Origin of the sequence: Mycoplasmopsis agalactiae 14628 (assembly GCF_000266865.1) — a bacterium.
GTDB lineage: Bacteria > Bacillota_I > Bacilli_A > Mycoplasmatales > Metamycoplasmataceae > Mycoplasmopsis > Mycoplasmopsis agalactiae_A.
The window spans coordinates 57,672-115,342 of the sequence record NZ_AJPR01000006.1 but is presented as its reverse complement, the minus strand read 5'-3'; the positions used below and the strand labels follow the sequence as shown (position 1 = coordinate 115,342).

The 57,671-nt window shown below is 31.1% G+C and carries 61 protein-coding genes and 1 pseudogene (2 of these 62 cut by a window edge); 38 read left to right on the top strand and 24 right to left on the bottom strand.

The features are described from left to right. The 5 genes in view from MAGB_RS01690 to MAGB_RS01675 are tightly spaced (at most 60 nt apart) and all read left to right on the top strand, a layout consistent with a single transcriptional unit that may run on beyond the window. Positions 1-1,038: the 3' portion of an ABC transporter ATP-binding protein gene (locus tag MAGB_RS01690; protein WP_004024088.1), read on the top strand. 186 nt of this gene lie to the left of the window's left edge; the window shows 1,038 of its 1,224 coding nt (coding positions 187-1,224); the start codon falls outside the window, past its left edge; its stop codon occupies positions 1,036-1,038. After that, complete coding sequence (locus MAGB_RS01685) at positions 1,010-2,005, top strand: sugar ABC transporter permease (RefSeq protein WP_004024087.1); 996 nt, start codon at positions 1,010-1,012, stop codon at positions 2,003-2,005. Before MAGB_RS01690 ends, MAGB_RS01685 begins: the two co-directional genes overlap by 29 nt. After that, complete coding sequence (locus MAGB_RS01680) at positions 1,995-2,807, top strand: ABC transporter permease subunit (RefSeq protein WP_004024086.1); 813 nt, start codon at positions 1,995-1,997, stop codon at positions 2,805-2,807. The genes MAGB_RS01685 and MAGB_RS01680 overlap by 11 nt, the downstream gene beginning before the upstream one ends. 60 nt (positions 2,808-2,867) lie before the next feature. Then, a complete protein-coding gene (locus MAGB_RS04455) occupies positions 2,868-3,275 on the top strand; it encodes a hypothetical protein (protein ID WP_235750727.1) in 408 nt (135 codons plus the stop codon). Next, positions 3,269-4,738, top strand: a complete 1,470-nt coding sequence (locus tag MAGB_RS01675; RefSeq protein ID WP_420329213.1) for a P68 family surface lipoprotein — start codon at positions 3,269-3,271, stop codon at positions 4,736-4,738. Before MAGB_RS04455 ends, MAGB_RS01675 begins: the two co-directional genes overlap by 7 nt. Before the next feature lie 56 nt (positions 4,739-4,794). Here MAGB_RS01675 and MAGB_RS01670 read toward each other — a convergent pair whose 3' ends face one another. The 3 genes from MAGB_RS01670 to MAGB_RS04330 form a co-directional block, all read right to left on the bottom strand. Further along, a complete protein-coding gene (locus tag MAGB_RS01670; RefSeq protein WP_004024085.1) occupies positions 4,795-5,292 on the bottom strand; it encodes a hypothetical protein in 498 nt (165 codons plus the stop codon). Positions 5,293-5,703: 411 nt separating this feature from the next. Beyond that, positions 5,704-6,345 (bottom strand): tyrosine-type recombinase/integrase, encoded by a 642-nt coding sequence (locus MAGB_RS01665; protein ID WP_157767241.1) that lies wholly within the window; start codon positions 6,343-6,345, stop codon positions 5,704-5,706. A 122-nt stretch (positions 6,346-6,467) separates the two neighbouring features. Further along, complete coding sequence (locus tag MAGB_RS04330) at positions 6,468-6,629, bottom strand: hypothetical protein (RefSeq protein ID WP_004024083.1); 162 nt, start codon at positions 6,627-6,629, stop codon at positions 6,468-6,470. 955 nt (positions 6,630-7,584) lie between these two features. On the opposite strand from MAGB_RS04330, the gene MAGB_RS01660 reads away from it, so the two are divergent. The 14 genes and pseudogenes from MAGB_RS01660 (at position 7,585) to MAGB_RS04450 (ending at position 20,785) form a co-directional block, all read left to right on the top strand. After that, positions 7,585-8,184 carry a hypothetical protein gene (locus MAGB_RS01660; protein WP_004024082.1) on the top strand — a complete coding sequence of 200 codons (600 nt, stop codon included), beginning with the start codon at positions 7,585-7,587 and terminating at the stop codon, positions 8,182-8,184. After that, a complete protein-coding gene (locus tag MAGB_RS01655) occupies positions 8,184-9,989 on the top strand; it encodes a terminase TerL endonuclease subunit (protein WP_004024081.1) in 1,806 nt (601 codons plus the stop codon). The genes MAGB_RS01660 and MAGB_RS01655 overlap by 1 nt, the downstream gene beginning before the upstream one ends. Positions 9,990-10,101: 112 nt before the next feature. Beyond that, entirely contained in the window at positions 10,102-11,316 is a 1,215-nt protein-coding gene (locus MAGB_RS01650; RefSeq protein ID WP_004024080.1) for a phage portal protein, read from the top strand. Beyond that, positions 11,309-13,135 (top strand): HK97 family phage prohead protease, encoded by a 1,827-nt coding sequence (locus MAGB_RS01645; RefSeq protein WP_235750725.1) that lies wholly within the window; start codon positions 11,309-11,311, stop codon positions 13,133-13,135. Before MAGB_RS01650 ends, MAGB_RS01645 begins: the two co-directional genes overlap by 8 nt. 52 nt (positions 13,136-13,187) lie before the next feature. Beyond that, positions 13,188-13,526, top strand: coding sequence for a hypothetical protein (locus MAGB_RS01640; RefSeq protein ID WP_004024078.1), 339 nt, complete (start codon positions 13,188-13,190; stop codon positions 13,524-13,526). Beyond that, positions 13,513-16,161 (top strand): hypothetical protein, encoded by a 2,649-nt coding sequence (locus MAGB_RS01635; protein ID WP_004024077.1) that lies wholly within the window; start codon positions 13,513-13,515, stop codon positions 16,159-16,161. The genes MAGB_RS01640 and MAGB_RS01635 overlap by 14 nt, the downstream gene beginning before the upstream one ends. Then, complete coding sequence (locus tag MAGB_RS01630) at positions 16,154-16,708, top strand: hypothetical protein (protein WP_004024076.1); 555 nt, start codon at positions 16,154-16,156, stop codon at positions 16,706-16,708. The genes MAGB_RS01635 and MAGB_RS01630 overlap by 8 nt, the downstream gene beginning before the upstream one ends. Further along, positions 16,709-17,149 (top strand): hypothetical protein, encoded by a 441-nt coding sequence (locus tag MAGB_RS01625; RefSeq protein WP_004024075.1) that lies wholly within the window; start codon positions 16,709-16,711, stop codon positions 17,147-17,149. It begins immediately after the preceding gene. Continuing rightward, positions 17,139-17,603 carry a phage tail tube protein gene (locus tag MAGB_RS01620; RefSeq protein ID WP_004024074.1) on the top strand — a complete coding sequence of 155 codons (465 nt, stop codon included), beginning with the start codon at positions 17,139-17,141 and terminating at the stop codon, positions 17,601-17,603. The genes MAGB_RS01625 and MAGB_RS01620 overlap by 11 nt, the downstream gene beginning before the upstream one ends. A 2-nt stretch (positions 17,604-17,605) precedes the next feature. Beyond that, positions 17,606-18,004: a hypothetical protein gene (locus MAGB_RS01615; protein ID WP_004024073.1), complete on the top strand. Its 399-nt coding sequence runs from the start codon at positions 17,606-17,608 to the stop codon at positions 18,002-18,004. After that, a pseudogene (locus MAGB_RS04650) lies at positions 17,967-18,119 on the top strand (Gp15 family bacteriophage protein); the annotation flags it as partial. The gene MAGB_RS01615 and the pseudogene MAGB_RS04650, both read left to right, overlap by 38 nt. Before the next feature lie 12 nt (positions 18,120-18,131). After that, a complete protein-coding gene (locus tag MAGB_RS04545) occupies positions 18,132-18,266 on the top strand; it encodes a hypothetical protein (RefSeq protein ID WP_268869543.1) in 135 nt (44 codons plus the stop codon). Next, positions 18,267-19,190: a hypothetical protein gene (locus MAGB_RS01610; protein ID WP_004024072.1), complete on the top strand. Its 924-nt coding sequence runs from the start codon at positions 18,267-18,269 to the stop codon at positions 19,188-19,190. It begins immediately after the preceding gene. Continuing rightward, a complete protein-coding gene (locus MAGB_RS04450; protein ID WP_004024071.1) occupies positions 19,190-20,785 on the top strand; it encodes a hypothetical protein in 1,596 nt (531 codons plus the stop codon). Before MAGB_RS01610 ends, MAGB_RS04450 begins: the two co-directional genes overlap by 1 nt. A gap of 7 nt (positions 20,786-20,792) precedes the next feature. Here the strand turns inward: MAGB_RS04450 and MAGB_RS01600 are convergent, their stop codons facing one another. Beyond that, entirely contained in the window at positions 20,793-21,287 is a 495-nt protein-coding gene (locus MAGB_RS01600) for a hypothetical protein (protein ID WP_100214095.1), read from the bottom strand. A gap of 45 nt (positions 21,288-21,332) precedes the next feature. Here MAGB_RS01600 and MAGB_RS01595 point away from each other — a divergent pair, with 45 nt between their 5' ends. The 5 genes from MAGB_RS01595 to MAGB_RS01575 are packed head-to-tail and all read left to right on the top strand — an operon-like array spanning position 21,333 to position 26,122. Next, positions 21,333-24,359 carry a hypothetical protein gene (locus MAGB_RS01595; protein WP_004024069.1) on the top strand — a complete coding sequence of 1,009 codons (3,027 nt, stop codon included), beginning with the start codon at positions 21,333-21,335 and terminating at the stop codon, positions 24,357-24,359. A gap of 12 nt (positions 24,360-24,371) precedes the next feature. Continuing rightward, a complete protein-coding gene (locus tag MAGB_RS01590) occupies positions 24,372-24,749 on the top strand; it encodes a hypothetical protein (RefSeq protein WP_004024068.1) in 378 nt (125 codons plus the stop codon). Positions 24,750-24,757: 8 nt separating this feature from the next. Beyond that, positions 24,758-24,958: a hypothetical protein gene (locus tag MAGB_RS01585; RefSeq protein ID WP_004024067.1), complete on the top strand. Its 201-nt coding sequence runs from the start codon at positions 24,758-24,760 to the stop codon at positions 24,956-24,958. Beyond that, on the top strand, positions 24,958-25,533 hold the full coding sequence (locus tag MAGB_RS01580) for a hypothetical protein (protein WP_004024066.1): 576 nt from the start codon (positions 24,958-24,960) through the stop codon (positions 25,531-25,533). The genes MAGB_RS01585 and MAGB_RS01580 overlap by 1 nt, the downstream gene beginning before the upstream one ends. Further along, complete coding sequence (locus MAGB_RS01575; protein ID WP_004024065.1) at positions 25,517-26,122, top strand: hypothetical protein; 606 nt, start codon at positions 25,517-25,519, stop codon at positions 26,120-26,122. The genes MAGB_RS01580 and MAGB_RS01575 overlap by 17 nt, the downstream gene beginning before the upstream one ends. Positions 26,123-26,274: 152 nt before the next feature. Here the strand turns inward: MAGB_RS01575 and MAGB_RS01570 are convergent, their stop codons facing one another. Genes MAGB_RS01570 through MAGB_RS01510 form a run of 13 tightly spaced genes read right to left on the bottom strand, consistent with a single transcriptional unit; the run spans position 26,275 to position 37,672 of the window. Continuing rightward, positions 26,275-28,305, bottom strand: coding sequence for a phage/plasmid primase, P4 family (locus MAGB_RS01570; RefSeq protein ID WP_004024064.1), 2,031 nt, complete (start codon positions 28,303-28,305; stop codon positions 26,275-26,277). After that, a complete protein-coding gene (locus tag MAGB_RS01565; RefSeq protein ID WP_004024063.1) occupies positions 28,298-30,307 on the bottom strand; it encodes a hypothetical protein in 2,010 nt (669 codons plus the stop codon). Before MAGB_RS01565 ends, MAGB_RS01570 begins: the two co-directional genes overlap by 8 nt. Before the next feature lie 59 nt (positions 30,308-30,366). Further along, positions 30,367-30,894: a hypothetical protein gene (locus MAGB_RS01560; protein WP_004024062.1), complete on the bottom strand. Its 528-nt coding sequence runs from the start codon at positions 30,892-30,894 to the stop codon at positions 30,367-30,369. Beyond that, a complete protein-coding gene (locus MAGB_RS01555) occupies positions 30,884-31,147 on the bottom strand; it encodes a hypothetical protein (protein ID WP_004024061.1) in 264 nt (87 codons plus the stop codon). Before MAGB_RS01555 ends, MAGB_RS01560 begins: the two co-directional genes overlap by 11 nt. Before the next feature lies 1 nt (position 31,148). Beyond that, complete coding sequence (locus MAGB_RS01550; RefSeq protein ID WP_004024060.1) at positions 31,149-31,424, bottom strand: hypothetical protein; 276 nt, start codon at positions 31,422-31,424, stop codon at positions 31,149-31,151. Between the two features lie 11 nt (positions 31,425-31,435). Beyond that, positions 31,436-31,693, bottom strand: a complete 258-nt coding sequence (locus tag MAGB_RS01545; RefSeq protein ID WP_004024059.1) for a hypothetical protein — start codon at positions 31,691-31,693, stop codon at positions 31,436-31,438. A gap of 47 nt (positions 31,694-31,740) precedes the next feature. Beyond that, positions 31,741-32,511, bottom strand: coding sequence for a hypothetical protein (locus MAGB_RS01540; protein WP_004024058.1), 771 nt, complete (start codon positions 32,509-32,511; stop codon positions 31,741-31,743). Between the two features lie 48 nt (positions 32,512-32,559). After that, entirely contained in the window at positions 32,560-33,180 is a 621-nt protein-coding gene (locus tag MAGB_RS01535) for an Mbov_0392 family ICE element protein (RefSeq protein ID WP_004024057.1), read from the bottom strand. Between the two features lie 45 nt (positions 33,181-33,225). Then, entirely contained in the window at positions 33,226-34,110 is an 885-nt protein-coding gene (locus MAGB_RS01530; RefSeq protein WP_004024056.1) for an adenine-specific methyltransferase EcoRI family protein, read from the bottom strand. A gap of 14 nt (positions 34,111-34,124) precedes the next feature. Continuing rightward, a complete protein-coding gene (locus MAGB_RS01525; protein ID WP_004024055.1) occupies positions 34,125-35,468 on the bottom strand; it encodes a DEAD/DEAH box helicase in 1,344 nt (447 codons plus the stop codon). Next, complete coding sequence (locus MAGB_RS04445) at positions 35,452-35,817, bottom strand: hypothetical protein (RefSeq protein ID WP_004024054.1); 366 nt, start codon at positions 35,815-35,817, stop codon at positions 35,452-35,454. The genes MAGB_RS01525 and MAGB_RS04445 overlap by 17 nt, the downstream gene beginning before the upstream one ends. Then, positions 35,796-36,632, bottom strand: coding sequence for an MBL fold metallo-hydrolase (locus MAGB_RS01515; RefSeq protein ID WP_004024053.1), 837 nt, complete (start codon positions 36,630-36,632; stop codon positions 35,796-35,798). The genes MAGB_RS04445 and MAGB_RS01515 overlap by 22 nt, the downstream gene beginning before the upstream one ends. Beyond that, on the bottom strand, positions 36,632-37,672 hold the full coding sequence (locus tag MAGB_RS01510; protein WP_004024052.1) for a hypothetical protein: 1,041 nt from the start codon (positions 37,670-37,672) through the stop codon (positions 36,632-36,634). Before MAGB_RS01510 ends, MAGB_RS01515 begins: the two co-directional genes overlap by 1 nt. Positions 37,673-37,701: 29 nt before the next feature. Here MAGB_RS01510 and MAGB_RS04175 point away from each other — a divergent pair, with 29 nt between their 5' ends. Further along, positions 37,702-38,226, top strand: coding sequence for an HNH endonuclease (locus MAGB_RS04175; protein WP_004024051.1), 525 nt, complete (start codon positions 37,702-37,704; stop codon positions 38,224-38,226). On the opposite strand, the gene MAGB_RS01500 is transcribed toward MAGB_RS04175, so the two are convergent. The 3 genes from MAGB_RS01500 to MAGB_RS01490 form a co-directional block, all read right to left on the bottom strand. Beyond that, positions 38,207-38,767 (bottom strand): hypothetical protein, encoded by a 561-nt coding sequence (locus tag MAGB_RS01500; RefSeq protein ID WP_036433184.1) that lies wholly within the window; start codon positions 38,765-38,767, stop codon positions 38,207-38,209. The genes MAGB_RS04175 and MAGB_RS01500 overlap by 20 nt on opposite strands. 570 nt (positions 38,768-39,337) lie before the next feature. Beyond that, positions 39,338-40,654 (bottom strand): BspA family leucine-rich repeat surface protein, encoded by a 1,317-nt coding sequence (locus MAGB_RS01495; RefSeq protein ID WP_004024049.1) that lies wholly within the window; start codon positions 40,652-40,654, stop codon positions 39,338-39,340. Between the two features lie 38 nt (positions 40,655-40,692). Beyond that, on the bottom strand, positions 40,693-41,595 hold the full coding sequence (locus MAGB_RS01490; RefSeq protein ID WP_004024048.1) for a Fic family protein: 903 nt from the start codon (positions 41,593-41,595) through the stop codon (positions 40,693-40,695). A gap of 415 nt (positions 41,596-42,010) precedes the next feature. On the opposite strand from MAGB_RS01490, the gene MAGB_RS01485 reads away from it, so the two are divergent. After that, entirely contained in the window at positions 42,011-43,186 is a 1,176-nt protein-coding gene (locus tag MAGB_RS01485; protein ID WP_004024047.1) for a BspA family leucine-rich repeat surface protein, read from the top strand. Positions 43,187-43,553: 367 nt separating this feature from the next. On the opposite strand, the gene MAGB_RS01480 is transcribed toward MAGB_RS01485, so the two are convergent. Beyond that, positions 43,554-43,943, bottom strand: a complete 390-nt coding sequence (locus MAGB_RS01480; RefSeq protein WP_004024046.1) for an MAG6450 family protein — start codon at positions 43,941-43,943, stop codon at positions 43,554-43,556. A gap of 2 nt (positions 43,944-43,945) precedes the next feature. After that, positions 43,946-44,398, bottom strand: a complete 453-nt coding sequence (locus tag MAGB_RS01475) for a Panacea domain-containing protein (protein ID WP_004024045.1) — start codon at positions 44,396-44,398, stop codon at positions 43,946-43,948. Positions 44,399-44,744: 346 nt separating this feature from the next. Here MAGB_RS01475 and MAGB_RS04325 point away from each other — a divergent pair, with 346 nt between their 5' ends. From MAGB_RS04325 to MAGB_RS01460, 3 genes are all read left to right on the top strand, one after another. Then, entirely contained in the window at positions 44,745-45,041 is a 297-nt protein-coding gene (locus tag MAGB_RS04325; protein WP_036433180.1) for a variable surface lipoprotein, read from the top strand. A 97-nt stretch (positions 45,042-45,138) separates the two neighbouring features. After that, positions 45,139-45,564 carry an Mbov_0729 family lipopotein gene (locus MAGB_RS01465; RefSeq protein WP_081483584.1) on the top strand — a complete coding sequence of 142 codons (426 nt, stop codon included), beginning with the start codon at positions 45,139-45,141 and terminating at the stop codon, positions 45,562-45,564. Between the two features lie 61 nt (positions 45,565-45,625). Then, positions 45,626-47,893 carry an MAG6410 family transglutaminase-related lipoprotein gene (locus tag MAGB_RS01460; RefSeq protein WP_004024044.1) on the top strand — a complete coding sequence of 756 codons (2,268 nt, stop codon included), beginning with the start codon at positions 45,626-45,628 and terminating at the stop codon, positions 47,891-47,893. Between the two features lie 170 nt (positions 47,894-48,063). On the opposite strand, the gene dcm is transcribed toward MAGB_RS01460, so the two are convergent. After that, entirely contained in the window at positions 48,064-49,845 is a 1,782-nt protein-coding gene (dcm, locus tag MAGB_RS04165; protein WP_004024043.1) for a DNA (cytosine-5-)-methyltransferase, read from the bottom strand. A gap of 80 nt (positions 49,846-49,925) precedes the next feature. Here dcm and MAGB_RS01445 point away from each other — a divergent pair, with 80 nt between their 5' ends. From MAGB_RS01445 to MAGB_RS04565, 3 genes are all read left to right on the top strand, one after another. Then, positions 49,926-50,330, top strand: coding sequence for a hypothetical protein (locus MAGB_RS01445; protein ID WP_036433177.1), 405 nt, complete (start codon positions 49,926-49,928; stop codon positions 50,328-50,330). Positions 50,331-50,338: 8 nt separating this feature from the next. Further along, on the top strand, positions 50,339-50,716 hold the full coding sequence (locus tag MAGB_RS01440; protein WP_036433174.1) for a hypothetical protein: 378 nt from the start codon (positions 50,339-50,341) through the stop codon (positions 50,714-50,716). 68 nt (positions 50,717-50,784) lie between these two features. Further along, a complete protein-coding gene (locus MAGB_RS04565; RefSeq protein WP_318023928.1) occupies positions 50,785-51,114 on the top strand; it encodes an HNH endonuclease in 330 nt (109 codons plus the stop codon). 173 nt (positions 51,115-51,287) lie between these two features. On the opposite strand, the gene MAGB_RS01430 is transcribed toward MAGB_RS04565, so the two are convergent. Next, entirely contained in the window at positions 51,288-52,145 is an 858-nt protein-coding gene (locus MAGB_RS01430) for a Cof-type HAD-IIB family hydrolase (RefSeq protein WP_004024042.1), read from the bottom strand. Between the two features lie 347 nt (positions 52,146-52,492). On the opposite strand from MAGB_RS01430, the gene MAGB_RS01425 reads away from it, so the two are divergent. The 6 genes from MAGB_RS01425 to MAGB_RS01400 all read left to right on the top strand — a co-directional run. Continuing rightward, entirely contained in the window at positions 52,493-53,554 is a 1,062-nt protein-coding gene (locus MAGB_RS01425; protein ID WP_004024041.1) for a phospho-furanose lactonase, read from the top strand. 53 nt (positions 53,555-53,607) lie between these two features. Continuing rightward, positions 53,608-55,416: a PTS ascorbate transporter subunit IIC gene (locus tag MAGB_RS01420; protein ID WP_004024040.1), complete on the top strand. Its 1,809-nt coding sequence runs from the start codon at positions 53,608-53,610 to the stop codon at positions 55,414-55,416. A 103-nt stretch (positions 55,417-55,519) separates the two neighbouring features. Next, positions 55,520-55,804 (top strand): PTS sugar transporter subunit IIB, encoded by a 285-nt coding sequence (locus MAGB_RS01415; protein WP_004024039.1) that lies wholly within the window; start codon positions 55,520-55,522, stop codon positions 55,802-55,804. Further along, a complete protein-coding gene (locus tag MAGB_RS01410; RefSeq protein WP_004024038.1) occupies positions 55,804-56,289 on the top strand; it encodes a PTS sugar transporter subunit IIA in 486 nt (161 codons plus the stop codon). Before MAGB_RS01415 ends, MAGB_RS01410 begins: the two co-directional genes overlap by 1 nt. A 17-nt stretch (positions 56,290-56,306) precedes the next feature. Continuing rightward, complete coding sequence (locus MAGB_RS01405; protein WP_004024037.1) at positions 56,307-56,960, top strand: 3-keto-L-gulonate-6-phosphate decarboxylase UlaD; 654 nt, start codon at positions 56,307-56,309, stop codon at positions 56,958-56,960. Then, positions 56,935-57,671, top strand: partial view of an L-ribulose-5-phosphate 3-epimerase gene (locus MAGB_RS01400; protein ID WP_004024036.1) — the 5' portion only. The gene runs 148 nt beyond the window's last position; the window shows 737 of its 885 coding nt (coding positions 1-737); it begins with the start codon at positions 56,935-56,937; the stop codon falls past the right edge of the window. Before MAGB_RS01405 ends, MAGB_RS01400 begins: the two co-directional genes overlap by 26 nt.

Genomic DNA, 57,671 nt, shown 5'->3' with positions numbered 1-57,671 from the left:
TTAAAACCAAATGAAGGATCTATTGAAATTAAGCATAAGCCCTTAATTTACGAAATAGCTTACATAATGCAAGAAAACTCAACTTATGAAGACACAACTGTTTTTAACAATGTGTACTTAAGTGCCAAAAACTACAGTAAGTGAGTAGATTCAGCAAGATTAAAATATTTTGAAAGTCTTTTTAGTATGCTTGATGCTAATGCTGAAAGTAACAAAAAACTATTTTCAAAATTTGAAGCCTATAAACAGAGTCTTATTAGCAATAAACATTCAATATTAAAGAAGAAAATTGCTTACTTAGCCTTAGTATTTAGTTGCTTAAGCAACAAAAATATTAAGAATAAGTTTAAGATTCTAAATCAGCTTCATTTAAGAAATTTGTTCAAAAATGAGATTACTGATGTTGCAAAGAAACTAGAAATAGATCATTTATTAAACCAAAGAGTTGATAAGTTGTCTGGTGGACAAAAGCAAAGAGTGGCTTTTGCCAAAGGTATTATAAAAAAGACTAATTTGGTGCTAATGGATGAACCTTTTTCAGCGCTTGATGCCAAAATTAAGGAATCAACAATTGAGTGATTAATTAAGATTAAAAAGGAATTTAATTTAAGCATTATTGTTGTTACCCATGATCAGCAAGATGCACTTAAATTAAGTGATCAAATCATTTTATTAAAAGATGGTAAGGTTCAACAATATAGTAGTGGTGACAAAATGTATGATAGCCCAAATAATTTATTTGTTGCTAAGTTTATTGGGACTCCAGAAATTAATTTTATTAATTCAAAAGACAATAAGCACCACTATATTCGGGAAAATAAACTTAAAGTTAGTGTCAATAAGGACGGAAAATACTCAATTTTAAATAAGAAAAATTTTGGAGACAAAACTTATTATCAAATTGAGTATGATAAAGACAACATTTGAACAATTGTTTTAAAAGATAATGCTTTAGAAGTTAACGAAAAAGTTGATGTTACTTTTAGTAATAAAGATGTTTTAGTTTTTGATGAAAAAGGCAACAGAATCTATGCATAATTCTGAATCAAAAAAGCAAAAAGCTTGGACTGTTTCTAAAATAACATTAATGCTTTTGCCTTTGCTAATATTTATATTAATTTTTACTTTGGTGCCTATTTTACACACCTTTGTGAAATCACTAAAGGCGCCTATTAGCATACATGATAGGACTAGATATAACTATAATTTCAATAACTATAACAACATTTTATCTGATCCAAATTTTAAAAATGCTGTTTTAAATTCAACATTAGTCTTGTTTTTTGGATCGGGAATCTCATTAGTGCTTTCATTAATTTTTGCGCTAGTTGTGAATTCCTTAATATTTAAATTCACACAGAGAGCATTTTTGACAATTTTGTTTTCGCAGTTCTTTATTTCAGGCTTTGCAATAGGAATTGCTTTTACAATGTTTTTTGGCAATAAAAATTTGTTTTTCTACATTTTAGGAAAGAGCGAGTATACCTTTACTGCTTCGTCAAATAAAAAGTTGCCAATTTGGATGTATTATTCTATATTTCAGATATGAAGGTCATTACCATTTAACTTAATCTTGTTTGCTTCAGCTATTAGCAGAGCTGATTTAAAGTATAAAAAGTTAATGTTAAATGATAAATTGACTATTTTACAAAAATTTAGATATGTATATATGCCAGAAATTTCAAAAGTGTTGTTTTCAATTTTATTTACCAACTTTATTTTCTCAACACTTCTTTTACCTCAAGCATTGCTGGAACCAACTTTTGATATAGATATTAATTATGCACACACATTAACTAGTTACACAATTAAATTCCTTGGATTTGGCACAAACAACCCATCATTAAGATATGAAAAAGGATATGCTTCAGCTTTCTTTAGCTTCTCATATTTAGTCTTATTATTGTGCATCTTGCAACTGTTGCGTATTAGCACAATTAAGGCTATTTATAGGAAAATAAGTAAATTAATTGCAAAGACAAGGAGCAAGAAATATGCCAGGTAGAATGCTATTAGTTATATTTAAAGAAATTATTAAATATTTCTTAATTGGCTTTTTATGCTTGCTTATGCTTTTTCCTTTGTACTACTTATTGCTTCAGTCGCTTATGTCAACAAATTCATTAATAAATAACAGAACATTTATTGTGATTGAAGAGTGAAACTGAGTTAATTTTGCAACTGCTTTTAAGAGTAATTTTCTAAGAGCTTTTGGTTGGACATTATTATTTGCAACGATCTTGATATTAATTAGACTAATAATTTACTCACTAGCAATAGCAGGGCTACTTAAAATGAGTGCAAAGTATCAAAAAATATTTTTGTACTTTTTCCTAGTTATTAGTTTGATACCTGAGTTTTCAATATTTTTAAGCTTAAAAACAGTTTTGCTAACTTTCAATTTAGACGAAACTCCTATTGCTTTTGTGACTAATGCAATATTTTCATTTTTTAACTTTACATACATTTTTAACTTAGCTAAATCTATTAGTGATAAAAAAAATAAGACAATGTTGAATGACAATTTAAAACCAATGGATAAATTAATTTATGTATATTTGCCAAAGATGAAACTGGGCTACATGCTTTTAATTGTTTTTTCATTTATTTCAGTGTGAAATGATTACTTATGACCACAGTTTTTATTCTCAACAAACTATACTAATATATCTATTTGGTACCTAACATTAGGTCAAGATAGACAAGCTGCTTTACTTAATGTACAAGCAGCAGGGGCATTTATTTCAATTGTTATTCCATTGATAATTTACTTTATTTTTTCTAAAAAAATTAGTCGTTTCAACTAATTTTAAATATTTTTTCAATTTATTTAGAATACCATAAAACAGGCTAATAGGGAGATTATTTTGAAAAAAATTTTGATTAAAGCTGGTGCAATTTTATTACCAGCAGCAGCAGGACTTTCAGTAGTTGCTTGTGGGAACACAGAAGAAGAAAAAGTTGTTTTTAGATTAGGTCAAGGTAAAGGATGACCTTTATCGCTATCATTGCAAAAAATTATTGGTTACTATAATGAAGCATTTAAAAATGACTCAGACTTTTTAACTATTAGATTTGAATTTGCTGATGAATTTAAATACAAGGACAGCAAAGGTAAAGAAGTTAAAGTTCCTGGCCACAACACATATAGTGAATACCAATTAATTAAAAATGTTGCTCATGCTATTGAATCTAAAGATAATAAAAAGGTGCCAAATATTGTTTTAGGTGACCAATCTGGTGCATATATTCTTAACCAAATAAGCAATTATTAGATATATCTGACACTGGCATTACTAAAAAATCATTCAGTAAAAATATAGCTGATTTACACTCAATTTTAGCAGGCCAAGGCCAAACAGAAACAATTTACAACATTCCTTTTGATAATGCTGATACTGACTCACTTCAATTAAACCTTAAAGTTCTACACAAGATGTTTGAAATTATTGAATCTGGTGGCGGTAAGATTGAAGAAAATGATAAGAAGGTTGATGGAATAATCAAGAAAGTTTATGATTCAAAAGATAAAGGAAATAAATTACCAGAACAATCAGTTTGATATGCTTTAAAAGCTAAAAATGAAACAAATGGAAAAAAGGCATTTCAAGATTTAACTGTAAGCAATAAAACATTTGAATCTATCAAAGACATTAGAGACTTAGCTGCTAAATTTACTGAAGGTGTTGAAATTGAAAAAAACAAAATCAATGACAACACAATTTCAGGTGAAGTTCTTTCAATTGACTACCAACAAAGTACATTCTTTAAAGAATTGCATGCAAAAATTGAAGACAAAAACAAAGCAATCTTCGAACTTGATAAAGATAAGAATGTTAAATATAACTTAATTGACGATGCTGATGTTAAGAATAAATTCAAAGAACTATGAGAAGATTACAACAAGTCAATTAAGAGAGTTGAACAAACACCATCTGGCAAGGATGACAAAGATAAAAAAGTATTTCAATCAATGAAATATATGTTTACTCAAACAAAAGAATGAGGTTCATGACAAATCTTTAGATTCCAAAGTGCTATAAGTTTTGCAGCTTCTGTTGGTGCATATCAAAACAAGATTACTCAATTTACTAAGACTCACCCATACTTTGAACAAAGCATTAAAGATGACCCTAAATTCTTAACAAATAATGCAAGCGAACATGATGTATTAATGCTTCCTCAAGTTACAGGAACTAAGGACGGAAAACATTCAATTTTCCATGAAGGTGGTTCAAGCATAATTGCTATTGATTCAAAGAATGAAAAAGTAAATAAGGCAATTAAGAAGTTCCTTAAATGAATATACACAGGTAAGAACAAGGTTTCTGGTGAAGAAGAAGATAATTGATACACAATTGCAAGAACTTCTGGCTATATAATGCCATTGTCTTCAGTTGTTACAAGTGCAACAAATGATAAAATCAAGGGCATAATTAAAGAATTAGAAGGCAAATTGAAGGACAAAAAATCTGAAGAATTAATGACTACATTTGAACCTGACTACTTCAAATTAAATATGCTAAGATCAGCTCAACTTTCGCTAGAATCATTACTAAATGTTGAAAGCGGCAAAGTTGTTGCTAAGCCTGTGGTTACTGATGATAAATCATCTCAAATGTCAAATACTGTAATGCAAGCAATGATAGAACAAACAGAATTAGATAGAAATAAAGAGTTTAAGGCAAAAACTGCTGAAGAACTAATACAAGCATTTGAACAAACTAAAAAACAATAATTAGTTTACTAAAACAATAAAAAACAGACCTGCTTGACAAGTCTGTTTTTTTTAATCTAGTAGCCGCCTCTAATTGTTATGTCACGTTTGGTGCCCATTTTAATCGCAAATATTTTTCATCCAATCCATGCTAGAAATGCTACGAAAATAAATATGTAAAAAGGTATAGCAACGCATCAGGCAGCAACGTTAATTTTCATATTATGCATATACTTTGCTGTTAAAGTGAGTGCCATTAATACTACTGTTGCGACAGCAAGAGCCATAATAGCAATGCAACCAATTACTAGCCCTGCTTTTTGTCCGGTACTAAATTGTGAATTTCCATTATTAAAATATTTAATTGCTGTGTATATTGAATAAGGAGCCATAAAGCAGGCAAAGACTGCACCAATAATCAGAGTGTATCTAAGTATTAGTATAAATTTTTTCTGGCTGTGGTCCACATAAGCATGTTCATGTCTAATAACAGTGACATTGTTATTGTTTGGATTAGTTTGTGCAACAGGTTGTTGAATGTTGCTTTGATTATTGTTAATTTGTTCTGTTTCCATAGCCATATGATATATATATATATATGAACAATTCCGAAACCTTTAAACCTTGTAATTGTAGTATACCACAACATAAAGCAAAAGAAAGCAAAAAAAAGCAAAAAATACTAAAAGTAAGGCAACAAAGGTAAATAATATTATTGGGTAATTAATTTTGCCCAACATCTAACATTAAATTATATTATTATATTTGTATTTATTAATTGACAAATAGGGCGAGAAAGCACACCAGCATAAGCTCCAACCAACATCTATATCCGCTATTATAGTAAAAACGCTAAACTAGAAAAATTGATAAGCGATTCATTTGTGAGGGCAATATTGCCCTTTTTATTTTGTCCTTTGCTGACATATTTATTAACTTAATGCAGTGTGTGGCAAAAAGCAAGCAAAATTAAAAAACCAACAACATTATGCGTTGCTGGCTAACATAAATCTATTATATTGTTGTGTGCTCTCCTGCTCATCAATTTGCAGATAGTGGAATGTTGTTTCAATGTTTGCATGCCCCATTTGTAACTGCACCATTTTAGGCATTGCGCCTGCTTTAAGCATATGCGTTGCAAAGCTACGTCTTAACGAATGAGCTGCATAATCCTGCCCAAATATCTGCTTTATATATTTTATTAAACTTGCTCTTTTGCTCTTAGTCAGGTCAAAATTAAAGTGCTGGATTATTTTAATAGTCTCAGGGTTATAAAGTATTTGCCTAATTTTGTTTCCTTTTCCTTTAACAAATAAATGAGTGCCATTGAATTGTAGTGATTCAAGCTCGCCAAAACGGACACCTGATTCAAACATAAATCTAATGACCAACTTATAAAATATTGAGCTCCTGCGTTCATCATATTCGAATGCAGTTAAGTTGTAAATGTTTTCTTTTTTAATAACAGGCTTGAATGCAATCTTGCGCTGTTTTAATTTGAGTAATTTTGTGTGTTTATATTTATCCATTTGATTCGTATAACGTAAAAATAAACAATAAACCCTGCGGTATAAATCTTGACTTGAAGCTTCTAAGCTCGTGGATCTAATTTTTCTTATTATTTCCATATGGCTCTTATTCTCTACATCAAAAACATTTTTTAGTATTGATGTATAACTTTGGATTGTTGAAGTTGCTAAGTTTTTAAGTTTACAAAATCTAATGAATTTATTTAACACTTAACATCAACCTAAAGATTGTGCTTCTTAGCAACTTGTGGATAGTTTTTTCATATGTATTCAATTAATGCATTTTTAGTTAACTGTCCAGTAATAAGACCCATTTCTCTTAGTTCATCTAACGCAGAGATTAAATTCTGTGAATTGTATAAATATATTGCTTTATTTTTCATAACTTCTCCATTCATTCAGCACTCTATTGCCTGTCTTTATTGTATTATAAAACAATGCAAACACAAAGAAAAATTAGAAAATAACGCAATAAAAAAATATGGAGCCAGGAGTGAATTATCTCTTTAGTAGCTGGCCGGCTTGTTGCCAACTCGTGCATTGCCTTGTTGCATTTGTGCTTAAAAATTTAAGGACTTAAGCATATAGTGAACACATACATTATTTGTGTAGGTAATACTAAATTTGGTTGTAATAAGGGGGGGGTCTAAAAAAATAAGTAGTTGACCATTAACCCCGACCGCTACTCTTTTGTGCATTTTTTGCAAATTTATAGCAACAGGAAAATCCCCGGACCTGCTACTTACGAGTATTTTTTATGGAAAATTTTCACAAATGTAAAAAAAGTTTTGTTTTAAAAAACTCATAACAGGCTTAAAAAGTTAAGACAAAACACCCCCTAAGTTAAGACAAAATGGGGGGTCAGTTAAGACAAAACACCCCCTAAGTTAAGACAAAACACCCCCTAAGTTAAGACAAAACACCCCCTAAGTTAAGACAAAATTTTTGCTCCTATGCTGTCTTAAGTACCCCCCTATTTTGTCTTAAGTACCCCCCTATTTTGTCTTAAGTACCCCCCTATTTTGTCTTAAGTACCCCCCTATTTTGTCTTAAGTACCCCCCTATTTTGTCTTAACTTTTTAAAAAAATATTTTAACTAATGCAATATAATTATAATTATAATTTAAGTTATATACTACGTACATATATGCACACATATACACACATGCATGAGAAAACTGAAAAAATATAAAAAAAATAGGGGGAAAATAGGCATTTTTATAGAAAAAAATATTAGATTTTTAGAATTTTAATTTTTAGCCTTGTTTTGTGTGAAAAATAAATGTTTTTGTTTTATAATTTTTATGCTAAAATATACCGACCAATTTTAGGAGCAGAATGTTTAGAGTTGAGAACAGAGAAGTCATAGAAAACCTGAAAAACGAATTGCTTAAGATTAACTCAAGCATTGACTTTAACTCTGTAACCATTCAGCTAACTTTAAACACAATCGACAGTTTATTCACACGATTACATAAAGCGAAAAAAATGGAGTTATTATGAAGCAAAAAAATAAAGCCCCAAAAATTGGAAGTTTTAAGCTCAGAAATTAACTACCTAAAAAAGCAAATAGAGAAAGAAACAGCCGAGCTTGAAAGGGAGAGTATTTTTTTGCAAGACATAGAACTAAACACAAACACCGAACAGGCAAATTTAAATATGTATGATATGGCCAAAAGATGAAGCACATCTAGTGTTAAAAACCTGGACAAGCTTTACCGCCGGTATGCAGATTTAAGTGAGACATATTTCACACTTCAAAACGACAGCAGCATCTTTACATTCGACTATAAAGGCAACATTGTTTCAAAAAACACAGAATACCAAGATATTCTTGAAAAAATACTTTTGAATATTCGAGCAAATATTGACAGCAGTATATCAATTGAAAAACTCAAGAGAATTGCTTTAGATGATGATGAAGAAAGCGACTTTTAATGAATTTACAGCAAACTTTAAGTTCTGAATATTGGCAAAAGGTATTAAATTGAGCCAGAAACGCCCCTACAATCGATTTCGTCACTCAGTATGCTATAAATGTACTCCAAGATGATTTCATCGCGTCTGCGGCCGTTAAAATGGCCTGTTGCAGGCATTTGCTGTTTTTATATCGCTCCAACTTAGAGCCTGACTTTCCTTTTTTCTTTAAAACTGACACTCTTGATAGGTTAATTGCTTTCAGTAATAGCATCATAATTCCCGAAACAAGGAAGCCGTTTATATTTACTGATTTTAGGAAGTTTATTGCTGGTTTTGTTTTTGGTTGAGTTTATAAAGATGAGCCGGATAAGTTAATCACAAATGAAGTGTTTGATGTTGAAGCACGGAAACAATGAAAGTCATCATTTTGAGCAATGATTGCATTAGCAACTACACGGGGACTTTTAGGGGTTGGCAAGCAAGAAGTTTATTTTTGCGGCCCGCATAAGGCTAGCAGTAAAATACCTTATGACATTGCTTTGAATTACATTAAGGCTTCTAAAAAACTACAAAAAAAGTTCAGTGTTTATAACTCGTTGCGTATTGTTTCAAAAAAGGAAGGAATAATTAAAGCCTTGCCTTTTGATAAAGCTGGACTAGAAGGGCAAAACCCTAGTTTGGTTATTCTTACCGAGTATCATTTGCACAAAGACGACACTATGCAAGAAAGTGCAAAAAGCAGTAACAACTTAAGTCGTAAGAATCAGCTTATTGTTTATGACACCACAAAAGGGAACAACATTAACTCAGTTTGCTATTACAGGGAAAAGGACTATAAAAACTTTTTAACCGAGCAAATAATGACCCCCGAGAGTTTGCACCCCAACTTTAATATTTTTATTTTTTGCGCTGAGTTAGACGAAGAAGATTACGAGAATTGACAAGATTCTAAGCTTTGAGCAAAGGCAAACCCTGGACTTAATGTAACTGTCAGTCTTGATGCTTTAGTTTCTGAATTTAATGCAATAACAAACGCTCAGGCCGAAGCTGAGTTTAAAGCTAAAAGATTGGGAATGTGAACAAGCGCTGCTTATGCTTATTTTTCAATTGACCAAATCACTGAAAGCCTTGAGCACTGCCAACCAATAGTTGAGAACTTTTTAAAAAATAATTCGCTGAAAGATCTAAATGCATTAGTTGGCCTTGATTTATCAAGCAACATTGACACGACTGCACTCGTTATCCATTGAGAAATACCATTAGAAAACAATAAAAGCATTTATGTCTTTGCTGGTCACGGTTTCATCCCTGAGACATCTATTATCAAAAAGGAAGTGTCAGATAAAGCTAGATACAGAGACTGAGTGAATAAAGGGTATTTTACAATCACCCCGGGAAAAGTCATTGATTATGAGCATATTGTTAAAAAGTTATCTGAATGAAACAGAGACTTCAAAATTAACAAAATATTGCACGATTCTTGGCAAAAGCATTCAATAAAGCAATACATAATCGGTAGTAATTTATTCAATAACGCCGACTTCGTTGAAGTAAAGCAAGGTGTTTATTTAACTCCATTTTTTAGATTATTTGAGCAAAAGCTTATGAATAAAGAGATTTATTTTATGGATTTTAACGAGATGCTAATCTCTCAAATGTTAAATGTAAATGTTAAGTCAACGACATCAGGCTCAGAGACCTTGTTTATCAAAAAGCTTAGCACAAACAGCAGAATTGACAGCTTTATTGCTTGTTTGAATGCTTTAAGTGAAAGACATAACACTTTAACAAATAAACCTGAATTAATTTATGACATTGTTTAGTTTTGCGTTATACTATGTATGTAAACATACATATATTCTAGTTAGCAAGAAATAGATAGTAAAGCTTGTGTGCTTCCCCTTGACCCTTTTAACGTGATAAAAAAGGCGGGGAATGGGATTTTTTTCTTTTTTGCGTAAGAAACCTAAAAAGATAACTGAGAGTGCTGGACGCTTTCAGGATTTTAGTTATTCATTAAATGATTACTCAACGTCTGAATTACTGCGCTCACTAAGCCCGAGTGAGTTTTTAATGTACGGTCTTATGGTCAGAGCCGTTCAGCTAATTGCTAATGATATTGCCAAGGTTAATTTCACAATACAAAGAAAAAAAGCGAATGGTGACATTGAGCACAGCCAGGACACTTATATTGCTAAACTGCTAAATGATAAACCTAACAATAGCCAAACCCCTTGAGAGTTTAAAAAAACATTAATATGGAACCTTTTACTGTATGGCTCTTGCCCTATTTTAATTGTTAAGGATGACTTTAACAACCCAATTGAATTATTGCCCATCTTTCCTTATTATGTAAACAAGGTAGAAAATGAATCAGGGGCAAAATATTTCTATGTAAAGAAAGATAAGCCAATAGAAATTTACTCTGATGAAATTATTTGAGTTGAATATGAAATGATTCAGGGCTTTGATTCTTTAAATATAAGAACCTTATTTAAGTCAACAATTAGCAAAATAAAAGAGAATGAGCTAAGCATTATAAATGCCATTAAAAATGATATGCGAAGCAGCATGTTCATAAAGGTTAAAGACATAACCAACAATGAGCAAAGACGACAAGCTTCTGAAATGCTTAAAGAAATGATGGAACGGTCTAAGAAAACTGGGTCTTTAAGTGTTGTATTAGATGAAAGGTGAGAACTAGGGAAGGCCACTGACATAATTAACACTCAAATAGATTTGCAAACCAGAAACAGTCTAGGGAGAGAGTTCGCAGCTTCCTTAGGTATTCCCCCTGCTAAGTTAGGCATTGATGATCCTAATAAATACAACTCATCTGTTGAGTTGAACCGGGCTTATGTTGATAATTCACTCAAGCCTTTATTGATTAATTTATGCCAGAGATTGACTCTATCTTTAGCAAATAAAGATGAAAAAATAACATTCAAAACCATTGATTTATTAAGTGTTGACATAAAGAGCATTCAGGAATTTGCAGCAAGTGCCATCAATAATGGATATGCTACAGCCAATGAAATAAGACAGTTGCTTGGTTTTGATAAGCATCCTGATGGGGATAAATTGTTAGCAAATGGAACGCTAACGCCTGTCAATGATTTATCTAAGCTGAAAGGAGAAAATATTGAGTAAAAAATTAATTTATTTTAGCAAAGATCCTATTATTAAGCAGGATCAAGAAACCAAAACCTTGGAAATGCGAATTGAATTAGATAGCTGGTCTCCAGTTTATAAAGATATAACAGGGCAAAGATATAGAGAAAAAATTGCAGTAGATGCCTTTGATGAAACTATAAACAGCAAGAAGAAAATAAACTCATATTTAGATCACAAGATAAGCATTGAGCACTTATTAGCTTCAACCGCAAACAACACCTTAATTGTTGAAAAAGAAAACAGCACAATTTATGCCAAAATGAAAATTGACCAATCTAACCCTTTGCATTTGAAAGTTATGCAATTAGTTGAGCAGGGGGTAATAGAAAGCAATAGTTTTATTTTTAGCAATGCTGAGCGTGAAATTATTAAGTCAGACAGTAAGGACGTTGACTATGAAGTTGTTTATAAAAAAGGGGAACTTATAAGTATAGACCCTGTGCACTCTGGATTTTTCCCACAAGATACTTGCCGGGTTTATTCATTAGACCAGAACAACACAATAAATGAGTTTGAAATAAATAGAAAAGGAGAAATTATGAAACAAGAAAACCAACAAGAAACACAAACAACAAACAACGAACTTTTAGAATTGTCTGCAAAAGTTGACATTTTAATGAACGGACAAAAAGAGATGATTGAAGAAAGAAAAGCGAGAAATGAATTGCTTAAAACTTTTGCAACTGCTAAGCCTGAAAATGCAATTGTTAATAATGAACTAAGCGACAAAGAATTCATCGAATTAAGACATAAAATTACAAGCGCTAAAACTTTAACAAATGACGAAAAAATTAAGTACTACAACAAGAGCCTAGACTACTTAAGCAATGAGCAAAAAAATGAAATTAAATATATTGATAGCTCAGTTTATGAAAAGCTTGAAAAAAGAGCACTAGATGCAACTGATGACAAAAAAGGTCTTGCATTAATTGAAACAGTAACAATGCCTGGTATTTTGCAAGAAGTTAACTCAATTTTTCCAGAATTTACAGAATACACACAAAGCGTAGCATTGACTGGCTTAGATGAAATTGCGAAAGCCGTATATATTCCTGACGCTACTCCTATTAGTGCAATTAAAGAAGGACAAGAAGCTACTAAATTTGGCGGTGCAACATTTAAGGTAAAAATGAGACCAACACGTTATGCTGTTGAATTAACACAAAGCAATGCCTTAAGTCGTGGTGATGAAGCTTGAGCAGCACAAATTAAAAATGCCAAAAATGGTATTTGAAAGGCGTTAAGAAAAGAATTATACAAAGGGTTATTCACTCATTCAGCTTCAGTATTTAACAAAGATACATACACTGGTGGCTTTACTAAAGAAGCTGAAAGACAAACACAAAGAAAAGGCCTATTTACATTTGATGACATTGAAGTAATTTGTAAAGAGTTAATAAGCAAATATGGTGATGGTGCACTTAATGAATACCTTATTGCAACACACCCGGATACATTGGAAAGTTTAGAGCGCAGATGAAAAGCCGACATTCTTGATGCGAGAAAAACACTATATGACCCAGTTGCAAGAACATATAGGGGAATACCAATTTTAATCAGCGATGACTATCCTGAGAATGAAATTAAGGAAGGCAAAAAAGTTGCAGCATTCTTTAGAAAAGACGCTTTATTAGCTTACGGACTAACTCAAACTGTGTCGGAGAACATTTACTCAGATATGAGCAAAGATCAGTCACACAGATATGTACAAACTAGGGGAGAAATTAAATTAATAGACCCACACGTTAACTCAAGATTCATTGTTGTTAGTGCTAAAAATACAAGGGAAGAATAATATAAATTTTTAGGGCACTAGTTTTAGTGCCTTTATTTGTAAAAGGAGAAAAATGGACTTATTAATAGAAACCAGCATTCCCTTAGAGTGGCTTAATAGCTTTAAAAATCATTTGCGTATTTATGATGATTTACAAGACGAAGCACTTTTTGAATATTTACAAATTGCACGCAAGAACATTTGAACACAGTTTTATAACTTTAAACTTGTAAACGGCGACATTGATATAACACATCCTTGAGCTAATGATTTAATAACAAAAAGAGCAACCTTTCACTTAGCCGCTACTTATGTTGTAAACCCTGACATTTTTGCAAAAGGGAGCCAGGTTATTGATGATAAAAATATTTACAGAATTTTAGGAGACAGAGTATTTTATGGCGCGTATTAATCACATTGACACAAGAAACTATAGCGAAGCTTTTTATGTTGTTAAAGTTGTACGAGAAAATGAAAACGGGCTCTTAGCTAAAAAAGAGTTTTACTCTCGTTATTTTTATGGCTCAATTATGCAAGATAACAGCATTGAAAGCAATTCAAGCGCAATAGATGAAGTACAAAAGTTAAGCATAAAAATGTTAAAAACTTCAACTTTCAACATCGCAGTCGGTGATTTAGTTGTAAGAAATGATAAAGTTTTCCAAATTGTAAATATTAATTTTGACCTATATAACAATCAAGAGCAACAATTAAAAGCCAATTATCTAAGTGAATTAAGCGCTCAAACTGACTTGGCTAATCATTTAAAGCAAGTACAAAGCCAACCTGTTCAAAATGGTCTTAATGTTGTAGCTAGTCGCAAGTATGTTGACGATAAAGTCGAAGCTGTTTTAGCCGATTTTAATAATTGAAGCAGTAGTTCTGAAAACTCTTATCAAGAACTAAAAAATGACACACGTAGAATATTAGAGCAATATAAAAATGACTTTAATGTTAAAGCAGATGCCAACAGTGACTACATTTCAAAACTTAACAATGAATTAATCTCTCTAGATGCTAAAGTAGACAAAAATAACACAGGCGTGTCTAATGAGCTAAGTGATAGTAAAAAAGCACTTGATAATAAAATTGAGCAAAACAAAAAAGAACAGGAAATAATAAATTCCAACGTTGACAAGTTAATAAAAAGTAACAGTCAAGAATTAAATGCAAGCATTAATGAAACAGCAAACAGTTTAAGAAGTGAAATAAGCAAAAACAAAGAAGACCTAGAAAACAGCATAAACAAAAATGCACAAGAAGCAGCAGAAGCATTAAATAATGCCAAAAGTGAATTAAGTCTCTCAATGTTTACAAATAAGCAAAATAGTGACAAGTCTATTAACGAATTAAAACACAAAGATAAAGAATTATTTGAAACATCTAGTCAAAACAAACAGGACATTACAGAACTAAAACAAACCACTCAAACAAATAGAGACAGCATTACTCAAGCAAATAATTTAATTGAAGAGTTAGCACGAACCGATGAGAAGTATCAAACCAAGCTTGATAAGTTGGACGCAAAAGACAGAGAACACGATGGGTCACTAGCTACATTAAGAAGTGAGTTAGACTCACATCACACTAAAATTAGTGCTTTAGAACATCAGCACAACCAAGAGCAAGGAGAACTGGAGAAAAAATTTGCTTCATTAGAATCTGCTAACCAAGACCAGAACTCAAAAATTAGTCAATTAGAGCTAAGCCTTAATGCTAATTCAAAAGCCGATTCTGAAGTTCTTAAAAAATTCAATAGTTTAAGTTCAGAATATAGCACCAAAAACAGTCAATTGAATTCTCATATTCAAGACAACAAACACAAAATTAGCCTGTTAGAGACTAGTACAAAAAACATTGCAGACTACTTTGAAAAAACTAATGCACTAAATAGCTGAAAAACACTATGAGAAAGACAAATTCCAAGGATTCCTGTCATTGAAGACGCTGTTGCAAAAATAAATAAAAAAATTTCTTTAGTTGATGGCATTAGTGCTTTGGAACAAAAAGTAAACAGTCATCAAAGCTGAGCGTCTAAAGTTAGCAAAATTGATGGACTGGAGACTAAAGTTAGCAGGCTAAATATTGTAACTGATAAGTTAAATGAATTTGATGCTAAGTTTTCATCAATTGATCCCTTTATTAATAAAGTCAATTCTATTGATGGCATTAAGTCAAGTTTAGAGAACAAAATAAATGCAAACAGTGGAAAAATAACGTCGTTAAATGAACTAAAAAGCAAGACACAACAACTAACTAGTGACTTAAGTGCCCTAAAAAGCAATAAAGAAACATGGAACAGCGCAAGTGAAAAAATTAACACACTGGACACTAGATACAAAAAATATGCAATGGAAACATATGAGGAGTTTGCTCGTGATGGTGATAACAGACTACAAGTACAGAGTTTAGACATATATCCGTCTAATAACAACCAAGTATCTTTGAAGCTTGAAAACTCTAATGGTGCAGCATCATATATTAGCCATAAATATAATGATTATTTTAAAATCGAGCCTTTTGGTGCAACTTTATTAGAGACCGACTCAAGTGCACACATAACGGGCGGAACGCTTAAGGAATACATTGACGATAAAAGCAAACCAAAAAGACTTAAAACAATTCACAAAAAAATAGGTGGCGATTATTGAACTACTGAAGGTAAATACCCCTGACCTTCTTTGTTTAGTTCTGCAATAACAATTCCAAGAGACAAAGTCATATTTATAAAATTGCACTTACAAGGTCCTGAGTTTTTTCATTCTATTTCTGAACATGTTTTTACAGAATTACCAAGTTTAACTGAGCAGCCTACTTTAGTGACTTTCCCAGTTGTCAAGGGCTTCCGCAGATTCGGTTATGAATTTCAAGCAGATTTTTGAACTAACCTGTCATTAGGTTATGGATCTTTTTTTCTAAATGGTAGTGATAAACTGATATTTCAATTACACGGTATTTTCACTCTTTATAATGCTGGCGCTTCTTCTATAGGAGATGTTAACCGTTTAGACATTGATGTTTACACATTAGAGACTGAATATGAGTAATGACTTTGAAGTACTTTTAACATTCAAAAACGATGCAGAAGTAAAAAAAGAATTTTACAGACTCTTGGAACAAAAAATTAATAGAGCAAACTTTTTAAAAATTATTAAACAAGATAGTTCAAGGAATTGAGTTACATCAGAAGTAAACAAAGTTAAACAAAAGACTTATTCATTTATTCCTGAAGGCTCTTATCTAATGAAATCGTTCTACAGAAGCGGCCATAAAAAGGGGAGTTTGAAGGACTTAATAATTTCATCAGTTGAAAACACTCCTCTTGGCATAAATGCATATGTTGGAGTTAATAATGACTTTATTGCTAAAGATGGTTCTTACTATTCACTTTTAGCTGGTTTTAGGTATGAAAGTAGTACAAGAAAACAAGCAAGTAAGGAAAAAATTACATACAAATTTAGTAAAAAAGAAGCTAAAAAAGATCCAATAAGAAAAGCGTATAAAGTAGTGGAGAAGAACCCTAAGAAGTACATAAAAAGATATATTGATGAAGTGTTTATTAATGGCATAAACGAGCTAAATAAGGAGAAGTAGATGAATTGAGAACAGCAACTAGCAAATAACCTGTACAACAAGCTAAATAATTCAATTAATTCATTGCCACCTTTTAGCTATCAAATAATTGAGCACTCAAATAATAACGCACTACTTTTTAGGATGCAAAACACGAATGCTTTCCCGCTATATTTTAATGATGATTATTTAAGGGTTTCATATAGAGTTGTGCTTTTGGATGATAAATTCAACCACAGTGAACAGTTAAATAGACTACAAAAAATAATAGAACAATTGGCAAGTTATTGAAGCGATGAAAATTTCGACATTATCAAAAAGCAAATAAACAATATGAACATAGCACCAAACAGTAAGACGAATGTTTTACAAGTCAATAATGTAAATTTTGCACTAGAAAGCCAAGAGTACACATTTAATATTGACTTGCTAGTCAAAAAGAAAGGAATATATGAAAAATAATGAAGCAAGACTATTTATTGCGACAAGTCCAAATGAAAAAACAGACGAAGCAAGAAAATACTCAGAAATTAAATTCATAACTGAATTAAAACATAATTACAGCAATAAAAAGGAAGACAGAATATATTTGCACAATAAAGGGCAAACAACATCAATAACAACTGGAATAACACAATCATTAACTGTCTCAATTGACTTTGATAATTCTATAGATTCACATCATTATTTACTGTCTTTATTGTTAGGTTCAATTGAAACTCTTAACAACCAATACATCAGGATAGAAATCCCAACAATTTCAAAAAATAAAGACTCTAAATATGTAATTGTTCAAGGCAAGGCAACCATCAACTTTAAAAACCATTTACCAAGCGGAAATGCGGACGAAACACAAAAGCTAAGTTTTGACATATTACCACAGGATTATATTTGAGAAGTTAAGGAAAGCGCTTAATTGTGGCTAATTTTACCCTTAAAGACTTAGAAAAATACAACGAACCTGATATTTTCATAGTTGATGAAAAAACTAAATTTAAAGTTGACACCAGTGCTCATTCTATCCTTAAGTATCAGCAATTTGTTAATAAATACAAAGACTTTCAAAGCATTAGCTATGAGTTATCTGAAAAAGCCGATAGAGAGTTTTTAGAAATTATGCTGTGCAAAAATGATGCGAATAAGGTAATTAATGAATTCAAATACAAATACAAACCACAAGCTATTGTTTACATAATCCACGAATTGCTCAAGTTTTGGCTTGAACAAACAACCGGAACCAATTTTGAAAAAGAAGGGGATAAAAAAATAAGTCCCCCTATTAATTGACTACATCCAAGACTTAGACCTAATAGTTAGTGCACTCAAAGCACAATACAATATCAGTCCAGATGCGATTTTAAAACTTAAAGGGAAAGAGTTCATTGCCTATTTATCAGCCTTAAGTGATGACACTCTTTTATCTAAAGTAATAACAGCAAGAAGTTTGGATGATAGTCAGCTACCTGAAGGGTATAAAGAACTCAAAAAAAGGTTTAAATTAAGCCCTACAACAGGCGAAAACAGTGCAAGTAGTGCTTTAGTATCATTTGCCAAAGCAATGGGCGGAAAGGGGCTTTAAATGGCCATAGGAAGGGTAAACCTAGATATCCAGGTCAGAGCGCGCAATATAAGCAAAGAACTGAACAAAATAAGCCAAAAGTTCTCTTCAACAATCAATAGCATAAAGGATATGTTTTCCGGGCTTAAATTGGGTTCGCTGTTTATGAGCGGAGTAAATGGTGTTGTCGATGAATATATGGCTAAAATGAAATTATTGGCTAATTTGCATGAGCGCGGTTTTAGCAAAGAACAAAGCCAAAACATTTTGGACTTAAGTGATAACTTTGAAAACTTAGGATACTCTGCTGAAGTTGCAAATGAAGCTTTTACACAATTTGTTACAACAGGTAAGGCTTCGAGCTTACAAGCGATTGGAATTTATCTAGACAAAAACACAAGAAGCACACTTTTAAATGCTGATGCACAACAACGACTTAATTGAGTGCTTGAAAATGGTAATAAAAGCTTAGATGAGCAAAGAAAATCAATGCCTGAACATATAAGAAACCAATTAGAAATGCGCAAGGCAATTGATGACACAAAAAAGGCATTAGGGGCAAGCTTTTTAAAAGCAATAAGCAATATAGTTAATGCTTTCGGCGGTCTTAGTAATACTTTAAAGATTGCTCTAGGCGTATTTGCGGCGTATCGTACAGCTATGATATTAGGTAATGTTGCTATCGGTATAGCTAAAGCTATAGCACAAGGTGGGGTTTTTGCAGCTCCTATTGCAATTGGCCTAGGTGTCTCAGCATTGGCAGCCATTGGTGCATTAATTGGGGGCAGTATTATTGCTGGCAATAGCTTAAGCCAAAGCGCAAGCGCCTCAGAAACTAATGATCCTAAGGTTCAAGTGTCAAACGTTGTGGAAGTTAGCCTAAACAGTGACAGGTTCGGCGAAGTTCAAAATATAAACGGAAGTAATATAGGCAGAAATAATTAATGAAAATAAAAGATTTTAAAAATAATTTGAAGCTTGTTATTGACGGCGATGATAATTGAGCATTTAGCAATGAAATAGACATTGAATATCATGCCATTAACTTTAGCAAGGTAACACTTCATAATGTAATCCATAAGTCTATCCTTAATGAAGGACTGCACTTAAATAATCATCCTTATTTGTCAAAGCTTAACACCTTTGCATTAGCTACTTTGTACTCAAATAATAAGCCAATATTTACCGGGATAATTAACTCACAAGGGCGCTATAGTTTACGGCCAAATGCAGTAAAAGACAAAAGCATTGAAATCGTGGACATAAGGCTATTTATTAACCGTATAACCCCGCCTGGCTTAACTTTTATAAATATTCATCCAGCTCAAGCTTTAGATGAATTAATCACAGCAATGGACGAGCCAAAAATTAAAAAAGGCAATGTCAACTTTACAGACACTGCACCAATAATTGCATACGATACAACAAGCAAGTCTCCGTATAGCATATTAAAGGAAATAATTGCCACTCAAACAAGAAGCTTTTTATATTTTAGTCAAGACGACCAAGGCAATCTAACAATTAACTTTGCCTCTGAAAATGACTTTAAACAGCGAAAAGCAATCGAGATAAATCACTCTAATTGAGACCAGCACAAAATTATTGATATAAAACTTGAAGAAAACATAGACGGTTATTACAACAAAATAAGACTAGAGAGCGACAACATCACATCAACAATGCCAACTCAGGAAATATTTGCGCCTAGTGGAAACAGCAAAAGCTTGTGATTAAGTGATCCATTTGGCAAGTTGCCTTTATTTAGTGATCCAATATTTAAAAATTACTACTACACAACTGATAAACCTTTTGAACATATTCCATTAACTATTGTCTCAAAAAAAGAGTACACATTGGGCAAAAATTGCCACCTGTACTATGAACAAGGGAGCAAAGAGTTAGTTTTTAGTGATAAATTCGAACACTGAAATATGGTTTTTAACATCAGTTATTACTCTATTGACAAAAGAGCTATTACAGTTGAAAATACCGCGGAAATTGAAAGAGTTAATAAACTAAGCACATTCAAAGGTGACCTGTTTAAATTTGAGCGCTTTAATGATATATCAGACCTAAACGATCTAGTAAGACAAGCAAGCAATTTACTATCTCTTAACTCAAAGCCAAGGAAAGAGCTTACATTAATAACCACAAGCCCATTTTTAGAATTAGGTGACGTATTAAATTTAAATTTTAATGATTTCATATTTGACGGGCGCTATATTGTGCAGGGCTTTAGCGGAAAAGTAAAAGGCAACAATGACTCTATCTTACTAACCTATCGTTTGCGTAATTCATTGAATAGTGACACATTAATTAATTTATACGACCCACAAACCTTTAAAATTAACCCATTAATACTAGACAAAGACGAGTTTGTTGTTTATAAATATGCTGACCTTACAAAAGACTCATCTTTATGATACTATCCAAGCAAAACAGTAAGTAAAAAAAGCATAAAAGCGCACAATTTAAGTACTGAGCAAGCTTATGAAAGACTAAAAATTAAAGAAGCACAAATATATAAAGTCTATAAATAAAAAAGCACTATTGTTGTGCTTTAGGTGATGCTTTTAAGTACATTAATTCGATTGAACTATTAACAATAAAGCCGGTTGAAGTTATAAATAGCAATGAACTTAGACCAATTATTGTTCCGAAAAGTGCGTTATAGGCTCTGATTGCAACCTTAAATGTATCAACACTTACCGCTTTGTTTTCATAAATACCATCTTTAAATGCGTGTTTTAAGAATGTAACAATTATATTTTGCCGTGGATCATTTTTTATGCTGGGGAACTTGCTAGATAATTCATCAAGGGCATTATATATCTTCACTTTTCCATGTTTAAAATCATTCAACCCTTTTACATCAATAGAAAAGTACTTCTGCCAGTATGTTGGCTCATCAAAAGTATAATTTTCAGTATTTAAGTCTTTTATTATTCAAGCACACACACCAATTGAAACAACAGACAAAATAACAAACACCGAAAAAATAATTATTTTGATTTTGTTCTTTTTAAATACATCATTTTTCATACTTTTATATTTTAGCATTTTTGGCTAATAGAAAGGAGTTTATGTATGAAAACTTCCCCCCAGTGATTTAAGACTTTAGTCAAGTCAATAACAGCAAATGACCAAGTTTTAGGTGAAATGCTAGCCGAAGCAAACAAAGAAAACAACAACATCAGTTTTTCTTATAAAGTAGCCCCTAAAGAGATAAATATAGACTTCAAAGGCCTGTCACAGCCTGAAGTATTACCTTTATTTTTAAAAAACTTCCTCGAGTATGGAAATAAAATAGAGCAAGCTCAAAAGATAATAGCTTCATCCAATCATTTTGCAAGGTTTTATAGTTCAACCAGAATAATAAACATATGAAATTATGACCTAGGTTGCTATTTTGAATTCATAGACAATTATGGCAAAAATAAACCTTCAATAACTTTATGCTTCAAGGATAACTTAAACAATGGGATACTTCCGGGGCTTTTAAAAGTTGAAAGGCTAAAATCTGGCTCATTAGTAGCAATCACTAACAACAATGAAATAATATGCTTCAATGATTTATTAACATTAAGAGAAGATAATTCACCTGGCATTAATATTATTTTCAAAGCACAAATACCAAATGAAGAACGACAAAATGGCAAAAGAGTGTTTGCAATAAGCGAAAGTCAAGTAAACAATGACCTTATAGACTTAGCAATATGAGACTCAAACTCGCTCCGCATATGATATGGGCAAATCGACATAAGCCCCAAAAATGCGGAGAAAAAATGGACTCATGCACAAGAGATAAAAGTCACAAATGAACGTATTAATGACAGAGATGAACTGGTAAGATCCACAAGTGAAGTTTTCGAAGTCTCAAATGTCAGAAATATGCTATTAACAACATCAGAAAAAGTCATAAACAATAAAAGAGAATTTTTTGGCAATATGCTTGTTAATATCGGACCGGAATCAAGAAGCCGTGCATTTGATGAAGCACAAAGAACTGCGCACATAAATGTTAATAAATATACTTACCGTGAAGCCGGGATAGGTTATGTAGATGGTTTATTTCAAAAACAACATTTAGATAAGAAAATTGATGACCCTGGCTATAAAGTAAAAGGATATGAAAATTATGCATTATGTGTAAATCAAAGATATGACACAATATATGAAATTAATCCAACTGAATGAAGAAACAAATTAAACCCAAGCGGCGCTAAAGTTGTAGGCGTTGATTGACTAAATCCCCATGAGCTTATTTTCCATCACGATTTTTACATCACGATTTACAATGAGGGGGAAGTAGTTCGAGCTTATGATAAATTTAAAAAATCCGATTGACGGGCTACCTTACCGTCTGATTTTAGAGATATTAATGTCGACCCTGACAGATATTTCTATGCTAAATATGACTTAGTAAACCCAAGCACTGATTTTACACTTAATTCAATTGAAGGACGTCTTAGCGGGTACAGATATGACCCTTACAAACTAAGGGAAAAACTGTCATTCAAAATACCTGACGCCGACTTCTATCTTACAAAATTACTAAGTGACCCAAACGCTACAATTAAAAATGAAGTAAGACTAAGAGACAAGCACACAGTAGAGTTTAGAATTACAATAGCTGGACATACACTTGAGAATAAGTTCCAGTTTGAGTTGCCAGGCAAAGAAGTTGGCATAGGCGCTGACCTTACACATAACTTTGTAGCAACCGGATATTTAGAAGTGGAAACAGAAGCCAAAGTTCTTACCGGTAATGCTGATAATTCTCAACTTATCCACTTACACTTCATAGAAGGCGAAAGTAAAAGCAGTTTAATTTTTGCAAAAGATACCGGAATAGACGATGTTCATAGCACTGGCAAAGGCGTAATTATTAACAACAATGAAATACTTGTGCCTGTTTTAAAAAATGCAGATGCTTCGAGTAATAGTTGGAAAATTTATCAATTTAAGAATAACTTAGAAATAAATGACAATGGCCTGCTTAACAAACAGCAAGCTAAACTCTATGCCAGATTGCCACAGGCATTAGTCAAAAATCCTAAATTGTATGCAATAACTGAAAATGCTAACGATAAGCCTTGAGTATTTGTCGTTGATGATAATTTCATTGGCTCATATGTTGGCCAAAATAATAGTGAAGTGTTGCCAAATACTAATGCGCAGTTTGAACTGTTTCAAATATATGATAATGACAGTAATGCTTATAAATTAAACTTAAGCAACGAGTCAGAGCTGATGATTTTTAGAGAGCAAAATAATGCAAGAATTTTAGGTAATTTTACAGATGAAAAAAGTATCAAGTCATTTAAGAAGTGAATAAACTTACGCTATGATGGCAAACCTTATCATAAGGACAATTTCCCGTATGTCTATGCCTGAAATTACAAAAGAGACATATTACAAAACAATTTTAAAGCAGCATATTGCGCTGATGAAGATGGAGAGTTTTATTTACCTATCAAAGACACAGTTGTAAAAAACAATGAAGTTAAGTTCATAAGCATTTTAAAAAATACAACCCTAAACACTCCAACTGGTAAATTGAATGCTCATAAAGTGCAAATAATAGATAACAACAGTCAATTAATTGATGATAAAAAACATAATTTCCATCATAAAACCCCTTTTGATAATTATCAGATAACCTTTGCCTTAACTTTTAATGTCTTTATGTTTGAAAATAAGCTAGTGAACGAAAGATATGCTAATTTAATTGCTTCGCTATGAAAAGACACAAGTAGTTTCGATAAGTTAAGACTTACCCATTTTAGAGTTAAAGTTAAATTGCCTAAATATGATACAAGCCAAGGCAACAAGAGATTTGTAGGCACATACGAAACAACTAAGGAGTTTGAAATTAATCCAGATAATGTCTTAATTGAAGGTAGTAGTGCATTTATGTATTTTCCTTTTGCAATGGAAACTGACCCAAATGTTGACACAGTAATTAGTGACTTAGAAATTGGGAACAGGAACACAGGTGAATATAACAAAGTGGCTATGTTTGATAAGGTAATCATTTCCAAGGATGAAAGTGTGTCACATAAATATACATATGAAATTGTAAAAATGAAATTCTTAGAGTATTCAAGCTAAGAAAGGGGGAATATGATAACAGCGTTAGTTATTTGAATTATGAACACAATTCCAGCAAGTGTAGAAGCTATAAGCAGGGTTCTGCCTATGGTAAAGGATCCTGAAGTTATAGATCAAATTATACAGTTGGATATATATTCATTTTTTAATACATTAACAAGAGTAGAAAAAGCCGGGACATATTTTGTCTTAGTGTTTGAGCTTGCTTTGTGAGCTTGGGGAATTATGCTTTTCTTTACAAGATGAATACCGCAAAAACTTAAAGACAAGAAAAACAAGTCAATTGACCAAGTTAATACACTTAAGAGCATAAAGTGGAAATTGGAAAATAATATGGCATTAAGCAAAAGCGAGCAAAAATTTTATAAAAAATATAACAATGCAAAATAGGAGTAAAAATGAAAAAATTAAATAAATTTATAGCAGCTACATCAGTAATTTCGCTAGTTGGAGCTACTGCATCTATATCAGCAACTTGCAACCCTAGAAAGTTAGTAAGAGTTACAAAAGAAAAATGAGACGAATACAAGAAAAAGAAGGAAGAAAAGAAAAAAGCTAAAGAAGCCGAGAAAAATAAAGAAGTTATTGGTGCAAAATAATGCTCAAATACCTAGAAACATTAAGCAATAAGTGAAAAACTGTAATAATAACAATTTGTACCATTTTGTTTTTAGTGTCTTTATGTTTGCTTATTTCAGCCTTAGCTGATGACGGTATTAATAAATTCGCTAGAGTTTTTTACATTATGGAAGAGATACCTGTAAAGGATGACAGGTGGAAAGAGTTCCTAGAGTATGCCAAAGAGAAGCAAATTGGACACGAGCACATTGAAAAATTGAGAGAGATTTTTGGTGACACAATAATTCAATCTAATGAAAAACTTAATACATTAGGATTCTCATTCTTTAACTTGTCAATGGTGCTAATTATGGTTTTAAGTGCAACAATTCTATCAACAACTACTTACACAACAATAAAATGAACTCAAAATATGATGGATAGACTAAGAAGAGAAAACTTAATCTCACAAACTGCCTTCTTAGATATTAGCAACATCCTAAATAATGAGCATAAAGCTAATATTGAAAGAATAAACGGAGCAATAGACATTGAAAAAGTAAAAGAGCAGATAGAGAACGAGACAAAGGAGTCTGAGTATGTCGAATATCAATAATGAGCGTGAAGCTAAATACTTAGAAAAAGAGAAAAAGCTAATTAAGCCATACCGTGTTATTATTACTTCAGGAATAACTATTTTGTTACTTTTATTAGTTGTTTTTATTGTCTTTTTCCCGTTTAAAGGTGGTAGTTGGTTTAGTATCATAATTGATGAATTTAAAACTGGAAAATGAAGTAGTAAAACAATTGGTGAGCTATTTGTTCAGTTTAGTGTGTGAGCGTTCTTAATTTGGAAACTAATAACTAGGATTAATGAGACAATACTATACATAAAAAAGAAAAAACTTTTTGATATTGACCTAGAAACAAGAAAAGAACTAAATGCATTAGTGGGGAGAAAAGTGCGCAAGTGAACTAGAGAACAAAAAAATAAATATGTTGACTATGTTTTGGGGCTAATTATTGAAGTATTTTCACAAGATAATAATGCTTTGGATGCTTTTACAGTTAGCCAAATAAAAGAAACATTAGAAAATGACGATCTAGAAAGAAAAGAAAAAATAATAAAAGTCACAGAATTAATAGAAAAAACAGGCAAAAAGATTGATACTAAAGAAAAAATAAGCACATTAAAGCAGATATAATGCCCTGATTGCCTTTATTTGCTATTTTAAGCCCCTTTTTTAGGGGTTTTTTCATTTAGTAGTGTATTAATTCATTTTTATAAAAAGAAGCCTAAATTAGGCCTTTTATTGCGATAAATAAAAACCGCCAATGTGGCAGTAGAATTCTTTTTTTAAATGAGTATGAACTTCTCTAATATTAAGTCATTATCTTTTATTTTTCTTATTACTAAATTTATATCCTTAAAATAAAGCAAAACTTCATCTTTGAAATTTGTTAGGCTCAAGGCTTTATATCCAAAGTCAAAACAGTAGCGTTTATATTCATTATATTTATCAATGACCGAGAAATTGGCAAAGCCTTGCGCTTGTTTTATTTGTTCATCGTTTAAAGTCATATCATTTTCTATATAGCCGTTTACACTATTGTTGTTTTTGATATAGTCATAAACTAGGCTCTCAGAGTATGAACTATATGTAAATTCACCGTTCATTGTTAAATTTTTAAGTGCCTTTATAACCATATTAAACAATGTCGACATATTGTTTTTAGTGCATAATTTTTCCAAAATATCAGCGTCATAATTTCCATACTTTTTGTCAAACTGATTTAAAAATGGTACTATTAGAAACCTTCTAAAAAAGCCGTTTGTTTTGTCTTGAGTACTTGGCAATTTATTTGTCGCAAATATCATCTTGGCGGTGTTTTTAAAGCTAAAGCGTTCCTTGCCCTTATATTCAGTTGAAACCGCTTCCCCCGTTGCTAATTTTTTAAATGTACTGGGGTCATTTAAGTGTGTAGTTGAAATATCGTCACCAATGTTGACCATTTTGCCAATTAAACTAGTGGCTGCAAAGCGCCTATTTAGCTCTCCAAGTCCTAAATGTGACACGTTAGAACTATTCAAAAAATACTCTACTAACTGTAAAAATGTACTTTTACCATTTTTTGCATTAGGGCCGTATAAAAGCAAGGTCTTTTGAAACTTTGTGTCTGTAGTTAAACAGTAACCGATAAATTCCAAAAGTATTTGCATATTTTCCTGTATACCACTTGTGATGTCAGACAAAAATTTTTTTAGTCTTCTGCCATAATGTTCACCTACAAGGGTTCGCTGAAATTCAACATTGATTTTGTGAATAATAAAAAGGTTATCATCAAAAGGCATAGATCTAAATGTGTTCAAATTATAAAGGCAGTTATTTAAGGCAATAATGTTGTGCTCTGGCTCTTTAGCATTTGCAACTAATTTCCTGCTCGTTTCTATTTTTTGGAAAATGTTTTTCATTTCAGCCGGTTTTAAATGGGGCAATAATATATCAATTAAGATCAATATTTCCTGCTCAGTCTTTATCTTGAATATGTTGTCAATTTGATCATAAAAGAATAATGTGTTGTTATATCTGATGACTTTATATGTGTCAATAATGTAGTCGGCGACTTTTTGAATATCTAAACTTTTAGCGCCAGTTTTGGCATTTACATTGTAAAAGTCCTTTGTCGCATCATTATTTTTGTATGATTTAATCGCACTATTAAGCATTGCTTCAATTTCAACGTCCGCGATTGGTTCAGTGAATAAAATGTGATTAATGTTTAATAGTAAGTTATAAATTCTTTTATGGTTTCAATAGTTTTGCAATAAAGGGTGTATTCTCGCAAACAGGTTATTGTTTCTTTCCCCTTCTTGCATTTGTACTGGAGTGCTTAGACTTTGAAATGCATTTTTATCTATTGGGGTAAGCTCTAAGGGCAGTTTGTCCACTTTTTTACTAAACTGAAGTCACTTACGTAGCTCACCCATATGTTTAACTATGACATATGAATTATTTTGTGTCTTAATATCTGCTCGTATGCCAATTGGTAAGACAATATTTGTAGCGTTGGCAATTTGTCCGTTAGCTTTAAACCAAAAATGGTGTCCCCTGCTTGTTTGCATAATGTTACAAACTCAGCCGTATTGTTCTATAACTTCCATAAGTTTAAGAGAAGCATTAGGGTGATCTTTATTGTCAACGTCAACAACAACTCAATTGTCTTTTAGCACTATAGCTAAGTTGTTCTCGCTTTTTACTTGGTCATATTTGTATTGATTAATTCCGTTTTTAAATGGCTTGGTTGGAGCCTTGTTGTCTGTAGTAATAATAAAGTCGGCGTATTCGTAAAAAAACTCATTGAAGGCATCGGCTTGAATATTATTCATTGTTTACCTTTCCGAAATAGCATTGTTTACATACTTCTATATTGTCAAATAATGTCCGCACAACCAATTCATTCATTAAGGAAGCAGAGCACAGTCCGCACTCATATGACTCACCTGGATACGACAGTTTAAATTTATTTTTTACATATTCATTTTTATATTGGTCAATTCGTGCATAAGCTAACTGAATGTAGTAATCATAGTCTAAGTCTAAAAGTGTCGCAGGTTTATTGAAAACCGTGTCATTGTATATCGTGCATTTTTCACTACTTAATGGAACCTTATCTTTTTTATAATTGCCTTCTGTTAATGCTTGTGCCTTAAAAACAGGGCTCCCAACTTTAGTGTAAAAAATACGACATACCTTCATATTTTCCATTAGCTTATCACCAAAAAAGATGTGGCTGTAGTTTCCTTTAATATCAAAGACGAACTGAAACTTCACTAAATCTGGCTCGTTCTTAATTGTTATTTCAGGGTCTATATTGTTAACGAAATAATCAACCACTGCCTTATCTAAAACACTGAGACTATTGTTAACAACTCCACGGACTGTGTTAAAACTAAGGTTATGAAATTGTTCATTGTAATATTTAACCATACTGCCCTTAGTCTTTATTTTGCCCTTTTCATTCACTAAAATATAGTTATTTACGTCCTTTTGAAAAAGTCTTGAATATTGTTCAGTTTCTAACTGCATAAATGTAACTTGCTCTCAGGCTTTAAGTAACTTTTTTATTTTTTCCAAGTTATTTGTGTCATTGACTAAATACATAACACCGTCAGTATTAACTTGCAATACTTCAGCGTATTTTGATATTTTCATCGCTAAAAAGAAAATAATAAGCTGACCAGTTAAACATATTGACATTCTTTGCTTGCCGTCTCATAATGCTGAATACTTATAACCCATTGCACCAAAAGGACGAACAATTAGCTCTTTTAAATAGCTAGAAACAAGCTCATTTTTATTTGCTTTAGCTTCTATTCTTTTTTCTATTAATTCACTGATTTTACTGCTCATATTTTTGGCAGCTCTTGAACCGTAATTATAGTATCTTATTAAAGAGGGGTAGTTGCTCACAATGTCTGAGTTGTAAATATTTGCGGGTTTGTCAATTATTTTTTGTTTAGCTGCGTGTAAGCCACCGCTTTTGAATTCATAAATCAAGTCGTTAGCTTTGATTGTTAGATCTATTTGCTCTTTTTTATAATTTTCTGACACTTCAGTTACAAATTCAGTAGTCTCTAATTTTTCAACAATTCACAAATACTCTGGCAATGCCTTTTGATACATTTGTTTTATATTTTCTGGACACTTATAAAAATAAGTTTTATATTTAGGAAGCTTAGAAGCATTTGCTTCAAATACTAAAGCTGTTAGCTGTGTTGATGTTTTATTTAGTGCGCTGTTGTCTAAGTTGTAGTCAGCGATTAATTTAAGTTTTATGATAAACTGATCGATGAATTTAAGAAATAGGAAACTAGTTGCTTTAGTGTCATAAATGTTGTATTCAATTATTAGCTTTTCTTGCTCAGTTGTTAATTTGCTGGGAAAGTCAAACGGGATATTTGTCTCGACTATTCTAAGCCCTAAGTATGCTTCATATTTTTTCAAACTAAGCCTACCTGGACCTAATAATTTCATAATATCAAAACTAAAGAAAGGCAGCTTAATATGTTTTGTATATTGTCATTCTCAAGGTTTGTTTCCTTTAATTATTCACTCTGATAATTTATAAGGATTTGCCCCGGCTATTACTTCTTTTAGGATATAGTCATCAAAATTACTTGAGTTATATCCACCAACAAATTGCCCTTTTAAATTTTTATTTATAAAATTAAGCAGCTGGAGACTTTGTCCTGTCTGATAAGTCTTTAATTCTCTAGACTTTAAGTTGTAAAAACTTGCGCACCAAAAATGCTTATATACTTCGAAGTCATAAATTCATACATCTAAGGGTATTGCTTCTAGCTTATCCTGATTATAAGTTTTGCTCATTATTTGCCTTTATAATTGATTCATTATGTTTTAAGTTAATATTTGAATAAGTGATTGTTCTATATCATCTCATCAAATGAGTCGACTACGAAGCCGATATTTAGGTCACTCTTTTTATTTTCTACTTTAGCATTTTGTGCTGTTTTTGAAACATTAACAATTGGATTAATATAACGTCTAAGGTAAGCATAGCCCTTTTCATTTGTCTGAGTTGAGCGTTCAATTTTGTACTCTACTGTTTTGTCTTTTAAGTCATATAAAGTGTTGTAGAATTCTCTCTCATTGTTAAAACTAAGGCCATAAGCGCTTAACAAATTAACCAATTGGCTTAAGTCTCAATTGCGCTTTTTAGCGTTGGGATAATTGTCATCTATGAAATAAACTTTACTGTCTGTTTTTCCTTTATTTTCGCCTTCGGTTATTTCGATAGCTATTTCAACAACTTGCACTTTATATTTATCGTGCATTTTTAAGTTCGCGCTTGTGATTTTTGCAACATAAGTGCCATCATCTATTTTGTTGTTTTGTTGACTATTAATTAGTTCCGTTTGTCTTTGCTCTCAGGTTTTGTTGAAATTAATTGCCATTGTTTGCTCCTTTAGTTTTTTGAATAACAAGTTCTAAGTCGTTAAATTTAATACCGCTGTTTGAGATTGCCAATTGAACACCTATTAATTGACCAGTTATAGAGTCAATTGTTTTGAATTGTTCATCGCTGATTTTTTGCACTTGGTAAATGTTTTTATTACTTGTGTAAGTTATCTGGCTTGCTGTTTTATCTAAAAGGACTAAATACTTATTTCCTTTATTATCTGTAAATATTTGGTGTGTACATTTCATTTTAAACTCCTAAAATCGTTGTAATTGAGCGTTTGATTGTTAATTGTTCAACTCGTTTATTTAACACCAAGCACTCCAATAATTTATCTAATGCAAGGCGGATGTTGAACATTAACTTAGAACGCTTGTGAGTTTCGTCCGACTCATAAAGAGAATAAAGCTTGAACACTTTTTTATGTAACTCCCTTAGGTTTTCCTTTAAGTTTAAATTCAGGCACAACAGTTCCCTTATCTCTTGTTTTGTGTCAGAAGTTTCTTTTTCAAAATTTACACGCATTTATTCCTCCTTTATTCTTCTATTGGATTTAACAATAAAATTGCTTTTATTGCACTTGCAGTTTCTTCTTCATTTTTGTTGCCTATTTGGTAATTATTAGCTCAGCTATTTAATACATTAATTCACTGTCAGCCTTTTATTCTTTCAGCTTCCAATCTTTTATCAATTAGTACAAAATTAAGAAAGTTATTAAGCTCCTTGCTTGATGGAGTTTCTTTTTCTATTAATCGTTTGAATTTGTGTAATTCTTTTGTTAATTCCGTCGTCATTCATCCTTTATGTATTTTTCTAACTCTTTTTTTAATTGAGTATTTTGTTAGTTGAGTTGATTAATAGTTTGTTTTAAAATATCAGCAATTAATTTTGTAGGTATTGAGCTACGTTCATCATAATTGCCTAATTTGTAATGATTCTTGTTATAGCCATTTTTTAGTATTTGCTTTTTTAAATTTAATGAGTAATTACTCATAAAGCACGTTGGCTTTTGGCTAAAATTAAGGTCATAATTGTAGTAGTAGGTTATATTCTTGAAGCCTTCGAAGCTTCAGTGGTTTTTTAAAAACTCTCATATTTTGCTATTTCTTGGATTTTCAATTACATAGGCTTTAGGCTTAAATGTTTCTATGATATGAACTAGGCCTGAAGCACAGCCTTCTCCATTTAGCCTATTTCTTTCTTTTTTAATAAAGTCTCTGGTTTTATTAGGAACATTAACAGTTAATGCTCTGTTTCTATATCACTCTCTACTTCTTACTATTCACTTATCACTATGGTAAGTTTGACTCATCCGACACGAACAGTCGGCCATACTGAAGCTTTCACAGGGCGGACTAGCTAGGATAATATCAGGCTTAGGTAATTGGCCTAATTCTTTAATAAGATCTACATTTGCTAAAGATAAGTTTATTTTTTTATATTCTCAGTTTATGTTGGCCTTTGTTAGTGGATGCAGTTTTAAATCATTTATACCTATTGCATATACTTTAACTAAGTCATAGTTAGCAAAAAGCTCATTGTTTTCTAAAATGCTTTTAGTATATGAACAATTGCCATCATCAAATAAAAGTCATAAAACTAAACTATTCATTAGTATTCTCTTTATTATTGCTTTAGAAAAAATTTATTTAGTCTTTTATTAAAGCACTAAGCCTTCAGTTTGTTTTTCTTCTAGATAGTCATCTAGATCGTATGAGTAGGTAGACAATAAGTCTTCGACTTCTCAATCATTAAGGAAGTCATTAAAATCATCATCAATACTATCTAATTTTGTAAACTTGCCAGTTGTATCGTTAATTCATACTCATTGGTTATCTTGAAAGTTTTTTGTTTGTTTTAAGTTATAGGCTAGTTTAATGTTTGCTTTTAGTCCATTCTGTCTTAGACTTGAATCTACTTTTTCTCATAAATAGTCATAAGGATAGGTATCAGTTTCAGAATAGTATATGTAAACCAGTCTTCCTTTGTTTCTAACATCTTTTTCAGCAAGCTCAGCTGTCATTTTATATAAGCTTGCTATATCGTTTAGGTCTTTGTTTTCTATTAATCAGCGATCTATTTTTTCTATAAACTCTTCTCTAAATTCACGATTGATACTTTGATTTATGTTTTTAATTAAAGAGATATATAGTTCTCTTTCTCGTTCAGTTTCGAATGAAGCAGCATTTTTATTTAAATTTTCTAAACAATCTTCATTATCTTCTTCAAGATCAAAAACTAATAAGTTCTTTATATCATCTTCATCAAAATACTTTGTCATTTATTCCTCCTTCAGTTTAGTTCACCCCTGGTGTTTTGGTTATATTTACCCATTTCTGTGTTTTATTAATAATCTTGTAAAAAGTGAGTGCCCATTTAGTTTTGGCCTTATTACATCAATTAAAGTGAACTGTTTTGGATTCCACTTATACATAAATGTAATAGGTACGCCCATAAGCCCTTGGTAATCTTTTGGTATGCTACTTAAATGCTTACATTCGATAGCATCATGTGTATCATATTTTGAATAAAGACTTGGTGTATATGTAAGCCATAAATTTAAAAATGGGTTGCCATCGTAGTCGCCTAGGTTTGTGTATCAATCAACATTTACAGTTGCATAAAGCTGTCCATTTAGATATTTATATACTTTATTCTCAATTGCCTTTGGGATAGCAAAGTCAGTGTTTGAAGCAGCTATAACTCTAGTTCTTGAGTTCTTAATATCATCGAATACATTTTCATATTGAGCAGCTAAATTAAGACCGATAATCAAAAACTTCTTTTCGTATTTCTTTAAAAAATCATAGTAGTGTCTAAACATACTAAATGGCGGATTAGTTATTACAATGTCAGCCTTTTTAAGTAACTCAATTGAATAAGGGTCATCATATTTTCCTGAATAATTCTCTGGAGTATATTTGCTTTCAACTTCCCCATCAAATTCATAGTGAAATGTTAAATTAGTGATTAAATTTAACCCGGTGCATATTAAATGCTTAAGCTTTAATTCTTTGAATTTATCCTTAAAAAACTTATAGAAGTTGCTAATGGTTGGGTCATCACAGTTTAGGTAAATAATTTTATTTTCTAAATGCTTTTTAAACCTGCTTATTTCTTTATCCACGAAGTCATAGCCAGTGTAGTATTCATCATTTGCCTGTTTCTTGGCACGGTTTAGTTTTGTACTATTTGCTTTGGTTTTTTGCATATAAAATAATCCTTTTAGTATTTGTATTGATCAATATCTTGCTTAAACATTTCAATCGTATAGTCTTTAGATTGCTTTAGGGCTTTATAGATTTCTTGCTCAATTGAGTTTCCTGCAATTAAAAAGTAATAATTTACAGTTTTTTGTTGTCCAATTCTATGTACTCTCTTAAGTGATTGCCTGTAAAGTTCGCCACTATAACAAAGCGAAAAATATATTTGATTAAAGACGCTTAATTGCAACCCATCAATGCCCCTTGCTCCAGATTGATAATTTATTAGGACGATGAACCTTTTTGTTTCTTTCTGTGCTTTTTCTAAGTCATTAGACTCGCCATTTATTTCATAACAGATTATCCCAAGCTCATTGCATAAGTCTTTTATTGCTTTAGCTTCTGCTTTATAGTTGTAAAAAATGCTGAAGTTATAGTTTGATGAATTAATTAAATAACGCAATTGTTCTATTTTTTGTTTGTCAACTAAATGCATGTGTCCACTGTCGTCTTTTATAACACCGCTACTTAGCATTCTAAGCCCGTGAAATAGCTTTATAAGTGAATCAGCGCTAAAAATGCCATCACCTACATTTAGGACTCTGTTTTTCTTTAATTCTTTATATTCTTTATTAATTTGCGACTCATATTTAAATGCTCGTTTTTCTGGTAGTTCTATCGCTTGTTCAGTCTTTAAAAAATACGCCTTGCTATGTAATAATTTCATTAAATAGTCGATATTACGATAGCCAGTTATTAACTTAAAATATTGCGAACCATTATTTACTAATTTGTAGCGTACAAAGTTTTCAAAAAACTCTGAATATGTGATAGTTTCATCAAAACAACGAAGCAATTTCATTTGCACATATAAATTCTCATAGCCGGTGCTTATTGGATCTCCGCTTAATAAAAGCAAATAATTAATATTATTATTTAATGCCAATAATGCTTTTGATATTTTTGTATTTGGAGCTTTTAGAACCTGGCTTTCATCAACGACAACATTAACAAAGTGTCTAATTAGATTTCTAACTTTAAAGACTAAATTCCTAAAAATTCCGTAGCTTACTATAAAAATAGTTTCGCTGTGCTTTGTCATATCTATAAATTGCTCTTTTGTTTTCTTATCATTAACAACAAACACTTTAGCATTTGGCATTGTCTCTTTTACTTCGTTTTCTCAGTCTTTTAACTTTATAGGGTCACAAATGATTATGGAATTTAATTTATTGGTTTTTACATATTTAAGTCAATGACAAGCTACTAATGTTTTGCCTAAGCCCATATCTAAAGCCAGCAAGCACCTTCTAAGCTTAAGCGCATAATTTAAAGCCTGTTCTTGGTAGCTATATAGTTTTTTCATTTTTAAAATAATCCAGTCAATATTCCAATTGTTTTAGAGCTATATGCTTTAGGTAATTAATGTTGTTATTAATCACAGCGCTGACTATTTCTTTGTAATTATTTACATCGACAAACAGCCATATAAGATTCTTTTTATGTGCATTTGCTTGTGTCACCTGTAGCTTCGACGGTTTTGAAATTCTGAAGTCGCTTTTTAACTCCATTGCATAAGTGTTGAAATTGTTAAAAATTAATAAATCAGGACGACCCGATACTTGATAAACTCCGCCATGTATTTTTAAATAGTTAAGATTATGTCTTTTAAGTATTGACTTTATTTTGTTCTCTAAATTTTTTTCTTTTGCCATATTCAACTCATTTGAATTCTCTCTGTATTAGTAGGGTGAAATCTAAGGCCGAAAGGATCAGCCGATGATAGTGCTTCATAAAATAGACTGCTGGTATGTATTCACACCACTTTTTGCTCTATATTTTTATCAATATGCAACTTTAAAAAATTAACCAGTCGCAAAGCCTGTGTACTATTAAAATGACCAAGATTTGAAGCCTGTATTTCGGTTTTTAGATCATTGACGATTAAGTCTTCGGGGTGGTTACTTTCTATTAAATAAATATCTGCTTCTTTTATGTTTTTGCTGATGAACTGTTTTACCTTAATTGACCCACAGTCTGTAATAAAAAACACTCGCCTTTTTGGATATATATTTGCGTCTAAGGTTATAAAGTAGCCGTTATTTGCCTTGCTGTTGTGCTCGACCTTAATTGGGTAAACTTCTAAGCAACTGTTTGTGTCTTTTATGTTTAAAGGTAGCCTGTATGGCATAGTACCTGGAGTTACTAATTCAAAACGTTTATGGTAGAGCTTTAGCGCTGGCTGTCTTTCATATAGTGCTTTTAGACATTCGGGATGAATTATGACAGTTGCCAACGAATTAAAGTCTAAAAACTGCTTTAAATATTTAGTGTGGTCACTGTGCTCGTGGCTGATAAACAAATAACGAACTTGCGCAAACTTTTCATAATTTGGATCAGCTTTTTTACTTGTGATATTTACTCCAATGTCTATTAGAATATTAAAGCCACTAGTTAAATAATGATCCACTCCAAAATCAACAAAATAACAATTGCCAGCACTAGATGAACCGTAGCTTGTTATTTCCATTAATTTTTTACTTTAGTGATGTATGAACTGTGATGAGATAATAGGTCTTTAAACATTGCAAGGTTATCTTCATCAACTCTCTCAAAGTTGTCGATTAATATTGGAACTCTGACTTTGGCAATTTTTTGAAATAATAAGCAAAACTTTGTAGCAATCTCTAATTTTTTAACTGTGTTTAGATATTTAAATTCAACGTCATTGTGACTAATTGTTAACCATTGCTCACCGTTGCTTTTTGTACTAATATCAACTCTAAAGTCTCAACTTTGTTCTTTTATCAAGTTATTAAAATAATTTACTAAAGCATTTTCTTGTGTAGCTATAATGTTAAGCTGTTTGTCTATTTTGCTAATTTTTGTAGTTAAATGTGGCAATATGTTGGTTTTTATAAAAGCAAGCACTTTCTCTTTAGCATCTAAAATGTCATCATTTATCTCTTTAGTGCCATTGTTAATCAAACTAAAAATATGTAAATTATACGCTGCTGAAGCTTCTTTTCTTTGTGTGTTTCAGTATTCTTTTTGGTCAATAATGCACTCAGTGTCACCAGTGTCTTTATAAAGCCCTGAATTTTTTGGAATGTGTGTTTGAAGTAATTTTAAAATGAATTTCTTCTGTTCACTTGGCAATAATGAAACGAAGTAATCTGGTGTTATCAACAAAGGCCATAAGTCAGCTGAAACAGGAAAGTTGATTGAATCATATTCAGCAGGATCATCTGCATATTTAACAGATAACTTTTTTATTAAACCATCATATTTAATTGTTAAAGCTCTGCCTTCACTTGACTTTTCTGTTTTAATTATTACATCTAGCTGTAACTGCACTGGTTCATTAAATTTTTGAGCTTTATTATTAATGTCTTTTTTGTTATTCAATAAAAATGTTAATGCACTTAGTGAATTGGTTTTGCCGATTGCATTTTTCCCAGCTAATAAAATGCCAAGATGATCATTATGCAAATCGAACTCAATGTTTGCTAAATTCTTAAAGCGTTTTATGTATAGCTTTGTTAGTTGTAATGTTGGGTTATTGTGCATCTGTGCCTTCCTTTTGTTATTATTTAACTATGATTAATTGAAAGTTCCCATATAACTCGCCAGAGTGACTTAAACTAAGAGATAAGCATTTGTGAAAACAGCCTTATTGTATTAATTGTGACATTACTTGGAACCTACAAGTTGACCACATAATTCCACACAATCAAGTAAAAGAGCTGTTTTTAGATGAAAATAATCTCCAAACCTTGTGTGCAGCGTGTCATGCAGAGAAAACCTTAAAACAGCGCCCTTTTTATTCATATGCTGTAAGTGATAAATTTTTAAAAATTAACTTAGGGACAGCTAAAGGTATAAAACTAAAACACCGTCAGTTTTGGAATTCATATGTATATACATTCACAACATACCCAAATTATTATGAATTCAATATCAGCGAACAACAAGCGGATCTTAGTTCCTTGATTATGTTTATCACTTTGTTTTACAAGTCAATAAGCAGACTGTGTTCTAAGATTGTCATAAATGACAGCAATTTAATGACTAAAATTAATAAGTATTTCAGTCCCGCACACTTTAAAATAGGCGCTTCCTAATTATTTCGCTGTGTGCGCTTAATAACTCTCTTACTAAAACGGGGGCCAATGTATCAGCTACATTCTCATTATTTCTGTAAGTAATAAATTGATGAGCAATCACATCAGAATATGCAGAAAACAGTATGTCATTACTGTGTACAAGACTTTGGCCATCTCCGAATTCTTCCCATAAAAAGTCTTTTATGTCTCTTGTGTCTTTGAAGTTGTCTAATTGGTTAGCTGTTCTGATTATTGCCTTTTTAAAGAACTCAAATTCCTTATAAATATTTTGAAATAGCTTGCTGTCTTTAAAGTGCTTGTGAATAAATTCTTGAATGTTTTTATTGTCTTTTATACTTTCCATAATTTCAAACTCATAGTGATAAAAGAAGTCAACACAAACATCCTTTTGCAACTTTTTCTCGAATTGTTTTAGTATTTTGCAAAATGTTAAGTATTTTTTGTTGTTTGCTTTTGAACTATCGCGTCAGTGGCTAATGAGTGCTGTTTTATCTGCGTCTGTTAGGGCATAATTAACATAGTCAGATATATAGTCCATAAAATATACATAAAAATTAAAGTGCTCTTTTATATAATTGGGTAAAAAAAACATAAAAAACCTCGCTTTCTTAACAAGGTTTTAGTTTTATTGTGGTTGTTGTGTAAAATATACGTTTATATATATAATCAAAGCATAAAGTATAAAATGGCTTGATATATCAGCTATATGTGGAAATAATTGCAAATTATTTCACATTGCATCAGCATATAACTAAATTACTCTGCCTTGCAGTAAATGTATATATGCTAAAAATAATTATAGTAATTAAGCTTTTAATATGTTTGATTCATTTTATGCACAAATCACTTACATAACACTTTTATGCACTATTTTAATCGTTTGCAGTTTAAATTTATTATTAATACTAAGTGGTTAGTTATTTTACCTTGAAGTATTTTGTGTTTTGATATGCTGTAAAATGCTTTAGCAATTTAATTTCTATTTTTTGTCAAGTAATTTTTTATAAAAAAGAGGCATTTTTTTGATAAATTGATATTAATCTATACATAAGACTTATAAAAAAACAGGCATTGCAGAAATGCCTAGTCATTGCAATACTGACATAAATTATCCGAATCAACCTCTTGTTGGTTTTTCAACAACTGGAAGATTAGGGTGATTATGTTTATTTTCATAAAGTGGCGATCCATTGCATCAGTCATCATATGCAGTAACTCTACTTACATCTCAATTACTTAAATTTCTGTTAAAGCTTCTAGCATCATAGAATATATATGACATGTTCTTAACTCTAGTTGGGTTTCAACCACTTATGTTACTATTAAAATTTATAGCGCTAAGAAACATACTATTCATATCTACAACGTTAGAAACATTTCATTTTGAAATATCACCATTAAATGATGTGCTGTTGTTAAACATTGATTCCATATTAGTCACAAATTGAGTATCTCATAAAGAAATATCTTGGTCAAATTTAACAGCTTTTGCAAACATAAAACTCATATCAGTTACATATCTAACATCTCGAAATATCTCTCTGTTGAATGATTTTGCGCCATTAAACATAAAACTCATATCAGTTACATCAGAAGTATCTCATTTTAATAATGGCTGATTAAATGCAGAGGCATTTTTAAACATCTTCTGCATACTTTTAACTTTTGATACGTTACTAAAAATTAAATTATTAAATCTTTCAGCATCTTCAAACATACTTTCCATACTTTTAACATTGGCAGTGTTTAACTTGCTTAAATCTACATTAAAGAATCTAGCCCCTTTAAACATAGCAGTCATATTTGTTACATTTTTTGTATCGTCAAATAACGAACTATTAAAATTAGTTGCACCTTGAAACATGTAACTCATATCAGTAACATTAGCTACATTTCAAGCACTATATGATTTATTGTTCCGATTTGTTAATTTTGTTATAAGTGGTTTGTTAAAATTCGAAGCCCCTTTAAACATACCATGCATAGTTGTTACGTTTGATGTATCTCAGTCACTAATATCATAGTTAAATCCCTTTGCATCTAGAAAAACATGTTTCATATTTTTGATATTTGATGTATCTCATGATTCAATACCAGGAATTTGAATCCTAGTTGCACCAACAAAAGCATTTTCTAAGCTAGTTATTTCCTTTGGCAATTCTTTTGGTACCCTACTTACATCTTCTTTAAATTGTGATATTTGTATTTCTCCATTTTGGTTTTTAAAATACCCAATTTGTATGCACTCATTGCCATCATAAATTGCTTTTTGTATTGATTTGTCAACATTAGCAAAATTATTATTGCTTCTACCTGTTCATTTGCTAAAAAAATCAAAATTATTAAAACAAGATACTGCGCTAAAAGATACTCCAGAAGTTAGCAACAAACCTAAACCCATAAAAGATTTTTTAAATTTATTCATAAAACAGCACACCTTCCTAAAATGAATTATATTACATTTTATTTATCATATGCCCTTTGACTCTTTATATCTATTTCATAGTTCAATTGGATTATCAAATAATTAGCTATCAAGTTGACCGTACTTGATGGATCATTAGTCAAACGATAGTCATCAAAACACTGATAGTATTTTATTCTATTTGTATATTGAATATCAATAGGTGGAAGTTTATTTTTCATTAATTGAAGGTTAAGTAATAATCTGCCTGTTCTACCATTACCATCATTAAAAGGATGAATTGATTCAAAGTCTAAATGGAATTTGGCTATTTTCACAATTACATTTTCACTCGAGTTATTATACTCATCCAAAAGCTGCTGCATTTTTGATTCAATTAAGAAAGGAGATGCTGGTTTGTGCTTTGCTCCTAAAATTGAAACTTGCATATTTCTATATCTGCCTGCATCCATTCTCTTATTTGCAAGAACTAAAAAATGAATATCTTTTATTCTTCTTTCAGTTATTTCTTCACTGTTATCAACTAGATCTAAAATATAATCAAAAGCTTGTTTATGACCTATAGCATCTAAATGATATTTTAGTGGTTTAGTTTCAATTTTTATTCCCCGAAGAACTAGCACAGTTTCTCTTAGAGTTAGTGTGCTTCCTTCAATAGCATTAGAATTAAATGTGTTTTCTATTGAAAAATCATTTAGGAATCTATTTTTTTCAGAAGGACTAAATGCACGAAGTGTGTTTAGCTGCTTTAATTTTTGGTCAATTACATCCAACAAGTTTTTGTTAGATAACTCATAAGGATTTTCGGCATACATTGGAATTTCATACTCATCATTTTTGTTTAGTATTGCTCCAAATACTTTATTTTGGCTTAAAAGTTTAAGCAGCGCATCTTTTGCAATGTTTCATTTTATACTAGCTTCATCAATTGAAATATACATATAATAACCCCTTTATTAGTTGAATTAGTTAGTTTAATTGACAAATGTTGCTGTAAAACACTTTTATAAGTTGTTTATGTACTATTCACAATTATCTTACTTTAGTGTATTTGTTTTAGCCTAAAGCAGGCTATTTTAGATATAAAATAGATTACTGATTTTAAGCATTTTAGTAATAGCTCAATAGCATGCTAAGATCCTATAAAAGAATAGTCAGATGTCTATAAAATAATTGTATCAGTTAATTTACCTAATATTATGTGGTATGAAAGATGGAAAATTGATAAAAAAATTAATACAAATGAAATATTGTAATTTTTGTTTTATGGTATAAATTTGAATATTTTTTAGCTAGCTAATTGAAGCTAACAAAATTGCCTGTAAATAAACAAAAAATGAAGGAATTAAATTAATAATGAAGAAAAAACTTAGAAATTTTATATCTATTAGTTCATTATCATCATTATTGCTTATGCCACTTGTTGCTGCATCTTGCAAGAAAAATGATAATGGCAACAATAATAAAGCAATAAGTGAAGGAAGTAATCCTGAACACATGACCCCCCCCAATTTATCTAATGATGAAAATAAAAATGGTGCTGAATCAGGTAATGTAGAAGGCAACATGCCTAATGCTAATTCATCTGAAAAATCAGACACAATGAACAAAGAATTAAAACCTGAAGAAAAAGATATTAGCAATGAACTCAATAATAATTCAGAAATGCTTAATGATCAAGCTATAGAAAATAATGAGTCAAGCACAACTTATTCTGATGCTTCAATTAAGCGAAAAGCTGAAGAAGAAGCAAAGAAAAAACAAGAAGAAGAGAAAAAATTAAAAGAAGCCAAAGATAAAGATAGCATTGCTAAGATTAAAGAGATAATTGAAAAGCACAAAGATGCTTTTGGTGCATTTCATACACAAGGTGATTTTTTAGATCAAATAAATGTTTATGCTAGTGATGAAGGTATTGAAGGCTTAAAACTTCAAAATGAAAGCAGCAGAGTGACCAAATTAGTTGTTGATGAAGATGGTAAAGGCAAAAAGAATAAAATCTCGTTAAAATTAGGTTCTCAGGATTTTCAAGTAGAGTTAGGAAGAGTTTTAGAAAAAGCAGTTGTAACCAAATACTATCTTAAAAGCAAACCAGATGAAATAAAAGACAACTATCTAAAAAGTGGGGAAAATAAAATAGATGCAAATTGAGGAGTGACTATGAAAGCACATGAAGTTGTTATAACTCAATTAGGTTATCATAATGACTATACCGGAATTAAACTGACTCCAGTTGGAAAAAAGACAGTTGAAGTTCCAAAACGCCTGCCTATAAAGATCAGCTCTATTAATTTATCATTCTATAATCTGGAATCTTCAAAAATTAATAATATAGATGAGTGAGATTTGTCAAATGTTAAAAATGCTGGACAAGCTTTTTACAATGCGAAGAATTTTAGCCAAGATCTAAGTAAGTGGAAAGTAATGAGTGGTGTTAATACTCAACAAATGTTTCAGAATGCAAGCAAAATGAAGGAGCATTTAGATAAAATAGCGAAAGCTTGAAAAGTCAAAGCTGAAAAACTAAAATAACCAAAAAACAGACAAACAAGTAAAAGATATTACAAAAAGAATCAGCGTTCAATTTTCTTTTAATGCTGATTCTTTTTTTATTGCTTTAAATTTTTTGATTATTTCAAAAAAATAAATATGATAATTGTGCTAACAAGATAATATCCAATTTTTACTTGATTTTTTTACTTCCACTTTGTGGTATATAACAAGAATTAATATTAAGCATATAGCACTTTTATTGCTGTTTTATAACGATTATGGTCGAATTAACAATTTTTTGATCACGTTTTTTCTGATGCTATCTTAAACGAAAAGATTGATTATACTATTTATTATCATAATTAAAAAAGCTATGGATTCCCATAGCAAATTGGTTATTAAAAGTTTATTTATGATATCGATGTTTGGGGTCAATTTTTGTCAGAACAAAATAATTGTCCTTGTTTAGATATCCGAATATTCTAAATGAATTGTTGTCTTTCCCAAGGTGGATTTCATTGACTTCTATATCTTGAGTTTCTATATATCTATTCGTAAACGGTTTTGTATGTTTTCTCATATAGTTCATTTCCACATCAGATATAGTCATCTTTCTTTTAAATATCTCATTGAAGAAATTATGAAATTTACCTAACTCAGCAGCATTTAATGATTTGAAGTCAAATCCATTATCTAATTTATGCACTATTGCAAATTTAAAATGTATGCTTTTTCAATCAGAAACTAAAGAAGATTTTGATCCTTCAAGAGTTTTATTTGTTAATTTTTTACTCAAAACTAATCTCCTGAATAAATACTTCTATAGTAGCTTCTCATATCATCTGGATTGATTAATCTAGTTGAAGGTTCAAATTCCCCTAAGCCTTTTCTTGCATTTATCCATGGTTCTTCTGTATGCGAAACAGCTTCTAATTCATAGCCTGATTTATCACCATATGTAGTTCAAACTGCATCAAGCAGTTCTAAAACATTTTTGTCTAATTTACTTTCATCAAAAGATTTTTTCTCAATATCATTTCAGCCATATTTCCTGTAGTCATTTCATAATTCAGGAGAAACTGGCCCATGAATTCAAGCTTGAAAGGTTGTGTCGTTTAATATGCCATCATTAAGTAAAGCATAAGCCCAAGCCTCAGCATAATAGGTTAGTTTTTGAAGCTTTTTAGGAGTCATACTTTCTTTAGATAAAAATCAGCCGGATATATCTTTGTAGCTATATTTATTGCTCATAGTTGCCTCCTTTACTATTAAATTTTATCATAAGTTTGAGTAGATATGGGTCAGTCGTATGGCAAGAATGAAACAACTGATGAATGCAAACAAAAGGCAATAAAATTTACAAAAGATTAAATAACAAAATGAAAAGTTATTAAAAAAATAATATCGATATAGTTTTTTTGCCTTTGTTTGCATAACTAACTTCTAAAGTTGTTTACATATGCCACCAAAGTTTGTAGCACCAAAAAACTGCATTTTTTGTTGCTTTTTCTAAAAATATTTTTTACACAAAGGCATTCGATATCAGCATCAAAACTATTTTATAAATAATTAAGTTTTAATATATAATAGGCGAATTATGAATAAAAGAAGTAAATACATTATGTTTTTAGGCCAACTAATGACCTTAGGTTCAATTCCTTTTATTGCTGCAAAGTGCAATGATGGAAGTGCAAAAGAAGAATCTAAAAACAACGACACAAGGCCAACTAATCCATCAACTGATCAAAACCAAAATAAAAATAATGATACAGATAGTCAAAACCAACCAAAAAACGATAAAAATAGCTCAGAAAGCAATAACAGCAATTCAAACACAAATAACAACAGTGAGACAATAAATCACAATAATAATGTAACCCCCCCCCTATCATAAGAAAGTAAAAGAGTCTCATGAAGAGGCGGCAAGCAGACTAACCAAAGAGTATTTCGATTTACTTTTTGGTCATTCAAAATCTAACACGTCAGATTCCATGTCTAGTGATGAACCAGGAAAAAGCGATGGCAACACCAAAGACGAAAGCGATCGAGAAGAAGAGCATAAAGAGGTTAAAGAAAAGCTAGAGTTTATGTTCCAGTCATTTGATAAATACAAAAATGGCATTGAGGAGCATTTAAAAGACAAAAATTCAATAACAAGCTTGAATAATGATTTGGATAAGGTATATCAATCCATACGTTATGATGTTGAAAAAATCAAATCATTTCTTAGCATATTAGGATTGGATGCTAATTCTACTAAAAAATTTCTATATGACTTTTTTGATTTTATTGATTTATTATCCGCATTAGTAACAGATAATACGGCAAAAGACAGTGACAAGCAAAAAGCTGCTGAATCATTTAAAAAAGTTAATTCAAAAATAAATGAAACATACAAAAAAGTATTTAACAAATAAAAGCTATTAAACATAAAATTTATTCAAAATATTTACCAAAATAACACAGAAATGAGGAAGTATGAAAAGAATTAAAAAACGTTACGTTAATCTAGCGCTTGCTTGCTCATTTTCTAGTGTTTTTGCTAGTGCTAGTTGTATAGCAAAAGGCACTGGTAACAGTTCAAATGTTATTAACAACCCTGTTAATATTGTTAATAACTTTACGTCATCATCTACTGAATTTAATAATGAGAACAGCACAGAAAATATTGCTGTTAATAAAAATAAAAATGAAGTGCCTTCAAATAACCAAATTGCCTATGAAACAGCCATTCCAGTAAGCCCGCAAAACATTTATAGCAGTACAAATAGAAGCATTTTAGCACCTGAAGTAATTGATATTAGTAATTTACAAAGCATTTCTAGTGCTGAATCTAAAGTACCTGAGTTAGATAGCTTTTATATAGAGCACACCAAGAAAGATTTTGTTGAGAATAAACTTAATGAAAGCCAAATTGAATCAATGATTTTAAACTATGGTGTTTCGCCTAATTTTTATTCTCATCCTAAATACACTATTGATGCTCAAAATATTAGATTAGATTCTAACGGTGCACAAACTGTTAAATTAAATTTAATTGATTCAAAAACCAAGGAAAAAGTAACTGACGATGTACAGTGATATCAAAGAAATTGATATACAACTAAGGAAGTTGCTAAAGCTGGTGAAGAAGTTAGCGACGGTAAATTAATTCTTACTTCGGACGGAAATATCAAAGGCAAAAGTCACACCAAAAATGATTTTGGTAAGGTTCAAGTTTGAGCTCATTATAAAGGCTATCTTTATTCAACAATGGTGGATGTTGATTCAGTTGATCTTACTAAAAGTAATAATGAAAATGCACAAGCTAGGGCAAAAGCTAAGGAAATTGCTAAGCAATGAGAAGGCTTGCCAACTTTAGAAAAGATAACTGAAGCCTACAAATGAATGACTAAGAATGTTAAATATGACTATTCTCAAACAAACTTGGTAGATGATCAAAGTGCATATTCAGCATTAGTTAAATTAAGCACAGTATGTACTGGTTATGCAAAAGGATTTAAAATGATAATGGAGGAGCTGGGCGTGCCTTGCATATTCATGTCAGGAACTGCAGATTATGGTACATTAACCGGTCATATAACTAATCATGCTTGAAACTTAGTTGAAGTTGATGGTGTGTGATACCATGTGGATACAACTTCAGATAGGGCCGAAAATGCAAGCGAAGGCAAATTCAACTTTTTCATGATGAATGATGATGACTTTATTAAAGCAAGTATCTTTAACCGTGGTTTTGTGAAAACTGGTGAACGTTTTAGAAACTTAAAAATAAGTAACTATGTTAATAGCAAAGATGATGTTTTAGTTTCAATTGACAGGCAGCTTGGAGGGCTGGATAAGCTACCTAAATCAGTCAAATTTAATGTTGCTAAAAGTTCATACCAAAATGTCCTAGATGCCTTTGAAACAGCCAAATTAGAATTAAATGAAACAAAATCAGCTTCAGTACACCGTCACCCATATGTTACCTATGATGAAGTGACTTATTATTTTAAAGAGCCACAAAAAACTATAGACCTTAAACAAGTTTCAGCAAGCGTTGAAAAGCGCACACTAAGCAACAAAGAATTAGGTCAGTATGCCCTTAAAGTTAAAATTAATCATTCAGAAAACAATATAGATTTAAAAGCAGGCAATTTTATTGTTAAAAATGCTTATGTTAAGGAAGCTATAAAAGATAATGATGGATACACTTTAATCCTAGATCATTTTAGTAAATATGGTAGTATGGATGTCGAGTTAGAAAATATTAAAAAACTTGGATTTAAATTTGATATTAGCAATAAAAAAGTAAACTTTAATGTAACAAAAAACCAAAAACCTAATGTATCTATAAGTGCCGTTGGAGAAAATAGAATTAAAGTTTCTGGTGTTAATAGCAATATGGAATACAGAAATAATTCAAATGAATGAAAGAGTTTTGAGCATGATAACCAAGTGATAGACAAAGTAGTTTTAGGAAGCTTTTCTATAAGAGTTAAAAACACTAAAGACAGTTTGAAATCTGATATTCAAGAGTTTAAGATAACAAAAGGCAAGGATCTAGATAAGATTGTTAAAAAATATGGATCTAATATGCTAATTGGCGTTGATAGTACAATGGAATATAGGCTAAAAGATGCTACAGAATGAACTTCAATTACTGCAACAAAATTAACTTTGAGTCCTGGTGAGTATCTTATAAGAACTTCACCTAAAGATAATCAACTAGCATCTGAATCATTCAAGATTGCAATTAGTTAAATTTGATAATTAAAAACACATTACAAGCCATTGAAATAGATCTTGATATTTTGATATAAAACTGTTTCATAGCCACGTTATGCAAAAAATACAAAGCTTAGACAAATAAAAAAAATGCAGTTGTATCAATTAGCTGCATTTTTTAAATATGCTTTTGTAGCATTATAATGCTATTCAACATCACTTATTCTTTTTGAAGCTATGTCAAAAAATTTTTCATCTAATTCAATGCCTATAAATTTACGCTTTAATTTTAAAGATGCAATGCCAGTTGTGCCGCTACCCATAAAAGGGTCTAAAATTAACTCATTCTTATTTGTGTGAATTTTGATAATTTCTTCCATTAACTTAAGTGATTTTTGAGTAGGATGAGAAACTTTTTCCTTGCCACTAACAACTGGTGTTTCAAAGTTTGCTCTTAAATAACTTTTAGATGCAGGCTTATTAAAAATTCATTTGGAATTGGATTTAACAGCTCAAATTGCAAATTCAGTATCTTGTACATAGCGCCTATCAACGTTACGTGGCATTGGGTTTGTTTTAACCCACTTTATAATATCTTTAACAACCATTGAAGATTTTTCAAGCTCATTAATGATAAAACTCAAATATCTATATGAGCAAAAAATAATAGCACTTCCATTTTTGTTTAATAAAGACATATATGGCTTTATTCAAGAAACTAAGTCAAAATCAATGTCTCATTTTCCAAAATCTATACCTTGTCTTTTTGCACTGGCTAATGTTGAAAAGTTATTTGGCTTAGAAATATTATATGGCGGGTCAGTAATAATATGATCTACTTTTAAATTGTTAGATATCAAATCATTAATAATTTCATAAGAGTTAGCATTATGAATTTGATAATTTGAGCCAATAATAGACGATGGTTTAAGCTGTCTAAGTATTTCTAGACCAATAGCCTTAGCAAGAAGTGGCGGAACTGCGTTACCGATTTGTTTGCAAATTTCAGTTTTTGAACCAGTAAAAATAAATTTATCAGGAAAAGATTGTAAACGAGCAGCTTCTCGAGGAGTGATGGCTCTATTTAGTTCAGGATGCGTATTTGTGCCATTTGATGGAGTATCAAAACGAGTATCTATTGTTGAGCTAGTTGTATTTCATTTTAAGCGCCCTCATGTTGTATTAAATTTTTGGTTTCCTTTTAACTCTTCACTTAAATATTCCTTGCCACATTCGGGCGGAATTAAGTTTAATTTATTTATTACATCAACGCTATGTTTAGTTGCAATGTGATTGAAAAGTTTTAAAGAACCTTTTCGCATTAGTTTTTGGTATTCACTTTGAGCATTATTAATGTATTGACTTTCATAATCTCCATCTGCAGAATTTAAGTATGCTAAGTCTGAAATAGCATCTCTAACAGTTACACTGATTCCATTAGGTGGCGGTAGTGGAACAGCCATTTCTTTGTGTGCAATTATTATTGCTCTTGGCCTACTTTGTGGAATGCCAAAGTCCTTTGCATTCAGAACTCCATAGCTAATTTTATATCCCATTAACTCTATCTTTTTAACTATTTGATCTATAAAATAGCCTTTAACGGCAGTTAGCATAGTCTTAACATTTTCAATAATAAAAAGCTCAGGGGAAACCTTTTCAACAATATCTAGATATTCTAAAAATAAAAAATTCCTTGGATCATCTAGCCCTTTTTTCTTTCCTTTGTTTGAAAACCCTTGGCATGGTGGTCCACCAATTATCATATTTATTTTTAGTTCATTAGCTTTATTAATGATTTGTTCTTTAACTTCTCTTTTAGTTATGTCACCCAAAATGGTTTCAGCCTTAGGGATATTGCGCTTAAATGTATTTAAGGCACTTTCATTAAAGTCTGTAGCAATTAAAGTTTCGAACTCATTTAATGAATCTAATCCATATGAAAAGCCGCCCGCGCCACTAAATAAATCAAGAATTCTAAACTTAATCACTTCTGCTCCTTAAAAACTATATTTTGAATTATATACAAATTCCATATAATTTTTTGTATTGAATAAACAGGGAAATCAATATGCAAATTTCAGAAATTATTAATTCATCAAACATAAGGCAGCTATTCTTTGTATTTTTTAATTTAGGCAAGGAGCTTGACAATGAATTTGAAATTAAAATAACATATAAAAATTCCAAGCATGCAAATATGCAAATTAATAACAGGATTTTAGCTATTAACAACAATAAAATGTGTGCTTATTTAGGACTTAATTTTGATGTAGTAAAGCAATCACATATATTGCATCTTGCAAATGACTTAAATTTTACAAGACAAAAGATTTTATCATCTATTTATAGACGTGTTCAACAACTAAGGTTTGAAGTAGATTCAAAAGAATTTGATAATGCCCTGTTTATAAATTTATTTGCATTTCGCGGAAGTGTTGATTTAGTAAGAAATTATTATTCTTTGACTTACTAAAATATAATATGAGTATCGACTATGCTGATCATTTATTGAGTTTATTTTTGTCTACAAATGCTATAAAACAGCTCAATTTAAACTTTAGAGAACTTCAGCCAGACTTTATAAACAATAAAAAAAGAAACACTCAAATTAGGGTTAACTTGCATTGATTTTATGATCATTATTTTAGTGAATTAGGAAACATAAATATCTATAAGCAAGTAATATTAATGCACAATTCTAAGCATATATTGTTAAACAATGTAGCACAAAGCTACAACAACTCTTTTATAAACAGACTTATTTTTTATCGCTATAACATCATAGAAGCTGGTTATCAAAGTAATGAAATGAATATACAATTAAGTGAAAACAAATATCTGATTTTAGATCTGAACTAGATTTTGATATAAATGATGGTATAGCCGAATATAGAAATACTGAAATAGTAAAAATAGCGAGACTTATATTGCCTGATGAGTGCTCAGCATGCAAGGAAAAATACAATATTTTAGATAGAACTTTTATTCACAGACAGACACAGAAGCCGTATTTGGAGATTCATCATGTCATTTCTTTTGGTTCTGGCAACAAAAGTGATGTGTTGGAAAATTTAGTGAAGCTATGTCCAGCATGTCATAAGGCCTTATCAAAAAATAGAGCTAATGAGAATTATCAAAAACAACTGATTCACAATATTATTAGTAGCAATCCATTCATTAGCAAATATTTAGAAAACTTTGTTGACAATGATATTATCAATGAAAAAATAGAGTTTGTATATTCTAATTTAATGTAGATATTCTATTTTTGACTTTTTAATGCTTAAAAAATAACATAATAAGCAGTTTATTTTAAAAAGAAATTATTTATGATTATAATTAGATAATAATATTCATACACAATAGTGACTATTATTAACAAAAAAAGGGAGGATAATTCTCCCTATCGTACTATAAAACAGGCAAATAATTAATTTGTGTGCTTGTCAAAAAACTCAATTATTCCGTTTTCAGTAGAAGAACAAACAACATAGTTTGCTGCATTTTCTGCCTCTAGTGAACTTGATTTTAGCGCACAAGAGTAGGCAACTTTTTCAAAGGCAGGAATGTCATTAGCAGCATCGCCAAACATTATTGAGTTTTTTGAAATATCTTCATGATTTAAGTAATTATTCTTAAATCATTCAATCGCAGTTCCTTTATCTGATCCTTTAGGCATAACATCTAAGCAAGCTTTTTGTGATCTTACTGTATAAATTTCATCCGAAATTGCTTCTATTTCTTGCTTAAGCAATTCTAGTTGCTTTTCAGTTAAAGTATCAATTAAAAGTAAAAACTTAATAACTGGTTTTTCTAATTTCAATTGATTTACAGGATCATTTATTTCAGTAAACTTAGCACTAAATTCAGTTTTAGGATAAACAGTAGGATAAACCACTTTTTCAAATCACGGATGTTTGAATTTTTGCACACCAATCATTTCTTCATCAAGATATATTAAAAATGCAATTTCATATTTAAGTATTAAATTTAGCAGTTTTAAACTAGTTTCTATACTCATTGGATTTTGATATAAAACTTTTTTGCTCTCAAAATCATAAACTAATGCACCATTAAGACCTAAAAATGGTGTTTTTAAGTCCAATTGTTTGTAAAACTTTTGCGCCATATATCATGGGCGACCAGTGTTTATGATTACTTGGTGATTTTTGCTTAACTCTTTTATTTTGCTTGTAACTTCATCTGTTATTAATTTATCCTTGGTTAGCAGCGTGCCATCAAGGTCAAAGAAAATGTACTTTATATTATTAAGATTAATTTTGCTCATAGCATACTCCTAAGACAGTAGTAATATAATTTTATTTAATTTTGAGCCTATAAAGTTATTGGCATATGTGGAGTGTCATATTATGTGGAATGTTTCCATATTATTTTATTTGCTCCATATTTAAATTTGGAAAAAACTTTTAATAATAAAGCAATAATTTCACCTATTTATTTAATATAAGCAGTCAACTAATAATATTTAAAAACTAAAACATAGAAAATTGGAAGTTTCTTCCAATATTCACATATTTTGTAATTTTGCATAATGTAAAATTCTTATGTAATGGTTTTGTGTTAATTCTGCCATTATTAAAAAAGGCGTAAGCCTAAAAACAAAATAGGAGATTTATGGCAAAAGATAAATTTGTTAGAACAGTTCTTGGTGATGTTCCAGCAGAATCAATTGGAATAACAGACTGTCATGATCATTTAATTAAAAATGGTGGCCCAGAAATGCATGAGCACCCTGACTTTTTAATGATAGATGTTGAAGCAGCTAAGAAAGAAGTACAAGAGTACGTTAACCACGGTGGTAAAACAATTGTTACAATGGATCCACCTAATGTTGGTAGAGATGTTTATAGAATGCTAGAAATTGCTGAAGCATTTAAAGGCAAAGCTAACATTGTGATGTCAACTGGTTTTCACAAAGCTGCTTTTTATGACAAATACAGTTCATGACTAGCATGTGTGCCAACTGATGACATTGTTAAGATGATGGTTGCTGAAGTTGAAGAAGGAATGGATGAATATAACTATAATGGACCTGTTGTTAAGCGTTCAAAAGCTAAAGCAGGTATCATTAAAGCAGGTACAGGTTATGCAGCAATAGATAGACTTGAATTAAAAGCTCTTGAAGTTGCAGCTAGAACAAGCATTACAACTGGTTGTCCAATCCTAGTTCATACTCAATTAGGAACAATGGCACTTGAAGTTGCTCAACATTTAATTGGCTTTGGTGCTAATCCTAGAAAAATTCAACTTTCACACTTAAATAAGAACCCTGATAGATATTACTATGAAAAAATAATTAAAGAAACAGGCGTAACTATTTGTTTTGACGGACCAGACAGAGTTAAATACTACCCTGATTCATTATTAGCTGATCATATTAAATACTTAGTAGATAAAGGCTTACAAAAACATATTACTTTAAGTCTAGATGCAGGTAGAATCCTATACCAAAGAAACTATGGCTTAACTAAAGGTAAGGAAACATTTGGTTTTGCATACTTATTTGAAAGATTTATTCCACTACTTAAGCAAGTAGGTGTTTCACAGGATGCTATTGATGATATTTTAATTAATAACCCACGTGAAATACTTGCTTTTGATGAACCTAGAGTTTATGACGCTTCTAAGGTTTCAAGTGAAGTTGTGCAATTAAAAAAGGATCTTAAATTATCATAATAATTTAACTAATATCCCTATAAAACAGTCATAAAAATAAATAGGAAATAGAAATGCAAGAAACATCAAATAAAAGCAAAAAGCCTTTTAATTGAAAAGTTTTAGTCGGCGTTCTTGTGGCTATTTTAATTGTTCTAGCAATATATGTTGGGGCATTAGCAGCCAAACAATGAGACTTTAAAGCAGGTACTTTATTCTTTATTAAAGATATCATGCTTAACAACTTTTTAGGAATTAACGCAATTCTTATTGGTTTGTTAGTTTTCATTGGTTACTTAATTCTCGGAAGAGGATTTTCAGGAACTGTCATTGGAACAATGAAGGCGATAATTGGAGTTTTATTACTTCAAATAGGGTCGGGAGCATTAGTTGGTTTAGCTAAGCCAATCTTTGCTGCCTTTCAAAAATTTAGCGGAACAAGTGTTATTCCACTAGATACATATTCAGGACAAGTTTCGGCAGGTAAATTTTTAGATGCAGTTGGCAACGGATTTTCATCATGAGTGTCATATGCCTTAATTATAGGTTTATTTGTCAACATTATCCTTATTGCACTAAGAAGATGAACTAATGTTCACTCATTAATGATTACTGGACATGTTATGTTCCAACAAGCAGCAGTTGTAGTGCCAATTGTATTCTTATTAATGTTTACAAGGGGTGCTGGCTTAATTGATGACAAAGGAATTGTGTCTTTAGGCGCACAGTTAGGAACAATAATATTCTCAGGTCTATTATTAGGCACTTACTGAGGAGTTGCCTCATCAGCTACAATTAAAGGAACTGATGCAGTTACTCAAAATGCTGGTTTTGCTGTTGGCCACCAACAAATGTTTGGTGTGGCTATAGCATACAAAATTGGTAAATACTTTGGTAAAGCTGAACAATCTTCAGAAAACAGAAAAATGCCTAAAGGCTTAAAAGTTTTTGAAGATAATATTTTCACACAAGCTATGCTAATTCTATTAGTGTTCTTGATCTTAATTTTAATTATCCAATTTGCACCAGGACTTGACGAATCAGTCAGATTTGCAGGCAAAGACGGATTAGTAACAAGTGGCTATAGCTCATGAAAAGTAGGGGGCGGACAAGCCTTTTGAATTGTGCAATTAATTCTTGGTTCATTCCAATTAGTTGCTGCTATTATTGCTATTCAAACTGGTGTTAGAATGTTTGTTTCAGAATTGCAACAATCATTCCAAGGAATTAGTGACAAATTAGTACCAGGCGCACTAGTTGCTGTCGATGTAGCTGCTACATATGGTTTTTCACCTAACTCAGTTACATTTGGATTTATTTCAGGTACTGTGGCTCAATTTATTGGTGTAGCAGTTGTAATTGGTTTATCTAGAATTCCAGGAAGTTTTAGTATTCCAATTGTAATTCCATTGTTTATTACATTGTTCTTTAACTCTGGATCAATTGGTGTATTTGCCAATGCTTCAGGTGGTTATAAAGCTACATTAGCAGTGCCAGCAATTTTTGGTTTTCTAGAAATAATCATTATTGCTTTAGGTTTAGGTATGGTTAATAGCTTTGGCCTTAAATCAAGCGGATTAGTAGTTTCAGCAGCTTCAAACAAAGAAGCACTTGATTACTTAACACATGGTCCATTCTTCACTGGATTTAATGGTATGTTTGACTGAAACTTCATATTTGGTTTATTAATGATTATTGGTGGCGGTCATCCAATTGCAGCATACATTGTCTTCCCGCTTTATTTAGTTGGAATGCTAGTGTTAGCACAAATAATTGATACTGCAAGACAACATAAGCCAACTTCATTACAAAAATTGTTTAAGATTAAACCTACATTACTAGAGCAACCAGTTGCTGAAGAAATTCCAGCACAAAATGCTTAATTAAAAATCGAACTAATAAAGGTTTCCTTTATTAGTTATTTTATAGGGATATATACTTTTGGATATAATTTTATTAATTATAAAAGTAAAAAAAGAGGTAAATATGAAAGTTCTCTGCCTTTGTGGTTCTGGAATGGGAACCAGCATGATTATTAAATTAAAAACTGAACAAGCAATGCGTGAATTAGGCATACAAGGCTCAGTAGAAGCACTAGGTCTTGGAATGGGTAAGTCTGTTGCTAATAATTTTGATGTTATTTTATGTACCAACAACTTTGTTTCTGAGGTATCTAACTCAAAAGCATCAGTTCATGGACTTAAAAATGTTATGGACATTAACGAAATTAAAGCAGCGTTCAAAGATGCATTAGCTAAAGGAATTAAATAATGTCAGCAAAGCTAAATTTATTAGACAATTTAATTGCTAATGATTCAATTATTGTGGGCTATGAAGCAAAAGATTATAAAGATGCTATTCATAAGTCATGTGAGCCTTTAGTAGAAAAAGGCATTATTAACTATGGCTATTATGATTCAATTTTAAAATCAACTGAAGCGCATGGGCCATACTATATTTTAGTAGATGGCATTGCTATGCCACATGCCTCAGCAACCGAAAACAGCGTTTTTTCAAATGGATTTAGTTTGCTAACACTTAAAAAGCCTATTATGTTTGCAAATGATCCAAGAGAAGTAAAAATTGTGATGACTTTAGCTGCTAAAGATGGTGAAACACATACAGCAGTAGCTATACCACAAATTATTGCAGTATTTGAAGATCCAGCTAACATTGACAAAATTGCTAATGCTAAGTCAAAAGAAGAAGTAATTGAAATCATTAAAAGTGTTGATTACACAAAGTATATGAATTAAAACGGAGTGTACATTTTATGAAACCAATGCTACAAATTGCGCTTGATAATTTAACCATTGAAGATGCAATTATGAGTGCAAAAAAAGCCGAAAAATATATAGATATTATTGAAGTTGGAACCATATTAATAGCATCAGAAGGCAAAAAAGCAATCAGGGCGCTCAAAGAAGCTTTTCCGAATAAAATTATTGTTGCTGATGGCAAAATTGCCGATGCAGGAAAAGTATTTGGCAAGATGTTTTTTGAAAACGGGGCTGACTTTACTACATGTATTTGTGCTGCTGAATTACCTACTATTACTGAAACAATGAATATTGCAAAAGAATATGGCGATAACAAAGAAGTGCAAATAGAATTAACTTCAAACTTTACTTGAGATCAAGCTGATGCTTGAGCACAAGCAGGAGTGCCCCAAGTTGTATGACACCGTTCAAGAGACAGCCAAGCTAGTGGTGTAAAATGAGGCCAAAAAGACATTGATGCAGTTAGCAGGCTATCAAAAATGGGCTTTAAAGTTACTATAACTGGCGGTGTTGAATTAGAAGATATTAAACTTTTTAAAGACATTCCAATTTATATTTTTATAGCTGGCAGATCATTACGTGATGCAGAAAATCCTGAATTAGCAGCAAAGGCTTTTAAAGATGAGTTTGCAAAATACTGAAGTTAAAAATAGATTAGTTGGCATCTATGAAAAAGCCATAAACAACAAATTTTCTCTTGAAGAAAAGATATTAATTGCTAAAGCAGCAGGCTATGATTTTATGGAATTTTCAGTTGATGAAAGTGACGAAAGATTAAACAGAATTTACTGAAATAATGAACAAATTGCAGCAGTGCAAGAATTATTAGTTAAGCATAAGTTTAACTTTAATTCAATGACGCTTAGTGGACACAGGAAATATCCTTTTGGATCAAAAAATCCTGAAATTAGAGCAAAAGCAATGGAAATTATGGAAAAAGCCATAATTCTTGCTAAAAAATTAGGCATAAGAACCGTGCAATTAGCCGGCTATGATGTTTATTATGAAGAAGGCGATGAAGAAACTAGAAGCTTTTTTATTGAAGGTATTAAAAAAGCAGTTAAACTAGCATCTAAGCATTCAGTTTGTCTAGCTTTTGAAATAATGGATACTCGTTTTATGGGAACAAACACTAGAGCTTTAACATATATAAATATGATTAATAGCCCATATTTACAAATATATCCTGATTTAGGAAATATTTACCAATGAGCCAATAAAACAGACTTATACAATGAATTTGAGATTGCTAAAAATCACCTTGTTGCTTTCCATTTTAAGGATACAATTCCTGGCAAGTTTAGAGACACGCCATTTGGCACTGGCACAGTTGATTTTCCTTATATGCTTAATATTTT